General features: G+C 43.9%; 23 protein-coding genes (1 of these 23 running past the window's edge). 2 read left to right on the forward strand and 21 right to left on the reverse strand.

All coding sequences use genetic code 11. From position 1 onward, the window contains the following. The first annotated feature begins 262 nt into the window (after positions 1 to 262). On the forward strand, positions 263 to 1,315 hold the full coding sequence (locus tag NBH14_RS00005; protein ID WP_250816999.1) for a hypothetical protein: 1,053 nt from the start codon (positions 263 to 265) through the stop codon (positions 1,313 to 1,315). 442 nt (positions 1,316 to 1,757) lie between these two features. Here NBH14_RS00005 and NBH14_RS00010 read toward each other — a convergent pair whose 3' ends face one another. The 7 genes from NBH14_RS00010 to NBH14_RS00040 all read right to left on the reverse strand — a co-directional run bounded on the left by NBH14_RS00010 (position 1,758) and on the right by NBH14_RS00040 (position 17,124). Continuing rightward, positions 1,758 to 2,648 (reverse strand): YitT family protein, encoded by an 891-nt coding sequence (locus NBH14_RS00010; RefSeq protein WP_250817002.1) that lies wholly within the window; start codon positions 2,646 to 2,648, stop codon positions 1,758 to 1,760. Between the two features lie 173 nt (positions 2,649 to 2,821). After that, positions 2,822 to 3,964 (reverse strand): glycoside hydrolase family 43 protein, encoded by a 1,143-nt coding sequence (locus NBH14_RS00015; RefSeq protein ID WP_186957825.1) that lies wholly within the window; start codon positions 3,962 to 3,964, stop codon positions 2,822 to 2,824. A 4-nt stretch (positions 3,965 to 3,968) separates the two neighbouring features. After that, entirely contained in the window at positions 3,969 to 4,853 is an 885-nt protein-coding gene (locus tag NBH14_RS00020; RefSeq protein ID WP_009860359.1) for a TIM barrel protein, read from the reverse strand. A gap of 199 nt (positions 4,854 to 5,052) precedes the next feature. Next, complete coding sequence (locus tag NBH14_RS00025) at positions 5,053 to 6,777, reverse strand: RagB/SusD family nutrient uptake outer membrane protein (protein WP_186957826.1); 1,725 nt, start codon at positions 6,775 to 6,777, stop codon at positions 5,053 to 5,055. A 25-nt stretch (positions 6,778 to 6,802) separates the two neighbouring features. Beyond that, a complete protein-coding gene (locus NBH14_RS00030) occupies positions 6,803 to 9,844 on the reverse strand; it encodes a SusC/RagA family TonB-linked outer membrane protein (protein WP_128134053.1) in 3,042 nt (1,013 codons plus the stop codon). Positions 9,845 to 9,991: 147 nt separating this feature from the next. After that, positions 9,992 to 13,069, reverse strand: coding sequence for a glycoside hydrolase family 2 protein (locus NBH14_RS00035; protein ID WP_128134054.1), 3,078 nt, complete (start codon positions 13,067 to 13,069; stop codon positions 9,992 to 9,994). Positions 13,070 to 13,161: 92 nt separating this feature from the next. Beyond that, positions 13,162 to 17,124 carry a hybrid sensor histidine kinase/response regulator transcription factor gene (locus NBH14_RS00040; protein WP_186957827.1) on the reverse strand — a complete coding sequence of 1,321 codons (3,963 nt, stop codon included), beginning with the start codon at positions 17,122 to 17,124 and terminating at the stop codon, positions 13,162 to 13,164. A 175-nt stretch (positions 17,125 to 17,299) separates the two neighbouring features. Between NBH14_RS00040 and NBH14_RS00045 the strand changes: the two genes are divergently transcribed. Then, on the forward strand, positions 17,300 to 19,393 hold the full coding sequence (locus tag NBH14_RS00045; protein WP_128134056.1) for a right-handed parallel beta-helix repeat-containing protein: 2,094 nt from the start codon (positions 17,300 to 17,302) through the stop codon (positions 19,391 to 19,393). Between the two features lie 259 nt (positions 19,394 to 19,652). On the opposite strand, the gene NBH14_RS00050 is transcribed toward NBH14_RS00045, so the two are convergent. From NBH14_RS00050 to NBH14_RS00115, 14 genes are all read right to left on the reverse strand, one after another. Next, on the reverse strand, positions 19,653 to 22,769 hold the full coding sequence (locus NBH14_RS00050; protein ID WP_186957828.1) for a glycosyl hydrolase: 3,117 nt from the start codon (positions 22,767 to 22,769) through the stop codon (positions 19,653 to 19,655). Positions 22,770 to 22,826: 57 nt separating this feature from the next. After that, positions 22,827 to 25,484, reverse strand: a complete 2,658-nt coding sequence (locus NBH14_RS00055) for a family 78 glycoside hydrolase catalytic domain (protein ID WP_186957829.1) — start codon at positions 25,482 to 25,484, stop codon at positions 22,827 to 22,829. 8 nt (positions 25,485 to 25,492) lie between these two features. Further along, positions 25,493 to 28,165, reverse strand: coding sequence for a family 78 glycoside hydrolase catalytic domain (locus NBH14_RS00060; RefSeq protein ID WP_186957830.1), 2,673 nt, complete (start codon positions 28,163 to 28,165; stop codon positions 25,493 to 25,495). A 71-nt stretch (positions 28,166 to 28,236) separates the two neighbouring features. After that, positions 28,237 to 31,137 (reverse strand): glycosyl hydrolase, encoded by a 2,901-nt coding sequence (locus NBH14_RS00065; RefSeq protein WP_186957831.1) that lies wholly within the window; start codon positions 31,135 to 31,137, stop codon positions 28,237 to 28,239. 76 nt (positions 31,138 to 31,213) lie between these two features. Next, entirely contained in the window at positions 31,214 to 32,758 is a 1,545-nt protein-coding gene (locus tag NBH14_RS00070; protein ID WP_186957832.1) for a RagB/SusD family nutrient uptake outer membrane protein, read from the reverse strand. Positions 32,759 to 32,771: 13 nt separating this feature from the next. Then, the gene (locus NBH14_RS00075; protein WP_250817004.1) at positions 32,772 to 35,903 is read right to left on the reverse strand and encodes a SusC/RagA family TonB-linked outer membrane protein; all 3,132 of its coding nucleotides are present in this window, start codon (positions 35,901 to 35,903) and stop codon (positions 32,772 to 32,774) included. A gap of 443 nt (positions 35,904 to 36,346) precedes the next feature. Then, entirely contained in the window at positions 36,347 to 39,988 is a 3,642-nt protein-coding gene (locus tag NBH14_RS00080; protein ID WP_186957833.1) for a family 78 glycoside hydrolase catalytic domain, read from the reverse strand. Between the two features lie 81 nt (positions 39,989 to 40,069). Continuing rightward, on the reverse strand, positions 40,070 to 43,237 hold the full coding sequence (locus NBH14_RS00085) for a DUF5107 domain-containing protein (RefSeq protein WP_186957834.1): 3,168 nt from the start codon (positions 43,235 to 43,237) through the stop codon (positions 40,070 to 40,072). 102 nt (positions 43,238 to 43,339) lie between these two features. Next, positions 43,340 to 46,324, reverse strand: a complete 2,985-nt coding sequence (locus NBH14_RS00090) for a glycoside hydrolase domain-containing protein (protein ID WP_186957835.1) — start codon at positions 46,322 to 46,324, stop codon at positions 43,340 to 43,342. Between the two features lie 421 nt (positions 46,325 to 46,745). Then, entirely contained in the window at positions 46,746 to 49,577 is a 2,832-nt protein-coding gene (locus NBH14_RS00095) for an NPCBM/NEW2 domain-containing protein (RefSeq protein ID WP_186957836.1), read from the reverse strand. Between the two features lie 90 nt (positions 49,578 to 49,667). Then, positions 49,668 to 52,400: a GH92 family glycosyl hydrolase gene (locus NBH14_RS00100; protein WP_436277948.1), complete on the reverse strand. Its 2,733-nt coding sequence runs from the start codon at positions 52,398 to 52,400 to the stop codon at positions 49,668 to 49,670. Between the two features lie 52 nt (positions 52,401 to 52,452). Next, entirely contained in the window at positions 52,453 to 54,804 is a 2,352-nt protein-coding gene (locus NBH14_RS00105; protein WP_186957838.1) for a glycoside hydrolase family 95 protein, read from the reverse strand. A 12-nt stretch (positions 54,805 to 54,816) separates the two neighbouring features. After that, the gene (locus NBH14_RS00110; protein ID WP_186957839.1) at positions 54,817 to 56,775 is read right to left on the reverse strand and encodes a glycoside hydrolase family 97 protein; all 1,959 of its coding nucleotides are present in this window, start codon (positions 56,773 to 56,775) and stop codon (positions 54,817 to 54,819) included. Positions 56,776 to 56,857: 82 nt separating this feature from the next. Further along, positions 56,858 to 57,671, reverse strand: partial view of a carbohydrate-binding protein gene (locus NBH14_RS00115; protein WP_186957840.1) — the final stretch only. 1,490 nt of this gene lie beyond the right edge of the window; 814 of the gene's 2,304 nt are visible here — the last part of the coding sequence; its start codon lies off the right edge, out of view; its stop codon occupies positions 56,858 to 56,860.

Raw genomic sequence — 57,671 nt, forward strand, 5'->3', positions numbered from 1 at the left:
AGTTCTAACAGAACTAAGGTAAATCTCGTATGTGGAGAAGCGAGAAACTATCAGAATACCGAAGCCAAGGCTGAACAGAGGTGTAAAACTATAGCTCAAAGAAAAAGCCATAATTAATCGACCTATATTGAGTGGGTTATTTCAGCTTTTTGTAATTTTGCACATGGATTGAGGAAACTCTATCCAAAGCAAATCAATGAATTTCACAATCCGCATTATGAAAGAGGAACAAATGACAGATAGAAATAGCTGGAATTTTCATTTGACAAAGTCAATTGCCAACCTGTCCGATGTTACTTTGGAAATTCATACGGAGTTCTGGCTCAGCACGCTCCAAAGATGGTTTTGCGGCTATCAGACCTCCAAAGAATATAAAGCGACAATTTGGGGGAAGAAGGTAGATATGTATATCGCCATCGCCCCTTTTGATACACCGACCGAAACATTTCCTGTCATCGAAGAAAAAAGGGCAAAGAGCAAGAATGTGCGACTCCCGCCGGAACAACAGGTCTATGTCAACGGACTTCAAAAGAAAATAAAACTCCTCAAGAAACGCCTGCCGCCCAAGGTGGACGAAGTGTTGGAGCAACGTTGTCTGAATGACATGAACGCCGACAGAATCAAAACGATCATTCGAGAGTGTGACACGATATGGGGTGACAAAGAGTTATCTGTCGAAGAAAAGATTAACAGCCTCGTTCCATATAAAATCGAAATATACGAGCTCGTGAGCATTCTCCAACTACCAGACGAGTTGATACGTGCAGACACGAACATTTCCATCCTGATGGCCACAATTCTATTCTATACGCAAAGCATAGAGAAAAATGCGAAGAAATGCAAAATAAAAATACCAAAGCAAGTATGTCAATTGGTGAAATTAGTCTATGGCATTATTACGCGCATGAATGAAGCCCAGAATAAGCTAAACGGCATTGAACGAGATATGACTAAGGAAGAATTTAAAGCCTATGACGCCTATCTTGATATAAAGATTGGAGCAAAGTCTGCCTTTCGCTCGTTTGAAAAACGATTGAAGTTATACGAGCGACTTTGGGAAATGCCCTCGGTTTCTACCAATACCAAAATTGAATGTTTGAATGAGGCTATCAAACTCGTTAAGAAGCAATACGGTAAAAACTTAGAGCCTTGCTGTCCGCACGAATCCCTTGTCAGGAAACATCTGCGAGCCATTAGCGGCTATCTGAACGAATTGGAACTCTTCTTCCAAGACACGGACAATACGTTTGCCGGACATTTCCTATATGCCGCCATCGAAGATAGCAAAGTAAAAGAAATCACATTGATGGGATAGACACAAGGCATCAAGAGCAAATACTGTCAGAAATCTTTTCAATACGGTGAGGAGCTATTTGCTTGTTTGCCGATATATCAAGAATATAATGATCTTCTCCTTCCAATTCAATATCTATCCACAGTTCGATAACTGAATTTCCTAACAGTAAAGCCCATAATCCCTTTTATTTAAGATATTGAGTCAAGGTATCGCATTGTTCCATATATTCTTGCAGCGTATCTGCCATTTGCGGCATTTCAGGACAGGACATGCTGCCTTACTAATCTGTTTACGAAAGTTATCAACAATATAATCGATAGCTATCAGTAATATTGTCGACAGCTATAGATAATATTACCGATAACCATCGACAACCAGTTAGTAAAGCAGAAAATTATATACAGGACGGCATCTGAATAGAAGCCGGACCCTTATAAATCTATATAGCTATTATATCGAATTATTTTACTTTAATATGGTCGAATCCTTCGCCATACACACCGATGACGGCACTCTGAGAGACAAATGCTTCCGGGTCTATATCTTTAATCAAGCGGAAAATAGTTGTTGACTCACGCTTCTTGGCCAATACGAACATCATCTTCACTCCCAATCCGGTATACATTCCGGTCCCGTCTATCACCGTCACACCGCGGTGGAGATCTTTATTGATACGGCGTCCTATTTCTTCATGTTTCTTGGAAATAATAAAGAACTGTACGGACTGGCGGGCACTGTTTACCACTTGATCAAGCACAAAACTGGATATATAAAGCGTAGCAAAACCATAAACGACCTTTTCCCAATCATGCAGTACAAAATAGCTGGAAGATATGATAATCATATCCGTCATCAGAATGACGCGTCCTAAAGTGATATCCCTGTATTTATTTATAATAGCAGCGATGATATCCGTTCCTCCCGAACTGCCGTTGGCCGAAAAAGCGATACCAATACCGCTTCCGCAGAAAGAGGCACCGATTACACAAGCCATAAACGGTTGATCTTGCAACAAATGCAGATTAGATGTAGCACCCTGAATAATGGGAAGGATAGTGGTCATCACTATTACAGCAAAAATAGTTTTCACACTGAACTTCCATCCCAAAACAATAAGAGAAGCGATCAGCAACCCGCCGTTAATTGCAAAGTATGTATACTGCACATTTATTCCGGTCGCCCAATACACGATAGAGGCGATACCAGGTACCCCTCCGGTAGTAATGTCATTGGGCAAAAGGAAAACGGTCCACCCAATAGCATAGAAAAACATGCCAAGAGCGATCATTAAATAATCGTGCATCTCTCTCAGCATTAACTGCCTTGAGGTAATTGATAATGTTGGTTTCATTTTAAATGTTTATTATATATCCATATTATAAAGATCACCTATCTGCCAAAAAAATTGCAGCCCCGCAAAAACGAAGCTGCAAAATTAATGAAGATTAAATCAATTTAGCGGTATGATTTCGATGAATTTACAAAAACATATTGTTAAATTTCAAATACAACAGGACAACGACATCAATAACTCCATTTATCCTGCCATTCGATGATCGGCTGATCTCCTTCAAAACGGATCGGAAGCCAGATGTAGCGCCCGTCGATTGCATTCTCGGGCGTCCAGCGGTCACCCATATAGATGAACTGTCCGGACTTACCGGGAGCCGGCAATACATAGGTACTCTGGGAATGGAAAGAAAGGTCGGAGCCTTCACCGACAAACGGATTCTCTAATTCTTCCCAAGGCCCCCAGATAGAAGGTGCGACAGCCGAACGACCGGCATTCGGGGCCCACCCCGTACAACCGGACATGATCAGATAATATTTTCCGTCACGTTTGAACATCGCCGGTGCTTCCATGAAACGTCCGGGGAAAAAGCGGGCATATGTAGCGGAGTAATTGGTATAATCGTCTGTCAACAGGGAGATATGCAATGTGCTGTTCTCTTCTGAAGAATAAATATGATAAGCCTTGCCGTCGTCATCAACAAAAAGGTTCATATCACGGGCCATCTGTCCGCCTTCCATATCACGACCCAGCAGATTCAGACTGTCCGGATGAGCCGGCAGACTTCCGCCAGTGAATTTGCTCCTATCAGACTCAGGAACTCTCTGTTTATGAATATCTTGTACATTTGTCGGCCAGGAACCTGCATTCGGACGCACGGCACGAAGGAATTTATAAGGGCCTGCCACCTTATCGCTTACGGCAATACCACTGAGTGCACCGGAATACCCTGCTCCTTTAGGCTCCAGGTGGAACCACATCACATAGTTGTTATTCTTTTTATTATAAATTACTTTAGGGCGTTCCAGGATACATCCTTTCGCTATGCTATGTGTAGAATCGTCGGTCACAACCGATAAAGCAACGCCTTCGTCTTTCCAGTTATATAAATCTTTAGAAGAGTAACAGTGAACTCCCACCAGCGCGTTATTTCCGGCAGTCCCTTCCGTTTTATGCTCGCCGAACCAATAATAAGTATCGCCGTCATGCAGGATTCCTCCGCCATGCGCATTGATATGCACGCCATTATTGTCCGGCCATAGTTCGCCCGGGGTAAATGCACCGCCAGCCTGTTCCGAGCCGGATTTTCCTTTACATCCTGCGAAAGCGACAGCAAACAACAGGAAGCAGAGTTGTATAATTCTTGTCTTCTTCATATAGCTAGACATCACAAATACGAATACATTTCTCCAGGGAAGCGATCTTATCCTGCTGGCGGGGAACGAATTCCTGCCCCACAAATCCTTTATACCCGGTTTCTACCAACGCTTTCATAATTGCCGGGTAATATAATTCCTGGGTTTCGTCAATTTCCGCCCGTCCGGGATTACCGCCTGTATGGATATGAGAGAAGTATTCATGATACTTTCGGATATTTTCGATGATATTTCCTTCCATGATCTGCATGTGGTAAATATCGTACAAAAGTTTAAAGTTTGGCGACCCGACACGGCGACATAATTCTACCCCCCAAACGGTATGGTCGCATTGATAATCTTTATGGCCTACACTGTTCAACAGCTCCATCGTCAGGACCACATTATGTTTTTCCGCCAGCGGCATCAGACGTTTCAATCCTTTCTCACAGTTTTCCCATCCCTGAAGGTCAGTCAGTCCATTCCGCTTTCCGGAGAAGCAGATCAAATTCGTCAATCCGGCTGCTGCCACCTGGGGAATTACCGCTTCATAACTGGCAACCAGTTCGTCGTGCAGTTTAGGATCGTTAAATCCACGGTCAATACCCAGACCGGCTCCCTGGCACATAGCGACAGTCAGTCCGTGCTTTTGTACAACCGGCCAGTCCTTCGGGTCGAGCAATTCGATCGATTCGATTCCTATATTTTTACATATTCCGCAAAATTCTTCCAACGGATAGTCACCGAAACACCATTTACTGACGGAATGGCGTACATTCCCTTTCAGCGGTTCTTTCGTTTCTGCTTTTTTCTTTTTAGCGGGATTTGCTGCTTCCAGACCTGATACGGCAAGCGCTGCCCCGCCTACTAATGCGGTCTTAATGGCTGTTCTTCTTGAGATGTTTTCCATGTTATTCAGAATTGATAATTAATTAGATGGTACAAATATAAAGAAAGACTGGATCATAATAAAATAAAAATGATTAAGGCGAATGAGGAAGTTAAGCCACAAGGAGTTAAAAGATTCATTTTTGGGAAAAAGAAACCAAAAACCCCTCTAATATCAGAAACACAATTTATTTCCATATTAGAGGGGTAAAAAACAGGAATTAATAACCTTCATTTTGTCTCAATTCAGCTTCCAAATTAGAATCAATTGCCGATTGAGGAATTGGTAATAAATTATTATACTCCTGAATAGATGCCGCAGAAACATTTCTTCCATATTTTTTGGTACGTTGATACACCATATTCATTCGAGAAAGTGTCATAAAACGTTGCTCTTCGCCGAGAAGTTCTCGTGCACGCTCATCCAAAATATAATCAATATCCAACTGATTTTCATTGATCAAAGAAGCTTTAGCTCGTTCACGAACAGTATTGACATCCTTTACTGCTCCCCCCTTATTCCCTGCCTTCAGATAGGCTTCAGCACGTAAAAGATAGGTATCGGCAACTCTGAAAATATACCAATCAGGCACGAAACCATTATCCGGTTTACCGTCTATATGCTTATCTGTCCCGAATTTAAAGAAACGTGGAAAATAAGAAGTCATGGTATCCGATGCGGATGTCCACCATTCTTTTTTAATTTCATCACCAGGTTTTAACCGAACTTCTATCTCTGTTCCGTCAGTGAGAACCACTGGAGTCACATAAGTCGTATCATAATCTTTTACCTCTACCCCTCCTTTTAAAACATATGGAGCGTAAAACTTTCTGGCAATATTGACCTCCGAATTACGGATGTCACCACCACAATTATCCCAAATGTCATAAATCATATAAGTAGTCGGGCGAACGAACGCTACACCACGCCCGGTATTGTCACGTGCAACACCATCATAACCAAATTTAGCTTTTTGCCAGAAGTTTGGCCAGAAATGACGTTCGAACAGGGGACGATCCCATTTATTAGTACCACCGGGAGTATTATAAGCAAACTGGATAGCCCACAAACATTCTCTATTACCTGCTTCCAAATAATTCTGATTGCCCATACGGAACAAATCCCAATAAACGTTCTTTCCGGCTTCACCTTTACGTTGTCCAAAACGCTCCTTCATCAAGCCATAATCACCGTCTTTCCCATCTATCACCCGAGACGCAGCTTCGATCGCTTTATCATAACTTTTCGTCCCTCCATTGTCTGAATAAGCCAAATACAATTCAGCCAACAAATGATCTGCCGTAGCACGGACCACACGACCATCTTGTGTTAATTTCACCGGTAGATAAGTTGCCGCAAATTCGGCATCCTGAATGGCAAATTCATATACTTCTGTACGTGTTACGCGTACAAAATCCAACCGGGGTTCTGTAACAGGTTTATCTACGATAGGAACTCCTCCAAAAATATTAGCCAGACAACGATATGCAAACGCACGAAAGAAACGAATCTCAGCTTGGATTTCTTCTTTTTCTCCTTTAACATTCCATACAACGTTCGGATTTTCTGTTTGGAATAATAATTCATTACAATTCTTAATAATACTATAACCCGAGTGCCACCATGCACTTGCTATGCTATTGGAAGAATTCACCTTCTTCCAATCATTAAATTCAGGTTGTGAAACCTCTGTATCCGGAGTTGGAGCAGTAAAAACATCCAGGCCAATTCCCATCAAAACCCAGTCATTTCGACTGTCATTATTATTATAAAGTGCACGCACTTGAGAATACATCTGATTGACGCCCGTTCTAAATTGATTAATATTCAGGAACGCATTATCCACCGTCAGAAAATCTTCTGGTTTCTCTCGCAAAAAACTATCATCATTGCATGCTCCCAAAAAGGAACATAATAAACTAAGCATATAAATTATTTTTTTCATAACTTCCTGATTTTTTTATTTATAATTAAAATGAGACATTTAAGCCAATGTTATATGTTTTAAAGCTGGGGCTGCCTTCTCCTATCCTCTGTCCGGCTTCCGGATCTAGCCCGTCCCATCCAGTAAATGTCAATAAATTCTTTCCACTGACAAATATTCTGGCATTAGTGAAAAACTTTGTTTTGTCCAAAAGTTTTTTATCAAACACATAGCTTAATGTAATATCCTGTAAACGGAGAAATGCTCTGGATTGATAAAAACCATATCCGTAAGAGTCGGAATAATTCGGACGAGGCACATCATTGACCGGAGTTTTCGGGGTCCAATATACCTTATTACTCAACCAATTCGCGTTCGGCATTTTTGCAGGATTCATCCCCTTTGAATTTTCGCTCAATAAATAATTATTCTTTCCTCCACCTGCAAGCCAATCCAAGCTAAAAGATAACATGAAATTCTTATATGTAAGAGTATTACGTATATTCATAGTAAAATTAGGCTTAGAATAACCAATAATAGTCTTATCTTCCGGATCAATTTTACCATTACCATTCCTGTCAACAATTTTGATATCACCGGGTGCCATATTATATGTTTCCATATATTCCTTATCGCTTTCCTGTACGATGCCATCTGATTCATAACCATATATCGCACCTAAAGATTTACCAATGAACCAGCTGTTGCTTAAATCATCGTCTTCTTTGCCGTCTCCGTCATTATCCAACCCATATAAAGAGTTAATTTTATTTCGGTTTAGCCAAAAAGAAAGATCTGTTGTCCACCCAAAGTTCTTCGTCTCGATATTACTAGAATGCAAACTTATTTCAACACCCCAGTTAGCGACTTCTCCCATATTGTCCATAATACTAGTATAACCGGAAGTTATCGGAAGACGGCGTTCTATCAATAAATCATTTGTCTTGGAATTATAATATTCGAAATTACCTGATAAACGATCATTAAATACACCAAAATCCAATCCTAGATTAAAGGCCTTTGTACGCTCCCATCCCAATTTTTTATTTGCTAAAGAACTTTGATATAAACTTTTCAGATAGTCATTGCCGAAAATATAAGCACCGGAACCCACTTTAGGAAAGGTACTGTAACTGGATATAGACGGATTTCCATTTTCACCATAAGAAAAACGCAATTTCATATAACTCAACCAATCAAGCTGCTTAATGAATGATTCCTCAGACAGTGTCCAGGCAACGGCGGCAGAAGTGAAATTACCATATTTCTCTCCTTCTGCAAAAGCAGAATGTCCATCTCTTCTAAAACTTGCTGAAACATGATAGCGGTTACGCCATACATAATTAGCACGTAACATATAAGCTAATGAGGATGCATAAGATTTCCATGTATCAATGCCTCTTTTTTCCGCATTACCCATTTCCAAAGAATTATATCCCAAGACTGTAGTTCCAGCCTGTTCAAAATCTTGACCGGTAGCTTTTACGCCGGAACTGTGTGAACGCTGGCGTTCGGACATAAAAGTAAGGTCTATTTTATGTTCTCCAAATGTTTTGTTATAATTTAATATTTGGTTTATCAACCAGCTATGGCTATCAGAATCTTTAGCATAACCGTTGGCATTTTTCAAAAATTGCGAAGGATTCATCAATTCGCTTTCTCTCAGGGTATTTACATAATGTTCTTCATGAGTAAAACGTGCTTCCTGGTGTTGTCCTAAATTGTAGGCCCCATTGATACGCCAACTTAATCCTTCTACCCAAGGCAAACGGATATCCAGAAAACCTTTTAGACTGGCATTGTAATATACATCTTTGTCATCAATAGCAAATGCTTCCCACAGAGGATTTCCCCATGTAGTATTACCGCCGGGAAAACGTTCCTGCCAGTTTTCATAACCTTCATATTGAGAGTTCATAAATCCCCACGGCCCTATATAAGTTGCACTATACATACTGGGGGCCATACCGGAATAATCTCTCCGGTTTCCCGATACATTGATTCCGGCTTTAATCCAAGTTGTCAAATCAGCCTCCAATTTAGCGAGAACAGAAGCTCTCGAAAAATCATCGCCAATCATTAAGCCTTCTTGTTTCAAATAATTCCCGGATACATAATAATTAAATCTTTCATTCGCACCGGATATACTCAACTGATAACTTTGAGTGGGAGCACTTTGCGTTGTTTCGTCATACCAGTTAATTTCAGAACCTGCCATATAAGCATCATACTCTTTTGGTTTCAATAGACTTTGTAGTTCCAGATCAGAACCGGTCATTCCACCAGCAATAGCTTTATCTATTACGAACTGATTGTATTCATCTCCATTCATCAAATCGGGTTTACGAGTCCATGATTGTATCCCGTAATTCATACTGAAATTCAACTGTGGTTTTTCTGTTTTTCCACGTTTTGTAGTAACAATAATAACACCATTTGCTGCACGGGAACCATAAACGGCTGTCGAACTGGCATCTTTTAAAACATCCACACTTGCAATATCCTGTGGATTCAATTGTGCAAAATCTCCACCAATAATGCCATCAACAACTAACAAAGGCGATGTTCCCGCTTTAATAGAATTTTGACCACGGATCGAAAAACTCGGAGTAGCCCCCGCCGAACTGCCCATACCAATATTCACACCGGGCAGAGAACCTTTCAGCGATTCAAGCACATTATTATTGGGCATCATCATTACAGGTGAATCTTCCAATTTGATCGAAGCAACAGCACCTGTCAAGTCCTTTTTTGTAGAAGTACCATAACCTATCGCAACAACTTCCTGTAAAGCCAAGCTACTTTCCGACATCGTTATATCCATAACCGACTTTGCTATTTTTTCATCAATAGTCTCCATCCCTATATAAGAGAAGCGGAGCATATCGCCAGATTGTGCCGTTATCGAATAAAAACCATTCGCATCGGTTATAGTTCCGTCCTTACTGCGCAGGTTTACAATATTAACACCGGGTAGCGTGATACCTGCTTTATCAGACACTACACCTGTTACTCTCTGAATGTTTTGGGCAATACCGTCACCAAGTGTGCATAATAGTATCCCCAAGATTAATAAAACTCTGTTCATAGTATTAAATTTGAATTTTAAATTACCGGAAGCAAATATATCTGATCGACCGACAGGTCTGTTAGAACAAATGACTTTCCCATTAAAACAAAATGGTACGATTTATGACATAAATTCATAAATAGCTGTATATGATTGCATTGTTCATTATTTCCTCTCAAGAATCCGCTCTATAAGCCGTGTGAGGACAGGAGTTGTATCCAACTTTCCACTTAATTCTAAAGAACAAATAATCCAATTTCCTTTTCCCTCTCTTTTTTCACCGATAACCGCTTGGTCGCAATATGTTAATACCGGAGTAATTCCTTTTGCATTGAATAAACGAAAATGATGTCGTTCTGGAGCCAGTTGCACGGAAGAATAGGTATACTTCAAATCTGTCGAACTACAGCCTGCCAACCAACGATGGTTTGCATTACGGAAGACTATCCAACTTTTACTGTCAACCGAATCGACGGATGCTCCTACAAGAAGTTCACTTAAAACCGGAACAGCCTCTTTCAAAATTAACACATGCCCTCCTGCTTTTACCGCAGTTTTTATTTCTTCTTTCCTTGAGTGAACCGATAAACTATCAGCAACAATAATAACATCTTGCGGACCGATCGGTCCTTGTTTAACAACATTTCTGATACCGAAAGCATGAACGATAGCCTCTGTATTCTTACTTTCTCCGATTTGGTATATACGAATCCGTCTTTTAGCCTCAACGGCTGGTTCAACGGTACATAAAACGTCTTCATCATGAAAGATTTTTCCTTGTTTATCGAACAACCCCACACGCAAAGCCAAAGAAGACCGATGTTTCACTTCCGGCATTACAACCGGAATAAAACCTTGAAAAGTACTACCTTTGCTTATAGAAGGAATTTCAGCCGGGACACATCCGCTGTTAATCACTTTTCCATTCAATTCAAGTGTATATTTCAAAACCAGATCAGGATTTGTCGGCGTATCATTACAAACCCAAACTTGAAAAAGATGTTCCTCTCCACTGAAGAAAGTACTCCGCTCAGACTCCACTTGTACAGACAAAGGTGTCAAAGCATCCCGGTAAGCAAACCAGGCTGGTTTAGGAGTACGCTCGCAATCCATAATAGCCTTCATCCAACCATTTGGCCAGGCATCAATAAAAAGATGTATGGCAAACGAGTTCATACGAGGCATACGCCTGAAAGCACGAGCGACCTTTTGTATCCCCCAGGCTTGATGCTGCTGACTTTCTCTCACCCAATCATCCATGGTCTTCTGTGTCTCAAACCAATTCCAATGCATCTGAAATGTCTGTTCACCCGAATATTTTCCACGCATATAAACAGGACTCCATGAGCCGTCGGAACCGTTTTTTAACCATTCTGCCGGATATCTCCTTTTCATTAAACCGACCGGATCAAGTCCTTCCGCACCAAACTCTCCGCACCCGTACATCCAGTTTTTACTCACCGGCATCCAGGCACCACGGCACATATCCGGCAATTCTATACCATGCCCATCATACCAGATATTATAACAATGATTATCCGGATAACCATTACTGGGAGCCTGATAATCTCCGTCAATATATTTTACGGCCCGGTCCGGATTTTCATTATGGACAACGATATCCAATGCATCGAACAAACGCTCATAAGCGTACCTGCTGACTGCATGAGCTTTCATTTCCGCCATTGGCTCATTCAGATAACTCATCAGAATCACAGAAGGATGATTACGCAATACCCGTTCGATATTCCCGGCCTGCTTTAATATTTCGGTATATTGTTTCTGGTTTATATAAGCAAATAAAGGCAAATCCGCCTGCATCATCATGCCTAAACGGTCGGCATATTCATACACTTCTTTTTGCACGATGCGCTGAGTGGTACGAATAAAATTCATGTTCGTTAATTTAGCCAGCAGTAAGTCATCTGTCAATTGTTTCCAGTCACGCCTCATAACGTTTTGTTGTAAAAAACCCATAGTATTCGTTCCCCGAAGTCGTATCTCTTTTCCATTCAGATACATTCTTCCTTTTGGCGAACTATCTTCCGCAATAACAAAATGACGCATCCCGAACTGCTGTTTCCTGTTATCGAGTAACTTTTTTTCTTTATTATATAATGCAACCCTCATCTGATACAGCCAGGGGGTATCAGGTTCCCATAAACGCAATAAGTCTTCCGGAATAGACACCAAGGTACGGTTTAGTACCCGACCTCCTTCTACTCGTATTTTTTTTATCTCTTTTTCAACTACCCGACTTTCAAAATTTTGGCCGTATAAACTATATTCTAACAAAAAATCATCCGCCTTTTCTCCATGGTCCAAATCGACTTCCACCCATAGTTCTACTGCAGATTGTTCCGGCAAAGGGCGACAAAACACATCTGCTATATAAGGTTCACTCCGTGCTTCAATATAAAGTTCCTGATATATTCCGGAACCTGCCGGACAGCAAGTCCATCCGGAAAAAGGATCATCCCAGCCGGGACTGTTACTGGCTGCCAATTTATTCCCCCAGTAACGCGGAGTTCCTTCCCCTCCTAACATGGAATAATCATTTCTGATCTTCACCATAAGTATATTTTTACCCGGGCGGGCATATTTTTTAATATTAAATTCAAAATCATCCAACATTCCTTCATGGAAACCCACATGATGTCCATTGATATACGCATCCGTATAATAATCTGCTCCGTTAAAATGAAGCATGAGGACCGGCTTCGAAAAAAAATCGGCAGGGATATCTATTTCTGATCTGTACCAGGCTGTAGAAACACCCTGAGGACCATGATAATAAGGAACTGCTATATCATTCCATTCTCCTTCTCCTTGCAACAACCGGTTAAAATCCCCACAATCTTCCGGGAGTTCATAACGAAACTGCATACTGTCTATCGGAAGTTTCAATCGTTCTTCGCAGAAATCAGGAGTCAGGTCCTGCAAAAACGATAAATACCGGTTTCTTAATTTTTCCAAGGCATCATTCATCTCTTCTGCAGTTGTTATTTTCTTGCAGGAAGTAAAATGAAATGATTTGTTTCCGGCCCAGGGCAATAATTTGTCTACCGGTAAATCTACCGGAGCAATAGTATCCATCGGTCTTCCGACAATAGTCTGCTGTCCCCGTTCGGCAATAGCGGCATAAAAATCTTTATCCACCAGGTTATCCTGAGCTTCCGTCGCAACACTGGCACAAAAAAGAACTGCCGATACGACTCCACAGTAAATACTTTTGTTTAACATACTAATAGATTTAATTTCTATCCCAAAAGTAATACTGCTGAACCAAACCGACTGCTACAAATCAAAAAGCGGATAACACAAATTCCGGTTATTCATAACACAGAATCATCTTTATCCTCCATTTGGGCGACATACTCCGAAGGCAGCACTCCGAATTCCTTCTTAAAGCATTTGGTAAAATAAGAAGGGTTATTAAACCCTACGCTATAAAGAACTTCCGTCACCATATATTTTTTGCTCCTTAACATAGCCGCCGCACAATTTAACCGATAAGTACGTATATAGTGATTTGCAGAAAGCCCAGTAAGCGTTTTCAATTTCCTGTATAACTGATCATGCCGCATATGTAACTCTTCTCCAAGTTCACGAACAGACAAATCCGGTTTATCTTTATGTTTATCTATCGCAGCATTAACCTCTTTCAAAAAACGATCTTCCAACGATTCAGCACCTCCTTCCTTTTCATCATGCAACACTGAAACGGGAATCGCTATCTGATATTTATATTTTAAAAGTTTCCTGCTGCGTAACAGATTCGCCACTTTCGTTAATAACAACTGACTGTTAAAAGGCTTCTCTTCAAATAAATCGACTCCGGCATCCCAACATTCCAGACGGGTTTCGACAGAATTTTTTGCAGAAAGAATAATAAAAGGTACGTGAGATGTCAACATATCTCCTTTTATATTCCGGCATAAAACAAGCCCGTCCACCTTCGACATCATCAAATCCGATAAAATAATATCCGGCAATTCCATTCTGACAATCTCCATAGCTTGTTTTCCATCTGAGGCTTCCATGACCTGATAGAAAGGAGAAAAAAGTTGCCGCAAATAATCTCTCATCTCTTTATTATCATCTACGATCAATACACGCGCAATATTCTCCTTTTCCTGCAAAGTCCCGTTTTCACCATTTTCTTGTAGGTCGGTACTATTCTCCATCTCATTAACAACCACAGGCAAGGAAAGACGGAAAGTGGTACCATTCCCAGGTTCACTGATTACCGAAATATCTCCCTCCAGTAAATTCACATAATGTTTTACCAGAAACAATCCGATTCCTGTTCCCCGGTTATCCGGTGCAATACGATAATACCGATCAAATATATGTGGCAAAGCAACTGCCTGTATTCCTACTCCCGTATCAGCCACAATTAATTCCAGTTTACCATTATCAATTGAATAACTGACAGCTACCTCTCCTCCTTCAGGTGTGTATTTAATAGCATTTGAAATCAGATTTTCCAAAATAGACTCTAACTTATTCCTGTCAGTATGTATCGCAGAAGTCACTTTATTTTCAATCAGAGAATGAATGTTAAAAAAGAGTCCTTGCCGTTCTGCATATTCCTTAAACGGAGTAATAATCTCATAAAGAAGTTGATGTGCAGAATAGACCTCAACAGACAATGCCGTGTCTTCTCCTTCCGTATTCCGGTAGTTCAATATTTTATTGATCTTTTTCAGTAACAGATCACCATTCATATACATGGATTGCAGCCTGGAACGAAATGTTTCAGGCATTTCCGGATGTTTTAACAAATCGTTCAACGGAGTAAGCAATAATGTTAAAGGGGTCTTCAAATCATGAGATATATTGGTAAAAAAACGAATCTTCTGTAGATAAACTTCTTCCTCCTTTTGTCGTTCTATATCCTCCAACCTTCTGATATAACGCTTCTTATATCTCTTCCGGAAGTTAAATATGAGATAAGTCACTACTGATAAGACCAATACACAATAAACAACTCTGGCATAAATTGTATTCCACCAGAATTCTTTTTTAATGATAACCAACTCTTTTTCTCCCGAAAAATTATCAGGATCATTCAGCCGGACATGAAATGTATATTTCCCGGAAGGCAAATTTCCATAAACAGCAGAAGAATTATTTAAACCGGTCTTGTTCCAATAATTTTCCAATCCTTCCATACGATAAAATAAAACATTCTCTCCGTAAACATAGGGAGAAAAGGCAGAAAGCAAAAAACCGATATTAGCATTACCGGGAGGCAATATCAAGGTATCAACATAATTAATCGCCTTGTTTATCCATACCTTTCCTTCCGGATCATCAGGAACGACAGCCTGTCCGTTCATTTGTAGAGAGCGGATCAATGCTTTTCCTTTTCCTTGACTTTCTTTTACTTTAGCCGGGTCAAAAGAAAAAAGTCCTTCGGATGTTCCGATTAATAAGCCATCCCTATTATTGGAATATATCCCATAATGGATAAACTCCGTCAAATACCGACTGACATAAAGTTTCAACGGATTGAAAAACAGAAGCCCTTCATGAGAACAAATCCAAAAATTACCATCCGTACCTTCCACTATATCTGATAGGAAATAACCATCAAGTTGGCTGATACGCTTGACCTTACGCTCCGAATCTCCCTTTTCCAAATAAGCCAGTCCATTCGTCATGCAAATCCAGACACGTTTATCATCCTGAAATAAAGCAGTCGCTTGTACGGGTTCTTCACCGATAAAAGGGAAATGTTCCATATCTGTAATAAATCCAGACCGATCCAGATCAAAATGAAACAAACCGGCATTAAACGTAGCCATCCAATACCCTTTATCCTCTTTATCCTTTTGGATGCAACGAACATTCAGTTGCAACAGGGAATCACCGGGAAACTCCAGAGGACGAACCTGCTTTCTATCTTCATTATATAACCAGACACCATTTGCACTAGTGCCTATAAATAATTCACGTTCGTTAAAACGGGAAATGGAGTATATACGTTCATGTTCAATATCAGATGGAAAAGCAGGCATATATTTCCCCGTTTCCATATCATACAACCGCAGACCTTCTCCCCATGTGCCGACATACAAAAAAGGAGTTACTGAATCTGCATATAAGGTCCATACGGAACGAAAAGATAGATCGATCGTTTGGAATCTCATCTCCTGCATATCATAATGACAAAGGCCGCTACCATGCGTTCCCAGAAAAAAACCGGACCGGTATTTATCTTTACAAACAGTCCATACCACATTGGAAAATAAGCTGGGTACATTTTCCTTATTTTTAGATTGGCTGAAGAGAGGAGAAGCAAACATAAAGCGGGCAACTCCTCCCAACCATGTGCCGACCCATAAATTGCCGGAATGATCTGTTTTCAGTGAAATAATATAATTCAGATTTATTCCGGAAACAGGTAATTTCGATTGTTCTGTCCGGCTATAAGACAACGTATTGGAATCGACCTCGAAAAGTCCATTTCCCTCCGTCCCGATATAAACTTCGTCGCCACAAATCTCCATAGAACGGACAAGACCTATTTCTTCAGCGAACAACGAGCCGTCCACCCAGCGCTTTCCTTTTTTCCGGAAAACCACAATGCCGGAATTTGTTCCGACCCAAAGTTCTTTCCCATTTCTCAAAAGAAGAGAATGGGAGGATTCAGCCCCGAATGGCATTGCAGCTTTTTCAACAATAACAGTATCCTGCGTGCGATGTATAATTGCTAACTGATTCGATTGAGTTGCGACCAATAATATACCATCGATCTCCGCCAACGCATTTATAGAGGGGAAAGAGTAAGTGACCCGATGAAATACGATTCCATCAGAATCTGCCAGTAATGTCCTGTAATCTTCCACATACCACAAAGCACCGTCATCCCCTCCGAACCAAATCTCCCCTTTTCCTGTTTTCAACATAGTATTAACACTTTGTATCTGGGCATTACAACCTTTGACAGAGCGAATACTACTCTTATACTTATCGAAAAGGAACAGTCCCTTATCGCGCGAGCCTATTAATAAATGATAATTATCCAATTCGACAATAACGGTAAGATTATTAGAAAACCCCGGAGTATTCTGCGCATTATAATTGGTAAAAATATTCCCATCGAAAATAGACAAACCTCTATTCGTACAGAAATAAAGATATCCCTCGGCATCCTGTCCGATAAAATCGATCGTATTCGAAGCCAATCCATCCTGTTGATTATAGATCAGCTGCCGGAAATCTCCGTTAAAAGCAAATCCGTGAAGACAGCCCGACAATAAGAACAAACAACAAATTACAAATTTCATATGTATCCTCTGTAACATAATGATATCCCCTTCTATCTTTTTTGATATTGATGCAAAAATAATATAAATACAACAGGAAATACGAACAAGACAAATATGTACTATTGTTTGACCGAGAATTTGCTATTCATTTCCGGTAAAGAAAACTACTTTTGTACAAAAACGAGAAAGAGTTATGTATCTTAAAAATTATCCGGTTATAAGCTGTTTATTGATCTTGCTCCTGTCTTGCCGACAGGAAGCGATCTTATATGTAGACCAGTCAATAGAAACAACACCCAATGCCAACGGTAGCATCGAATCTCCTTTCCGGGACGTTGAATCAGCCTTAAACGCAGTTCACAAAATACGCGGAAAAGACGGAACGCAACAAATCAAAATAATTTTCCGCAAAGGCACATATTATTTCGATAAAGGATTTCTTATCGACCAATCCTTATCGAACCTGATAATTACAGCCTACCCGGAAGAGAGTGTTATTTTTTCGGGAGGGAAACCGATACCGGTAAATCTCATCCGGCAATCCCGGATCGGAGACAATGAAGTACAAGTTATCGATTTAAAAAAAGCAGGTATCCACGATTACGGTAAAATTAAAAATACCGGCTTTTCCCGACCATTCTCCAACTCGTGGGGAGAATTTTTTATAAACAATAAACCCATGCACCTCTCCCGATGGCCTAACAAAGGGATGATCCGAATGGGTAAAATCATTGATGAAGGCTCCGTGCCCCGTAATAATGATTTCAAAAACCGTGGTGCAATTATGGAGTATGACTCCCTGCGGGTATCTTCCTGGGAGTTCACCGACGATATGTGGATTAGTGGTTATTTCAAATATGGGTATGCTGACGATGCGTTGAGAATTGCCAGCCTGAATAAAGAAAAAAAGACAATCACCACCGCCGGACCTACTTTATACGGATTCTATTCCGGCTATGCCTGGAACAAATGGTTTGCCTTTAATATAAAAGAAGAGACAGATGAACCCGGCGAGTATTTTCTGGAACGAACTACCGGTAAACTCTATTTTATCTCACCGGACTCTGAAATCGGTTCATTACATTTAAGTATTCTGGAGGAGCCATTCTTTGATATCTGGCAAGCCGAAAATATACAGATAAAGAATATTACTTTCGAATATTCACGGGGCACAATCCTTTCGCTTAGCGAAACAGAGAATGTTTGCATCAGCGGCTGTACCTTCAGGAACTCAGGAGATTTAGGTGTAATTATCGGAAACGGAATCAGTCCTTTCAAAGAGTACCTGCATGAAGGTAATGGAAAACCAGTACGCGGCACAGCCGGAAGCCTGCAACAACATCTTTACGCCAATCAGACTTTTAACCGGCAGGGTGGACATAACAACCAGATCGATCATTGCATTTTTTATAATCTGGGAGCCGGAGGAGTTTCTATGGGAGGAGGTGACAGAAAAACATTGCAAGCCGGAAACAACATTGTTAGCAACTGTCTTTTCCATGCAAATAACCGCATTGCAAAATCTTACCGTCCTGCAGTGCATATAACAGGAGTCGGAAATCGAATCGTACATTGTGAAATGTATGATTCACCAAGTATGGCAATCCTGATGCACGGAAATAACCATCTGATTGAAAATAATTACATTCACGATGTTTGTCTGGAAGTAGAAGACCAAGGCGCTTTTTATTATGGCCGCAATCCTTCCGAATGCGGAACAATAATACGAAACAACCTGTTTGCCGATATTCCCGACACATATAGCACCTGTGCTATCTACCACGATGACGGAGCCGGTGGATTAACCGTGGAGAATAATATTTTCTATCGGGCCGGCAAATACGCAGTTCTAATGGGAGGTGGATCCGATAATACTTATAAGAACAATCTTTTCATCAACGGACAAATCGGAATTCATGCCGACAACAGATTACAGAACTGGGGAAAATCATTAATTGCCCAAGACGGCCTGTTTGAAAAGAGGTTGAAAGAAATTAATTATAAGGAGGAGCCTTATTCTTCCACTTATCCGTATCTGAAAGATTACATTCCGAATGACAGTTTACCGAAGCGAAATAGAATTACCGGCAATCGGTTCATAGGCATAGGGAAGACATCCGATAATCCCCAACTGCTTATCTGGGAAAACAATACGGTTAAAAAGGATACTTTCAAATTAGACTCCTATTATTCAATGGAGATGCTTTTAAAAGAGTTATCGGATAAGAATTACCGGACAACCGATTGTTCCGTATCAATAGGCATGCTCCAATCTGAACCATTGTAAGATCAAATATCGACCAAATAAACAAATGCAGGGAAGATGTGTTACCACTCTTCCCCGCATTCTTTTTTACTCCTTATTTGTTCCAACAGCGACCTTTACCATAATGCACTTAGACCGTATTACCAGATACAGGATGTCCGCTTTTATCTCGGCAGCGATACGAGGTCGTCATTAGCATCACATGAGAAGAGTAAGCCTCCTCAAAAGGCCTCACAATTAATGACTTTCTGAAAGGTCTCCGCAAATTAAGAAAAGCCCATTAATATACCAAATCAAAATCCGTCATCAAACCATAATCCAACATCTGATACTCATCACCTGGAATAGGTTTTTCTATACCTTTCCAATGCCACGGAGAAGCCAGGCCCGGAGCCGGATCGCGATAGTGCGGGCCTAACAGGTTCTTATGGCTACCGATCACCCGGACATCTACTTTATTCTTACCCTCCTTCAGATAAGGTGTTATATCCAGACGATACGGATCATAAGCGATTATTCCGGCTTTCTGATCATTTACATACACTTCAGCCAAAGTACCTTTCCAGTCATTCAACTGAACGGCATACGGGGTTGAAAGAGACTTCACCTCATATTCTTTGGAATAGCTTACTCCCCAGGAATAGAATGGTTGTTTCTGTGCCTTCCAGCTACCTAACGTAAGATTCTCAACCGGAGCACTGATGCTCCATCCTGTTTGTTCAGGAACAACAGCAAAATCACCCACTATATAAACCGGCTCTATCTCTGCAAAAATACTCATCGGACTCACACTCAGTTCTACGGTATTTATACCTGTTTTCACCTGACTGCCTATCGAATAGACACCAAAGGAGCGGTCCAGCCACCATTCTCCCGGTATCGGTTTCACCTGTTCGCCGTTGATCTTAACAGTAAACAATTCGGGACGTTCCGATACCAGTTTCATGTTTGAATAATCGAACTTGTCATTTACTTTAAAACGGTAAGTTGTTGTGAAACCTCCGGTTTTAAACGTATCCCGGTCTAAAATATTCCGTTTATACTGTACCGAAGTATTCCAGGGATTACCATTCGCAAAACCATATTCGCGGAAAGCGATATCGGCAGCCTGTGCAAAATAGACATTCTTTGTAGTTTTCCCGTTTACACTCACATCACAGAAATCGACATTCAGCGCATTGTCCTTCAAGCGGGTAACCTGAACCGGACTAACAGCCTGAACCGGAGTAGAGCCGGCAACAGCCGGTGTTTCCGGATAAGATTTCAATGAACCTTTCGAACTATATAACAATAAACTTCCGGCCGGTTCCAGATGGAACTTCATGGTCAGTTTGCCATCCGCCTTTGTCGATGGGTACGTATAAATATTCCCACTCATGGCATCCATTTGCACAGCCGATTTTCCGTTAACGGTAACCGTACCGTCCACTGCCTCATCCATGGAAGAATTAACCAGGAACAATAATTCCCCGTCGGTAAACTGACGACGCTGGTGGAATAAATTACCACCACTAAATGAGAACTTGCAATCTGCATCAGTAAATGTGTTTTGGATAACCTCGTTCGTCAACCGGGGAACAGACGTTACAGACTGACCGCCAAGCAAAGTCTTCCAGGCAGCATTCTCTGCTCCGTCAACCAACGTCGGAGAAGAAAAAGTTATCACACGGCCACCTTGTTGCACAAAATTCTGTAATAAATCAAATGTCGGCTTATTCAATGTCTCCATCATCGGAGGCAATACAACGGTCGTATAAGCGACCTTACCTACAACGAACTTGCCATCGGTAACAGCCCCATGGTCTTTTATGATATTCTCAGAACCAAGGTCATATTCTACCTGGCCTTTTTCCAGAGTCGTGATAAAATCCTGGAAAGCCTGGCCTACTTCCATCAGTTTCGGACTGCTCTTCGTATGTGAATAATAACTCCACAAAGTGGCATTCGGCTCTATAATCAATATATCATTTTGCTGGGCCCCTTTACTCATCAACAGTGACAGGCGGGCAAAATAATCATTCTGCGACTTATAATCGGCCCACCAGGGTGAATGATAAGTAAATACCGGCGGATAGTCGTATTTACGGGCACCGGTCAGTGTCATATGTGCCAGATGCTGGTTCATAAAGTTCACACCCAGGACATATTCCCAATCACCAAGCCGTTTGAAATCCTTGAAAGTTTCATCCCAGCCTCCGCCACCATATGTTTCACTCAATGTACGGGAATATCCCATCTGGTTAGCCACACTACGCAGCTCTTTTACCGAACGGACATTACCAAACTGTGCGACAGGGCTTTTCTCATCAAACTGGTTGAACAGCATATCAATCGCCGGCATCTGATGCCAGGCATACATAGCCATATTATCCGGTCCGTCATTCATGTAAGGCCAACCATGTTCCCAATAATGGCCGGTCCATTCCAGATTGTTTTCCTCACAATACTGGTGGAAAGGCTTTGACCAACGGTCAATAAACAACTGCAACAAAGTCTCCATATAGTTATGGCGTACCTTCTTCCAATCACCTGTTTCTTCCTCCAGCAACGGTAATAACGGTTTCAGGTCATATCCCCACTTCTGCTGAAAGACTTCAAATAAATCCGGCGTCCAACGTAGTCCCCCCGGACTGCTGATGTTCGGTTCATCAGAAAAGATACCTTTGATGGATGAGCCGAAATCTTCTTTGAACTTTTTCTCATATCCATTTTTCATCGTTACTTCCAGGAACTTTTCCGTTACTCCCGGAACCAACAGGTCTACATATGAATAACCTCCGTACCAGTCAGATTTACCCATATAAGTTTTCTTATACAGATAATATTCGCCTTTAGTTCCTTTATATTTAGCTATTTCCGTCGTAATATCCTTCCAGGTATCACCCTCCTTTCTCAAACACATATAATAAGGCTTCGTATCTTCCGGAAGCAAGTCGACCTTCGTCAATGCCAACCCTTGTCCCTGATTACAGGACTCGGGCATTTCAGCCGGGACATGACCACCTGCAAATCCGCTCGGATACGAATTTTCATCATATATCCAGACATTTATACCCAGTTCCTTTCCGAATTCGACAGCATGTTTATACAAAGAGAACCATTCATCTCCCAGATATTCTGTAATCATACCTGGACGAGGATGTATAAAGAGTCCTCCGAAGCCGGCGTCTTTCAATTCACGCATCGTACGTTCTACCTCCGCTTCGGTAACTTTACTATTCCACACAGCAAGCGGGGCACTTCTGAAATCAGCAGACGGGTCTTTAAATTCCTTTTCTATAGTTGCAAAAGAATCCTTAGTCTGCACATTGTTTCTCTGACAACCGGTCAGACTGAATGACAAGGCACTTCCCGCAATCGCACAGGACAAGTATTTAATTACATTTCGTGTTTTCATATATTAATTGACAATTTAGTTTATAAAAATGATATTTATCGATTCCTCCGTTATCATTTACAAAGTACAAGTAATCCGATAGCGACCGGACGGTATTTCCAAAGCATCCGATTTACCGGAGATTTCATTGTTAACCAAAACTGTTTTTGCCCGAACCGGTATCATAACAGTTGCTTCACATCCGACAGGAATATTCAGTTCCAGGACAAAAGAAGCATCGGTTTTCTCCCATTTCACCTCCAGCAAGCCTAAAGGCGTTTCTTTTGCCGCTTTTACCCATGAAAGTCCTTTAACCAATTGAGGCTGAATAATAACATGTTTATAACCCGGATTCTCTTCATCCGTATTAATTCCTGCCAAAGCCTGATAGAACCAGGAGCCGATGCCATTGTAGCAATTATGAATGTGGCTACGTTCTCCGTTCCAATGCTCCCAGGTGGTAGTCGCACCGTTGTCCAGCATATACAGATAACCCGGATAATCTCTTTTTTTCAACATCCCATAGATAAAGTCAGATTGTTTATTCCTGACAGCCCATTCTGTTATCACAGGAACTCCGACCAAACCAGTTGCCAGATGTCCTTTAAAACGTTCTTCCGTTACGCGATACAAAGTATTCCGCACATCAGGCTGTTTATCGTCCGGCGTCGCCCCGACCAACATCGGATATATCAGATCGATCTGGGTACCTGTGGCATAACTTTTCTGCTGAGGATCATAAAAGGTCTTATGGATAAGAGGGTTCAGTTCTTTGTACTTTGTTGCATACACCTGTTTATCCTGTTCCTTACCCAATATGCCGGCAATTTTGCTCATTGTCTGATAGCAAACGGATATAAAACAGTTATTAACCGCATCTACCGACAAAATATTAGTTTGGTCTACCCCGACAGGAGTGGCCCAATCACCCAGATACCAGTTTCTGTATTCCGTATTCGGCCATGTTTTAAGTAAACCGTCCACCGTATATTTATCCACATACTCCAGCCACTTTTTCATATACGGATAATAACGCTCCAACAAACGGGAATCACCATAATTCACATACGTTTGCCAAGATGCCGTGATTATAAACCCACACCAATACGGTCCGCCTCCCGCATTATAGGGATTGGGGGCCGTATGGGGCATACTACCATATTCCCGCATGCAATCGGCCCATGCCTGCATCCAGTTCATATAGAGAGGGGACAGATTATACATCGTCTGGACAGTCTGCGTCGAGGCATTTCCATCTCCACCGTAACCCAAGCGTTCAATCTGCGGGCAATCCACCATATAGCCGCCCAATGTCAGACAGCGGAGCGTATATTGAACCATGTCATGAATCGCATTCAGATCTTCATCCGAACAGCTGAAGGAAGAACTTCCGCTATAATCCGTATGAACCAGGCAGGCTGTTATATCAGACAAAGCCGGAGCTTGGGCGAGATTCGTCAACTTCAAATATCTGTAAGCATGATAATTGAACTTATTAACAAAACGTTCCCCTGCCTCACCGGAGGCTATGTAATAATCTTCATAAAGTCCATCCCTGAACTGTCCATCCCCATCCAGAAAATCACAATAGCTGATCCTTACCTTCTGACCGGAAGACAACATCGGGAATTTAATTTTCGTCCATCCCGTAAAGTTCTTTCCCATGTCGAAAATCCAGGCGGTGTCTCCGGCAGCCTGGCATAAGACCGGATGAAATTCCTGTTGAATCCGATTCAACTCGGCCATCTGGGGTGTCACTTTGTGAGCCGGTATTTCTGCAACTTTCGCTTTCGCCCATTCCAGACGATCCAAAGAAGAAGAGGTTAAGTCCGGAAGCAATCCGGCGGCATTCACGACCTCTCCGCCAAACTGATGCGGCCTCCAGTTTCCCGTCGACACATAACCGCTTTCAGAAGCCATCCAGGAACCATCCGTAACCAAAGCCGTGGTCCAACTGCCATTTTCCCGGCATTCCAATTGGGCACGTACAAACGGGCCGCCTTCCACCACGCCCGGCAATCCGTCCCGATACCAGCCCTTGCCCAGCCAGATAACGATCTCATTACTGCCCTTCTGCAAAAATGGTGTAATATCATAAGTCACAATCAGGGAACGTTTATCAAACTGGGAAACGGCCGGTGTCAATACCGCATCACTTACCGGTTTCCCATTCACATAAACTTCGTGATACCCCAGTGAATTGACATGAAACAACATCTTTTCTCCAATAACATTGCTTTGGAACGTTTTCCGCAATAAGGGAGACTCCATCTTATCCCCATCCTGGTCCATACCGATATACCGGGCGCTCCAATCTTCCGGATTCAGCAATCCTATTCCAAAACAGGCCGGTTCACTCCATGCCGTAACATTTCCTTCTCCATCCCAAACACGAACTTTCCAATAAGAAAACGATTTGGATTTCAAAGCATTCCCCTGATACAAAATCCAATTGGATGCCTCCGAATCTATCTTCCCCGAATCCCACAGGTCTGCTTTATCTTCCGATAAATACTTTTTATCGGATGCGACCAATATCTGATAAGCAGTTTGCCGGGCTCCCTGATCTTTCGAACTTAAAACCCAACTGAAATGAGGAGAAACATTATCGATCCCTAACGGGTCATTTAGCTTCTCACACTGCAAGCAGGTAATCTCCAACGATGAGCGGGAGCCACAGGATACGGCCATCAGAGAAAAACACACAAACAACAGTCGTAAATAAATACCTTTCATATCCATAATTATTTATTTATTTCAAACCTATAAGAACCTGACACCAACTCTTTGGGCGTATCCGTTCCTTCTAGATACAATGTAGCGGTTGAACCGGGAGGAACCGTCACTTTATAAATTACGTTGTTGCCAACTCTCTCCCATGCAGACTTTATCAATCCGTAAGGAGAATTATAAGAGGCTTTTACATAGGTCAGTTCTTTCACGAAACGGGGTTTCAGTATCACATTCTTGAATCCAGGGTTCTGCGGGTCAACATTAATTCCACCTAAGGCTTTATAAAACCATGCACCGATCTCACCATACATTATGTGATTCTGGGAATATCCCCAAGCAAGTCCGTTGTAATCCCAGTTTTCGTAAAGAGTCGTTGCTCCCTGGCGCAACCAGTTTCCCCATGAAGGATAATCCTGTTGGGTTACCATACGGAATGCCTGCTCTACATTTCCCGTTTCCGTCAATGCGTTGAGGATCGTTTTACATCCCATAATGCCGACATCCAGATGATCCTTGTCGGCACTTACACGTTTAGCTAATTGTTCCGCTACTTTCTGCGTGCATTCTTCCGGCACTATTCCCCAATACAAAGGCATACTCAACTCTGTCTGATAACCATTTGCATACATACCGGTTTCCCTGTTCAGGAACTTTTCATTAATCGCATTCTTTATTTTTTCGGCCGCCACCTTATAATGTACATAATCCTTTTCGAAACCAAACAATTTGGCCGTACGGGAAACGATGTCTGCATTTTTGTAATGATAAATAGAAGCTGTCAGTTCCTTATCTGCAACCGACTTATGAGGAACCCAGTCACCCAGACAGTAATCTCCGATCAACCCTTCCGGATACTTATTCAGCCAATAATCCGTATGCATCTTCATTGCTTCATAATTATCTTTCAGGCAAGTCGGATCACCGTAAAATTCATACAGGGTCCAGGGAATAAGGGTCATCGAGCAAGTCCAGTCAGCGATATCGCCTCCCCAACCTCCGGAAGGAATGATACAACGCAGCCTACCTCCATCATACATATTATCCCGATGGTCTGCCATCCATTTTTCATACAGGGTAATTGCATCAAAACTATACAAGCCCGTTTCAATAGCCAGATGGGCATCACCTGTCCAGCCATTTTTCTCACGATGAGGACAATCGGTCGGATATCCGACCAGATTCGATAAATAAGAATAATTCGTAGCCCTCAATAATCTGTTGATCAACGTATCCGAACATTCAAAAGATCCGTTTGCCGGTGAATCCGTATGGATAAAATGAGATGTTATATTTTCTGTCGTCAGATGCAGAGGCTTATCCGAGGAGACTTCCACATATTGGAATCCCTTATAATTAAAACGGGGTGTAAATTCGTTTTCCTTACCGTCCAATATCAATACATCCGTCTGGAACAATTCATCTTCAGGGTGAACACCATATTTCAATGGCTCGTTTACATTTTGATAAAACTGGGTATTATTATCATCAAACAATCGTTTCCTGCGGGAATCCAGTTGTTCGCCATGACGTATTTTCACTTTTGTTCCGGGCGCACCCTTCGCCTTAAACGTCGTCACACCTGACCAGTTTTGCCCAAAGTCGTACAAGTAAAGCGTATCATTCAACTTTTTCAGATCGACAGGCTTACAATATTCCGTAGCACGAATCGGATGCATGGTCTGCGATGTTATATTTGCACTCGGCCAAACAACTTCCGTTGCGTTTTTCCAGGAAGAATCATCATAAGAGACCGTATTCCAACCTGGCAGTTCTTTCCTGAAATCATAATTCTCCGCCAGATAAATTGCATTGAATGTAATCGGCCCAGCTTTAACTTTAAAATCCTTATCAGAAACCAGCACCTCTTTTGTCCCATCGGCATACGTTATATGTAGGTTCAGGCAAAAAGAAGGTCTGCTACGCCACGGAGCTTTATGGAACGACCATTCAGCAACCGGCTGATGGTTGTACCATCCATTCCCGAGAATTACCCCCACTGCATTATCTCCTTTACTTAAAAGATCGGTGACATCATATGTAACATACAATAACCGTTTGTCATAATCGGTAAAAGCCGGGTCTAAGAAGTGGTCACCGACCTTACTTCCGTTGACAGACAATTCATATAATCCGGCAGCAACCATATAGGCCCTTGCAGATTCAATATCCTTATCCAACCTTATTGTTTTACGAAAATAAGGGGTCTCACGGGATTCCATATCCTGCCCGTCTGAAATAAATGAACCTTTCCAGTTAGAAGGCTCCAGCATTCCGGTCTCAAAAGAAGATATTACTTTCCGGGATTTCTGCTTGTTTTTGTCCCAGACAGTAATACCCCAATAGTATTTAGTAAAAGGTTCCAGGGCTTTCCCCTTATAGCAAGTCATTGTCTCTCCGTTCTTTTTTTCCTCCTGCCATACTATCTTCCGCCCTTTAGCCAGTGCGACAGAATCCTTTCCTACAGTAATCTTATAAGCCGTCTGCTTCGCTCCTTCCCTATCATCGTTCAAAAACCATGAAAAACGAGGGAGCTGACGATCAATACCCAATGGAGCTATCAGATGCTCACACTTTAAATTTACAGGCATACAACCAGAGGTTCCTTCCTGAGACCTTAATACCCGGATGTTTACGGAACATAAGAGAGCCATAATCATCATCCAATAAACATTATCTTTTCTCATCTTTAAAATGAATTTAGTTAACAAAGAATACAGATACACACCAAGCATACCTAATCCAAAAGTTATCCATATCAAAATCCCTTCAATAGACTAACCGGTCCTAATAACCCGGCATCGGTCAATGGAGTACTTTCCCTAAGCATATCAAAACGGAAAACATCATGTGTTTTCGTAAAACGCTTCTCTACCGGTAGTTTCCAGTCTCCGATCACCCGGTTTGCCCATAAATTGACTATATCTATCTCAAGTATATTTCCTGTTTCCTGTACCCAGTCAGTAATATCAATCCGCCAGGGGGAACACCACAAGGTACCCAATTCCTCCCCATTCAGACGAACGACTGCAACATGTTTAACATCCCCCAAATCAAGAATAAGTCTTTCACCCGCATGAGTCAATCCAGCTTTCTTCTTATCAAGATCAAATACTTTCCGATAAGTTGCTTTACCCGAATAATACTTAATTCCTTCCTCCTGTCTGTTTATCCAGTTGGAAAGTTTGTCAAAATGGATTTTACCCGGTCCGCCCCAAGCCTGATCAAATATCACCTGCCACGACTCACTTAAATCTCCGATCTTTTGATATTTTAAGAAGTTAAATCCATCTTTACCTGAACAGGTCACAGATATCGATTTGCGGAATACAATGAAATATGATCCATATGGAGCCAGTTCCAATGATAAACTGGTAACCCCGTCCTTTTGCATGAAAGAACCGGCCTCTTTCATTTCTCCTGTAACCGGATCCCATATCTCAGGCTGTTTTCCGGTAACCCTGAAAGAAAAGTCCCCGATCTCCGTACACCCCGTACGATTAATCACAAAATAAATTTCCGATTCCTTATCTGTGCGGTGAATATAATCAAATTTTTCCGGTTCATTATCCTGTCCCACATAAGAAAAATCAGGTAAAATGCCGTCTTCAAGTAAGACTTCCCGAGCTGTTTTCCCCCAAATGATACGTCCTTTTCCAAATTTTCGCTCCGTACGGGTTTTCCCATCCAAGTCACCCCAAATTTCTGCAGCAATCGTCTGTACTTCCCCGTCACAATCCGGATATCCTTTAAGTTCCGCCGACCTTTTAGGAGGTGCTCCGATTACCGTTGCTCCGTCCTTTATCAGTTGTCGAAGTTTTTTGATTACCTCCGGAGACATTGCATCCGATGGATCCGACGAAACTTCCAGTTGCTGGTAATGCCCTACAGCCTTGCATATATCCTCCAGAGGTGATACGCAATTCTGAAGATATAAAAGATGATAACTCATACCATCAGGCAAAACGATCCTTCCATCTTTGACAGACATCCGCGTAAGTAAAACTTCTGCATTCGCATAATCACAATCATATCCCGGACCAAGAGTCGGTACAACATATTTAGGCGGGACCAATAGCGGCGGCCGCTCTCCCAGAAAGAAACAGACATCGCCAACAAACTTACCCTCCTGTAATAAATACTGGCAACGAGATAAATAAGAGAAAAAGGAAGAAGACTGTTCCCACCAGGTTAGATTAGGTGTAAAATGCTGCCCGGCACAAAATTCAAATCCCGGTTTTCCATCTTCCGGCGGCTGGCTCGTAGCCTGATGTAACATAAACCGGTTAATTCCTTCGCAGAAGGCATCATTTGCATAAGGCTTCAAGTCATATGGTCCCAGCGACCAGTGCGTACGGTCCTGTTCCATTTGTGTAAATGCTTCTGCCTGGGCTTCCCCCCGGCCATATATATGTGCAGCCGAAGCTGTTTGTTTCAAATTAAGTCTTGCACTTTTACGGGAATTCATTCCATCTTCCGGCAATTTATAATGTACCCAGAACTCCCCTGCCGGAATATCACAACGTCCCAGGTTTTTCAGTGCATCCTGGGGAGGTGTATCATTAGGACCTCCGGCTTCATTTCCTACATCCATTCCATTCTTATGACACAGATCATAAAAATGCCCATAAAAATTCTCTGCCACACAATCCTGTATTGTCCTGTCAAAATCTTCTCGGAAACGAGCTGAAAAGATAGAATCATGAATTGTATATCCGGCTAATACAGCCATATACGGCTTTAAGTCATATCCACGGAAACGTTTAAACTGACCCGGAAAATCCTGCGTCCATGTTAGTTTTCCACATTCCCAGCTATCCGACCACAGGTAAGCCAACTTACCGCCAGCCTGCCGGGTTTCTTCGATAATTAATTCCCCTAAATGGTCAAAATGTTCATCTAAGGCCTCCGTACTCAGATAATCTATTTCATATCCGTCTCCTCCTTCAAATGTATCTCCTTTAGGATACGCATACCATCTGCTCCAAGGATGTCCCGTCAATGTATATCCGGTCCGGAGAACCAGCCAGTCACCTTCCGGTACCTCCCAACTCAATTCACCACCAGACTTCATACGATCTGTAAGATCTATTGCAGTCCTGATATCTACCACCTTTGTTGCACGATCTACTTTAAATGCCTGAACCCATACATCATGATAATAATCGTCAACAGTTTCAGGCTGAACCAATTTCCCGGTAAAGGTCGAAGAACCAATAACAATCAGCTCACTTTGAACTACTTTTTTCATAGCCTTGTCGGGAGTAACCCAAGGTCCCATCATGGTCCAGCCTCCCGCCAAGTTAAATCCTATTTCAATATTCAAACGTTTAGCTTCCCGGACAGCATGCCGGTAAAGAGCACGCCACTCAGGACTCAGCCATTCAACACCTAATAAAGCCCCTTCCCCAGCATATCCACCCGTACATATCAGATTGACACCACTGATTCCTTTTGCCTTAAACTCTTCCAGGTCACGAGTAATAGAGCCTTCATTTACACGATTATAGAGCCACCACCAATAGACCCTTGGCTTTGCATGATCCGGTGGTGAGACAAACAGGTCACTAAGGTCACCTACTCTTTGACCTGCAACCGAATTGCAGCAAAGAAATATGACCAGTAAAAAGAAGATAAACCTTAATCCAGTATGTTTCATGGTATTTTTCTAATAAAAATATTAACAAAACAAGGAGATTGTTACAAAGAACAATCTCCTCACTACTATCTATTTATCAATATCCCGGATTCTGTTCCAGCAAATAATTGATCTGTCTTTCTCTTAACGGGAAAGCGAATACCAAACGGTTTCCCGTTACCTCAAATGCGGAAGGAAGAATCCACTGATACTTCGCCTTCATCGTCTTCCCAAATTCAGTCATTGTTTCTATAGCTTTACCCGTACGAATCAAATCTGTCCAACGATGGTTTTCAAAGGCCAGTTCATGACGCATTTCATCAGCCACATCCTCTGCTGTAACACTGGTCAGCGATTCCAATCCGGCACGGGTTCTTACCTCGTTAATATAAGGCAAAGCCTCTACATTCCGATTTTGTGCTACCAAGTTCTCTGCCAGCAACAACAATGCCCCCGCATAACGGTAAACCGGGAAGTTATCTCCAGCACGTCCAGCATACTGATAAGGAGGATGATAATACTTCCGGATGAAATAGTAGAAATTTTTTCCAGTTGTCGGAGTAAAATCCGATACCGTCTTGACCGCTTCGCAAGTAAACTGTTCAGCGTCATCTGTTTTACCTTCTGCTACAGCAATGGAAGCATCCAAACGCTTGTCACCCGGCTCGTAAGACTGGATCATCTCTTCCGTAGGAACGCACCAGCCACCGCTTGTACCTGCATAGTTCGAAAAAGTGATACCCATCAAGAAGTCATTATTACTACATTTCGGAATCAAACGCCAAGGAATATCATTATGTACACCTGCATTGGAACCATCTTCGAGATACTGCACTTCAAAAATAGACTCTTTCGAGTTTTTATTGGCTGGATTAAATACAGCTTCATAGCTATCCAAAAGACCGTAGTTCATCTGAGTGATATCTTTCAAATCCTGTTCAGCCGCTTTGTAATCACGAGTAGGCTGTGACATATAACAATAAGCACGCAACATTTTAGCAGCTCCCATCGTTGCCCGGCCACTCTGCGGGAAAGTGCTTGCAACCGGCAATCCCAAAGAGATTGCTTCCGAAACATCAGTAAGAATTTGTTTATAAACATCTTCTACCGGAGATTTAGCGGCAAAAGCTTCCGCTTCGGTAGTCACTTCCTGCAACATAAGAGGAACACCGCCCCAATGTTGTACCAAATCAAAATAATAGAACGCTCTCAGGAACAGAGCTTCTGCCCTTACCGCTTTCTTTTCTTCTTCCGTCAATTCGGAAGCATCCAGTCTACCTAAAATCGTATTTACTCTGGCAATACTAGAATAAACACCGTTATAACGGTCCGGACTCCAACCAACAGTTTCGTCATCTAAAAACAAAGCCAGTTTTTCTGTCGAGTTATAAGGACCTCTATCGCCACTATAGTAGGTATAAAATGTATTGTCTGAACGCATCTCATCCATAAATATGCCACTCAAGGCAATATTTCTCAAACCAGTATACGAAGCAACTGTAGCTTGTTCAAAATGATCTGCAGTTTTATAAAATGTTTCCGTCGTAATAGTTGTCTCAGGAGTCAAATTCAAGAAAGAGTCACTGCAAGAAGAAAGAGACAACACACTTGCCGCAAAAATATATATATTCAACTTTTTCATATTCTCATGCTCTTTAAAATTTAACATTCAAACCAATTGTATAAATTCTGGCAACAGGATATGTTGTATGATCCACTCCCTGATATAATCCGCTTGTATTCTTATTTACTTCCGGATTCATTCCCGGATAAGAACCTAGGGTAAACAGGTTTTGAGCACTTCCATAAACACGTATTCCCTTGATATAAGGATTTGATTTCATCGGAATCGTATATCCCAACGTGATATTCTTTAACGTTATGTAATTATTCTTGAATACCCAACGAGAATTGGTATATCGGAATAACTCCGTCGTACCCGTTCTTGTCCTCGGAATATAACCATTACCTGGATTATCTTCTGATCGCCAACGTTCTGCGACTTCCTTACGAACATTAAATACTCCGTCTATATTTTCCGTCCATTCATAAGTTCCGTCTATAATGTCTCCACCTAATGAACCGGTAAATACAATACTTGCGTCAAAATCTTTCCATGAGAAAGTATTAGTCATACCAAAAATACAATCCGGATTCGGATCACCGATAAAAGTACGGTCATTATTATCGATAACATTATCGCCATTCAAGTCCTTCATACGAACAGTACCGACCATAGAAGAGGCATGTTTAGGTCCAGCTTCATATTCTTCCTGAGTCATGAAAACACCATCATATACGTAACCGTAGAATAGACCTAACGGCTTACCGACTTCCGTACGGTTGTAATCTTCCTGATTGTTATTACCGCCAATCGGTGTATTGTTCGTACCCAGCTTCATCGCTTTATTACGGTTAAATGTCAAATTCAAACTGGTATTCCATTTAAACTTACCTGTCATATTCTTCGTTTCCAAGCCAATTTCATGTCCCCAAAATCTGAATTCACCAATATTAGACTGAATGTTTCCGAATCCGGAAGAATAAGGAATATCAATCTGATACAACAAACCATCCGTTTTCTTCCAATAGTAATCATAAACCAAGAATACACGATCATTGAATAATCCTAAATCCACACCTAAGTCGACCTGTTTTGTTGTTTCCCAGGTAAGATCTGCATTACCGATACCACTTGTTCCACGTCCGGCAGCAATTCCGTTATTGAAAACATAATTGTAAGTACCAATTGTAGCCAAATGATTATAGTTACCGATATTATAATTGCCTACGACACCATAACTTCCACGTAATTTCAAATAGCTCAACCTATCAAATCTCTCCATGAAGCTTTCATCCGAAGCAATCCAACCGGCAGAAACAGATGGGAAGTTAGCCCACTTTGCATTCAAACCAAAACGAGAACAACCATCCCGACGGAAAGATACAGACAACAAGTATTTACCCATATAATCATAATTGGCACGTGCCAGATAAGAGATCATAGCCCACTCACTTCTGTCGCCAGAGCCGACTTTTGTTGTTGCTGCATTAAACCAACCCACTTCATCATCCGGATAATCGGAGGCACTAATAGAGGCATTCTCTGATGTCGTCTTCTGAGTTGAATATCCGAGCAAAAGATCTACATTATGCTTATCCGCAAACGTCTTATTGTAAGTTAACATATTCTCTATCAGCCAGTTCACATATTTACTAGTACCATAAGAACCAACCGCAGGATTAGGCGGAGCAGAGAACATACCGCCATTTGCAATGGAAGGTACCCACGATTCAGATTGATCCGATCCCAAATCTGCATTAGCGCTGATACGATATTTTAATCCATCTATAATCTTAACGTCTGCATACGTGTTAACCGTACCTCTCATTCTTTTTTTAGGATCTTCACGTTCTTTCAACACTAAATAGTAATTTGCATTTGCAAACATACCAGGTTGTGAATAAGATATCGGATATGTTCCGTCATCATTCTTGTATTTCAACTGTGGATCCATCAAGAAGGCAGAACCAATTATATAACGTCCGCCACCCAATCCGGGGATAATCTGTCCATTCATATAAGAACCAGATAAATTCAAGCCAAACGTTACACGATCCGAAGCTTCATATACATTATTGGCACGTGCCGAGAAGCGTTCCGAATAGGTATTGATAATAACACCATCCTGCTTGTTGTAGTTCAGGTTCACAGCCGATTTCACTTTTGTAGTTCCTGACTGCAAACTCAGGTTATAATTCTGCGTCAATGCAGTCTGCAAAAGTACATCGTACCAGTCCGTACCATTCTGCAATGAAGAAGGATTCTGATAACATTCGGGAACTCCTCCTGTATAGCCTTCATACTTAGCCTGGTCTTCATAATACTCTTTTTTGAACTGGGCAAATTCCTGTGCATTCATTACATCGGGACGTCCTCTTTTTGATACTTGTGTTGCACCGAAATAAGCACTGAACTCGACATCAGTTTTTCCTTCTTTCGCTCTTTTAGTCGTTACCAAGATAACACCGTTGGCAGCCCTGGAACCATACAAAGAGGTAGAAGCAGCATCTTTAAGGATTGTAATATTTTCAATCTCTTCAGGACTTATCGACTCCAGTCCTGTACCTTCATTCGGAGTGATCGGGAATCCATCTATTACTACAAGAGGGCTATTACCGCCATTCACTGAAGCAGCGCCACGGATACGGATAGCCATACCACCGTTAGGCTCACCATTTGCCTGTGTAATCTGTACTCCTGAGAATTTACCCTGCATTTTCTGACTGATATTCGGAACTGGGATATCTTCCAGTTCCTCATTATTCAACTTGCTCATGGAACCAGTTACCGCACGGGCTTTCTGAGTACCATAGGCCACAACAACAACCTCATCCAAAGCCTCTGAATCTTCCGAGAGCTTTACTGCAAAAGTTGTTTGATTACCAACCACAATGTTTTGTGTATTATAACCAAGATAAGAAATTTGTAATGTTGCATTACGGGAAACATCTAAAGAAAATCGTCCGTCTGCATCTGTAACAGTTCCGTTTGTTGTCCCCTTCTCCAATACATTGGCACCGATAACCGGTACTCCCTCTTTGTCTGTTACAACACCCGTAATTTTCTTTTGTTGCTGGCTAATTGTTATAGACGTATCCTTCAAATTGGAATCATTAGCCGCATACACTTTTGCTCCCGAGAGCATGCTTAAAAGTAATAATGGAAGTGTGGACTTTAATATAGGAGTATATATACCCCCCCCCCCCGTTAAACATTTTTTCATACTTATTTCACATTTATTATGTTATTAAGAATAGAGTATTTTATCAGTCTTACCTGATATGTTTAAGATTATCAAAATTGTACTTTGTATAAATTTGATACTAGTGCTTTCAAATACAATTAGGTCATAGGCATATTACATTTAAAGTTAAACATCATAGATTCTTTGTTTTATATAGCCAGTATATTTACAGCAACAAAAGTATTCACTTGAAAATAAATATTGTTTAGAAAAATGACTTTAAATGTTATAAAAATGACAGAATGGTTTATATTGTACAAAACGCTTTATTGTATTAAGTTTTATACACAATAAAAGACTTTCATAAAGGATATTAAAATAACATATATTCACACACCCTAATAAAGAGATCATCAGGGAACATAAGATAATCCAAAGCCTTGGATCACATACAACACACAGATAAAACCCGGATAAAAATATTAATGCACTTCTACCTGATCCCCTCGTACCACAAACTCAAAAGAGCCGGATTCCAGTTCATAAACAGCGACAGGTATTCCATGGCGGAAAGATTTCCCCATAAATTTCGCACCTTCGATTTCTTTACAGACAGAAACAACGTCAGCGACAGGTAGATAAAGGGTAGCTGTCGTATTGGCTGGTATTGTCGTACGATAGCTGGTCAACGTACCCTTCCCGTCAGCCGTCCAGGAACTACGGATAACACCGTAACAGGAAGCATAACTTCCGGATAAAGAAATATAATCAGCACCGGCTGATGGTTGCAAAACAAAATGCTTATATCCTGCTTCACCCCGGCCATGGTTGTTCGTTATACCTAACTGGTACTCATACATCCACTGCCCGACCGCACCTAAAGCAAAATGATTGAATGAGTTCATAGCATTACTATGTCCCTCGGCGAAAGCGACTTCATAACCATTCCAGCGTTCCCAGATAGAAGTAGCCCCTTTAGTCACCGGATAGAGCCAAGAAGTGAAATCAGTACAGGTGAACATGCGGAAAGCCTCTTCCACATGACCCGCACGGCTTAACGCCGGAAGAATATTAGGTGTCCCCGAAAAACCGGTTGTGATCGTATAAGCCGGATAATTACCCTCTCCCAAGCCACTGGAGGAAGGATTCACTGCCAACTCAGCCAGCCAGGCTTCTGCTTTCGCCTTGTTCTCATCCGAAAAACAGTTGAAGTTCAAAGGAGTAGCATAGGAGGATTGCGAATGGACCGGTTTACCGTCAACACTTTTTGTTTTTCCCGTGCTTTCGTCTACATACGCCCTGTTCCATTCTTCTTTAGCCAATGTGTGACGCGTTCGAAGCTGGTCGGCATAATCCGTGCGTCCGATCGCATCAGCCATACAGGCTGTCACTTCCATCATATAAATATAAATGGCATTGTTAACCAGATCGGCAGGCGTATTGGGATCCATTGCCAGCCAATCGGACAAACCGCTGGTTTTAGCAGACAAATGCGGATAGGTCTCGCTGAAATCATAAAAGTCCATGCCGTTCAGCCAGGCCATCATTGCCTCCATATTTTCTTCAATCACCTGAGTATTGCCATATTGGGTATAAAGTTGCCAGGGGACCATACACACAGCGGCCGCCCACGTCGTTCCGTCGGCAAAGGTGGTATCATCTGCCAGATTGTATGTCGGCACCGTACTGCCGATCCCGCCCGGAGCCTCCGTGGCACTACCTACTCCCTGGTCTGCCCGCACGGTCACCATCCATTGGCGGAAAAAGTTCTGAACATCCGAATTATAAGTAGCCGTACGCGTATATGTCTGTGCATCACCGGTCCAACCCATCCGTTCATTACGTTGCGGACAATCTGTAGGGATGGTAAAGAAGTTTCCCAACTGGCTGCGCTGGATATTCCTGAACAGTTGATTGGCCAGCTTACCCGTCCGGCCGTCTGCAGTAACAGCTTCATAAGTCCCGGTCGGCAGATTGTCGGAAGAAAGGACCAGTCCCTTCACGCAGTCAAGAGGCAAGGCTCCTTTATGAGAGGGTAACGTAATCTGTATATACTGGTATCCCCGATAGGTAGTGGATGGCTGTATAGTCACTTCACTATCATCTTTTGCCATATAAAAGTCTGAGACCAGAGCGGCACGCATTGTTTCATGCAAAGGACGGCCGGCAATATTCCTCCCTTTCTTTCCGTATTCATGGACATACCAGGCATCATCTCCCTTCAATCCCGGATAGAGTTGTTCCGCATACCGCATAATAACAACATCCCCTTTTTTCAGATAGCCTGCCGGTATCGTTACCGACGGGACACCTACCATATTGACACCCATACTATAGACATAGGTATGCTTACACTGGCTATGTACCGGCATCACCTGTTTAGCCGTCAATACTTCACGTACACGGACCGGTTCGTCATAACGGGCTTTTATGTCAAAATGAATCCAATCTCTTTTTCGGATAATATCCGGCTGCATCCATACCGAATCATCATAGGATACGGTATTCCAGCCTTCTACGGCAGGTTCACGGTTGGCATCATAACGCTCGCCGTGAAAGAAGCTTCCGGATCGTACCGGACCGTCTTTATACATCTTCCAGGTGTCTTTATTCGTCACCACCACCTGCCTGCTTCCATCCTCGTAAGAAATAACCAGGCAGGCCAAAAGGGCTTCATAGTCTCCAAAGAAATTATAATTAGGCATAGTAAAGGTCATATAGCCGGTATACCAACCCGGATTCAAACGGGCTGCAATGCAATTATCCCCGTCGGCCAACAGCTCGGTCACGTCGTATGCATAATATCCCAGCACTTCACGATACTGGCTATTTCCCGGAGCAAACCAATCTTCGCCCACCCGTTTCCCGTTCATAAATAATTCGTAGGCTCCCATAGCCGTTACATATAACTTAGCCCTGGCCATTTTCTTTTTATCCTGAGTGGTAAACCGGGAGCGCAACATCGTCAACGCACCATGGCTGGGATCGGCATAACCGACCGTCATCTTTTCCGTTTCATTCCTGACCAGAATATCGTCTCCTTGCAGACTGACATTCGGCAGTGTTTCAAAAACAGCATAATGCCGCCTGTCAAAAGTCACATTATCTTCACTGCGACCACAATTCTTTATCTGATAATCCGTATAACATACCTCGCATCCCGGCATAGCGGCAAAACCGATCGACGCCAAATGAGGTAACGTATTCTGGTCGTGTGTATTTCCCCAGGGTCCCACGTTAAAAGGGGTCGCAGCAGTACCCGCAGCAGAGGTAGTAGTCAGGGCTTTTCCGTCAATCGTAAAAGAAAGGTTGCTCGACTCCACCTTTACCGTTATCGCATGCTTTGCCGATTTATTGGCAGGAGTAAAAAGAGCGTTGATATTGGTGCCGGGATATTTCTCTGCGGAAACAGTCATAAAAGGAATATCGGCACGATCTCCCTGGGCATATCCTACCCGGTAAATATGCAATACCGCTCCCCGTCCGCTGCCTACACCCGAGAGATCCAGTTCGATACGCACATAGTTCTCCCCCTCCAGATTATCCGCATTCTGAAAAGAATCTATCAGACGGAAATCATTTGCTCCCAATATGAATGACGCTTTGTCACCTTTGAGCAACCTGAACTGAGTGGAAATCATGAAATAGTTGGTTGCTGTCGCATCCAGCCTCAGCTCCTTCGACCCTATCCATTCCGCACCGTTCCAGGCAGAGATATGAGGATTCATCAATCCGGTCTCAAAGGAGGAAGAGGCTGCATAACTTTTACCTTGCGCATCCCAGACTGTCAGATTCCACTCGTAAGCCATCTCCGGTTGTAATGCAACTCCCTGGTATTTTACCTGGGTTGAGACTCCCGATTCCACTTTACGGCTGTCCCAAACGACCCGCCCATCACTCTTACGCGTAACGATTATCTGATATGCACTTTGCTTCTGTCCTCTTTCATCCGATGACATTTGCCAACTAAACACAGGATGCCTATCTTCGACTGCCAGCGGCTTTACTACATTTTGTACTTTCAGAGAAACAACAGATGTATTCCCCCAGGTCCATACCGGAGAGAAGAGCACGAAACTTAACAGAATAAATATCCAACGAAGTTGCAGCAAAGAGTATTTCATTGACATCAATAAGATTAAAAGGTTATTCAACAAGTGCAAAGTTAGCACTACACCTGATTACCTTATATTCAAAACTGATGTTTATGTTTTCATTTTTGACAAAAACAGGCGGACGATCAGATCGAAATTGGAATCGCGGAAAGAAGTTTCCCACGGGGTCGTATCCGCTTGTTCATTGCGAGACTTGAGCATTCCGGAGGCTTTTTCCATCTCGCCGCGGTAAACGGCTGCACACCACTGGGTAATCCGGTTTTCATGGAAATCCGTTTCCCAGGAGGCAACCATACGGTCCGCTTCCGCTTCTTTTCCCAGCTCACGCAAGGCCAGTGCAGTCAGGAGATTGCCGGAACCAAACCAGGCTCGTGACGTTTTATAACCGGCCACAGACGACAAGAGTGTCGCTGCTTTTTGGTTATCCCCCTGCCCCATCAAGGCTTTTGCTTCCAGATAATCTTCCAGACGACTATCGATCATATCGTCATAAGGTTTGCCTACTCCCAGGTTTTCGGGCCATTCCTTTGAGGCTTCCACATTTCGCATGACCTGCCTGTAATTCTTCCGGCTCAACTGTTCCATTGCCTGGTACAGGTTGGCGGCACGATAGACAGCACGTCCGGCATACGAGCCTTCATTCGGAAGCACCTGCATCTTGTTCAGTAAGGAAATGCAAGGCTGGTACTGACCTGTTTCACATAAAGCCTTTGCATATTTCAGGCCGATATAATAATTAGACGGATATTTCTTTATGTACTTCTTTCCGGTCTCAACAGCCTGCTGCCATTGGTTGTTCGCAGTATAATGATTTATCAATGCAAACCCCGTACGCCATGACATTCCGACCTGCTCCGCTTTCAGCAAGTCTGCCAACCGCTCTTCACCACTCTTCAAAGAAGCACGGCTCAGATAGAAGGGGGCATAACCAGTCTCCCCGCAATCATTGAACAAAGACAATGCTTTCTCCCTGTTTTGATTTGCCCAGTAGATCAAGCCTTTATAATAACTAATCTTCCAGTCGGGACGCACGGTTGCGGCCCATTCCAACGCTTTCAAAGAGCTGGGCCGGAAAGGGAAGACCATCTCCGGAGAAACTTCATTAGCACGTTCCAGCAGGCGGAGGCTTTCATCGTCATTGCCTGTCCGGTGCAACAGGTAAGCCTGTTTGTAGAGGGCAACCGGATAATTGCCGGCACAGGACAAGAGAGACAAAGCCTCTTCCGCACAACCGACCGATTCGTACCATTCAGCCAGCTCCATATAAGTTTCAAAAGGAAGTTCGTTGCGTATCAATGACTGAAAATCATCTATCGGATGCCCGGAGCCGTCGCCCTGATAGAGTTGTTCAAAACGTGCTGCATGATACAACGGAAGCTCCTCCAGCAGCGGTTCGATAAGCGCTTTGGCTTTCTCCAGTTGGTTCGTCTTACGATAAACTACCATTAAAACATGGTCAGCACTCAAATTCATTTGGTTGAACTCCTTACTTCTCAAGGCATAATGTTCAGCTTTTGCCCAGTTCTTGTCAAGCAGGAACATTTCAGCCAGTTTCTCGTAAGCGGCACTACGTACTCCCGGAGAATAGGAAGCTATCGAAAAACCGTCTTTGGCATCCGTACGATTACCCAAAGCCTGGTTACACAACCCATACAGATAGTTGACATCCCCATCGTACGTGTTAATGCTTAATGCCGTCTTGCAACGGGCAAGCGCATCGGCATAACGTCCTTGGCGGTAATAGAGGGAAGCAAGATCAGTCAGTGCAGGTACGAAATAAGAATCTTTTTCGAGGGAAGCCAGCAAGAACTTCTCTGCCTTGTCGAGCACTTTCTGATTCATCCATTGCTCTCCCTGCGTATAAAGACCATATACCGAGTTCCAGTCGAAATCGGCAGGCAATTGTTTCGGGCGACTGGTGATGTTATCCGAAGGTACCTCCGAATACACCAATAAGTCTTCGCCTACCACGACTTTCAGTTTACCAGCGGTAACAGCCTTATTCAATGGGATAGAATCTTTCCACGTTTCCAATACACCGCAGTTCAATGGGATAGAGTTCACTTCCTTTTCTCCTTCATAGAGCTTTATGGTTGTAGATAATTTCTGCAAAGGAGAGAAATACAACTTCAGAAAACCATCTTCCCTCAACACGTTAAGCGCTCCGATACGACTCGCCTTTGAGACTCCTTTTATTTCTTTTACCGGAAACCAGTATTCCGTCCATTGATCGGTCGCCTGCGGACCGAATGCCGTATGTTTATAAGGGGTAAACGCACTGTTGGAAGCCGGCTGGTTATACATGCGACCCGATTGCAGTTCGATATACTGGCCGTCGGTATCCGTCAGTAAATCTTCCCAAATACCTCCCTCTCGGGAAAGCCCCCAAAGGAAAATCTTCATACCCAGTTTCTCGTCATAATCGGCATGATGGATGGAACCAAAATCGTTGTCATGCCAGTAAGCGCCGTAGAAATCGTTATATTTCCCTACAATATGATAAGATTTGGAATTACCGAAGTCATTCTTTTCATACCAGGAGATGTCGCGCCCCTGTTCATCCAAAGGAAAAGAATGGAGCTCGCCTCCGTGTCCGATATAATTGGTCCCAGGATAACAGAACTCGGCATTTCCGACTGCCGGATAGCCGGCATTCATCCACTGATAGTAAGGTTGATCAATGGATGAACTGTTATGCCAGGTTGTTGTTGTCGTAAAGTAAGCCTTATCTTTCGGCAGATTCACCTCCACGGTCCACAGTGTCCGGGTAACCAGTTCATAAGAAGAGACATAACAACTCACACTTCCGTCCGGTTTCTGCCGGGTCACATAGTCGACCGGCGTACTGGAAGTCGGTGCATGACCAATAATACCGAAGTTGAACTCAATACCACCCGATGTCCAGGGACCGCGCATGGCTATATCACGAAACTTCACGACATGGTTATTGTAGATAAACTCCTTACCGGTCGTTTTATCCACGGCTCCCCATATTTTTCCACCTATCTCGGGAAAAAGAGTCAGTTTGATATAATCATTTTCAAGAGAGACTACTTTCCATTGCTGGTTGGTTCCTTTAGCAGAAAAACCGTCAAAACGGAAATAAGGATAGAACAGATCGGAAGGATCAGCCACCGGATCAGGATCAGAGAACGGATAGGTTTTAACCGTCTCTACTGTCTCGGTTACAGTCGCTTGCTGTGCAAACAAAGGTTGCAACAAAGAAGTTGCACAAAGAAGAATGAGAATCTTTTTCATGGTAATTCATTTATATGGACAATAATGTATATAAGGTGTTTAATCCTCCTTATATACGATTAAGGAGTACATTTCCAGTAAATTATACTATATCGGAAGATGTTATTTTGCAATAATTAACAAACCCTTACCTTTCGGAACAACGATCTCATCGCCGGGCTTCCAGTTACCCTCCTGTTGGAAATTCTCTATTTCCAGTGCATACAACGTTACTTTCGACGGATCCAGGCCAAGCGCTGCCCAATCCACGGAAAGAGTCACTTTTGCATCCGTATCTTCCCAGGTTGCCAGCGAAATCAATGTTTTTTCTCCTGTATGGCGGTAGATAGTCGCCAATGTCTTTTCGCTGTTTGTCTTTACCGGATTATCTTTCACCCAGTAGCCGATCATTTCGCTGTGCTGCATACCGAACGAATCCCATAACTTCCACAACGGGCCATTATCTACACGAGGGCTGCGGCCGGTCATGCCATACAACATTCCCCGCCACGGGTTGCCGCCGCCTTCCAGCATTTCCCCCATCAGTCCGTAAGGAATACCTGAAACCTCGATCAACCAGAACTCAGGAGGAAAATCATAATTGAAATACTCGCCGAACCACAGGCGGTCGAGATACGGGAAATGTTCGAGATAAAGGTTCGCACTGTTGGCAAAGCCGTCGCGCTCATTATACTGGTTTGCCGAATGCAGGTCGATCATCGCGCCCGGATTCGTACGGTTCATGATCTTTCGGATGCGCTTCATCGTCATGCGGTCGAATGCCAGGTCATCGATATACAGGCCATCGATACCCACGTTCTTTACCAGCCAGTCGAGACCTTCCAAGTAATAATTATGCCAACGGGAAACACCGCTGTTTACGATTGCCGCATCTTTCAGGTGAGGTACAAACCAGGCACCGATGTAGTTCTGATCCAAATGTTCCTGCAACCAGGAGAAACCGCCGCCGGGACCTTCCGAGAAAATCTCATTCCCCAGGCTCCGCAAAGCGAACATCTCCACACAACTGTTAGACAGTTCACGAACCGTATTATAAATCTTCACCTTCATATCCCGCGCATGCGCTCCGTCGATATATGCCTTCATCTCCTTCGTCCGCAGGAACGGATAGTTGATAAACGGGTTAATACCTGTCGCGTGATGGATATTGAGCACGTTGGCGCCCAGCTTCTCCACCTTGTCGATAAAGTCATAACTATGATAATAACGCTCGCGCCATTGCTTATCGGTATCGATCGGACGGAACGGGGTGATGGCGATATTGAAATAATAATACAGTCTGTCCCCCTTCTTCACCTCCCGCTTCCCGGAATAGGCATTGATTCGTGTGCCGTCGGCAGCATTGTTGATATCGATGCCGCCGTTACCGTTATTGCACCAGGAAACGGGCATATGCAGCGGCTTCTGGTGATAGAAATTCGTATTCAGCGGTCGTTCGTATGTATTGTCATAAAAACGAATCTGGAGGCCGGCATTGACATCGCCCACCCAGGGGCCATCCTGGTTTTTCTCCACGCTCCATTTCCAGCGGAGGTCTTTCGGGCAATAACCGCCTTTCTCTCCCAGTCCCATCATATAACGTCCTATGCCGGGTGCCAGATGCGTACGCAGTCCTATATCTTCCACGGAAGCATCTTCGCGGGCAACCAGCGTCACTTTATATTCGATATTCCCATCCGATTCCATCTCTCCTTCCAGGTCCATCAGGAAACGGCTGTTCTGGTTCAAAGCCTTCCAGGCGATAGCTCCCTGTTTGCGCTTTGTGATCTCAAAGTTCAGATTCTCCCAGGCACCGCCATCCGCTGCCAGTTCCATCGGAGCCGATAAGACAGACCGTCCGTCGGTTCCGATTCCCGTCATCGTTTCCTTAAAATAACTGGTAATGCCTGCTGGCAATCCCAAAGACGAAAGCGTAACCTCACGCCCCAGGCAACCGATTGTCTTATCTTTCATCACCAGCGGCGTATAAGGAGCGATCACCTCGTCATCAAAACCTATCTGCGAATTGAGCCACCGTAGACGGGAATGGCGCCAGGGTTCATTATCACCGTGATTCGCTATTACATTTTCAGATACATGCAAGGAGACCTGCACCGTTTTACTTTCCGCATTGGCAGCAGAGACCGTCACCGTCCCCTGATAAGTTCCCGAAGAAAGATGCTCCGGCAGTTGTGTACCGATCCATAAAGCCTGTATCTTACCCTGTTCGACGGAACAGTTCTTCTTAAATACGGTTCCCGTCACATCCGTCCCTTCCGTATTGAAACAGGTAAACGAAGAGGCGGGTATCTGCTCGCCGGTCACTGCATTAGACAGAGCCGAAAAGTCCACATGCAGATTCTCCACATCCGTACGGGCCGCCCATACGCCCAGCTGGAATACATAATATTCGCCTTTATCGGCCTCTCCCGTAAAGGTATCGTGCCGGTCATCGGCAATCCACTTATAAGGGATATCGGTCGTCATGCGAATCGGATATTTCCGGTCCTCGGTAAACAAAATATAGTTCTCGGAAGGACGTTTTTTCAACAGCCGGGCAGTCTCGTCAGCCGTCGCGATCACCTCCATCGGATAAAAGCTATTCAACTGGTCGATCGCCTGGAACTGCACGATCCTGACAGCCGGAAGCGAAGGAGCTTTCTTGCCCGACAATTTATTTTTCTTTATCCAGTCGGCCGAAGCGGTATTCTCGAAAGGAGGATAATTGACAGTCGGATAATAACGGCTGCCGCTCATCACATTTTTCAGATAATAAATGTAATACTCTCCCGGAACAGTCTGCGGCTGGAAAGCCACTTCCCCTCTCTCCCGGTTCACAGCGAAACGGCATACATTGGTAATCCGTTTTCCGGTCGTCGCATCCACTACGATCAGATTCTTATCTTCCGGATTCAGGTCACGGCGGCGCCATTCGATAGTAGCCAGTACCGCATCCGCCGGTTTCTCTACGGAGACAACCACCCGGTGATTACCCAGCGAGTCGGCATCCCAGTTTCCAAATCCGTACAATTCGCCGGTTAATGTATTCCGGGCATGCAATCCCCCGATGGTTAACAAACAAAACAGGATAAACAGTAATTGTTTCATACGCATTAGTGTTTTTAAGATTCAATATCTTGTCAATTAAGAATATATCCATCCGATAATAGTATTCCAAAGATAGTTATTTTAATGAGAATTAGGGATTCCGATAGTAAGAAGATGTATTGATTATAGAAAATAATCAGCCAATATGCCAATTTAGAAAGATTTGAGTCATTTAGCGACATTGTGGACCCGAAGGGTTCAATTGTGAATAGCCCCCGGTGAAGCCGGGGGATCCCGATATATGCCGGATGGTGCGTCCCTGAAGGGGGCGAATAATACATTGTGATTGAACCCTTTCAGGGCTCATCGGCCGGATGCCATTCCCAATCCCCCGGCTTCACCGGGGGCTATTCACAGTTAGTCCTTTCAGGACAAGCAACAACACTTAACTAGTTCAATTCTGATAAATAATGAACTATGCCTATTTTTCCACCACCAGCCAGGTATTGCCCCGTGCCGGGATCGTCACGGTGATATCTACTGTATAGTCGCGGTTCAGTTTATAAACGGCCGGAGCATTTTCTTGTTCCCGTATCCGGGCTGTTTCTGATAAACCAGTATAATACAACGGAAGTTTGACCGTACGGGTGATCGCCTTGTCGGTCGGGTTAAACAACAGGGCAAAGCCTTTCTCCTTGCCGTCCGGATCGACATGCATGAAACCGTCCCAGTCGCGTCCATCGGCACGGCGCAGATGGATCAGTTCGCTGTTCAGGATAGTCCGGTATTTCTTGTACCAGTCGATCACCTCTACTACGGCCGCTTTCGTTTCCGGTGTATCATACAGACGCGGACCACGGTAACAAGCCTGTACTCCTGCACCGTAATTCTGGATCATGTGCGCTTTATAATCAGGGATATGATCTTTCAAAGGTTCGAGCGTAGCGGCAGCCCCACCGCCATGATATTGGGTAAGCGGAACGAATGTCCAGCACATACCCGGCAGGCGTTCCCACAAGCCATCGTACATCACCTGGCGTCCCAGCACCAACTGCCGTTCGCGGGGAAGCGACCAGTTTACTTCACGGTAACCGATACCGACTTTCGTACCACCATTCAACATATAACCGAAATCGGGTATATTGGTATAAATGCCATTCTCACACATCCATTGATACAGGTTCACAATCTGCTGGCGTTGTTTCCACTGGGAGTCTTTCAAACCCTTATGATGGGCATGGCTGGTCGAAGCACAGACATTGCCCGGATACGAACCGTCGTTCTCAAAGACTGTCATTCCTGTCTTCTCGTAGAAAGAACGTATCTTGCGGAAATAATCGTATCCCCACTCACTGGAGAGGCAGGGAGAACTGCCGAAGATCATACCGCCGCGCTTTCCTGTTTCGGGATTGATCACGTCGACCTCATCGCTGATCCAACGGCTGGACAACAGGGAATAACCGCCCAGTTCGATGCCTTTGGAGTTGGCATATTCGGTGAACTCCTTGAATTTAGCTATATTCGCTTCACTCTCATCCTCCATATTCAGTCCCGAACCGAAGCTGAGGATCACCATCTCATAACCGGTTTCAGCACACTGGTCGATAGCCGTCTTCACCACCTTCGGATCGGAAGATACACAATGCAGGAAGATCGGGTTTTCAGTCGTCCACGGGGCGATCTTACGATACATCCGCTTCAGGAAAAGCCCTTTCCGGTCACGGTCATCGCTGTCGAAAGGCATCAGCCAGGTACGGAAGCTACTGAACTTAGCACCGTCGGGGATATCTTCGTCCGGCCCCATCGGCAGTTTTACCTCCAGCAGGCAAGGGGTAAGCAGCGGATAATTACACTGTGAAGTATAGCGGGGATCGGTATTCCAGAATTCCGTGCGGTCAGCCTCCCGTTCGGTAAAACCGAGAAACGCCCAGTCGCTCTCGACATGGATATTCGGTTTCAGGAACTGCTCCGGCCTTTTGGCTTCCACCGGTGATTCCGGTTCTGCCATCGCCAGTTGCTCCAGGGTAAATTCATCCAGTGTGATTCCCATACCACTCTTATTCTCGATCTCCATCCATTTACTGATACAGGGAATACCATCATAGAGGGCATAATTCAGTTTCACCTTCACACCTTTCAGGTAATCCGGTCCTTCCAGATAGAAAGAAAGTACCTTCCCTGTCGTTTCGCCCGGCTTCACCAGCGACCAGCGTTTGTTCGCCCAGTCGATACGGGGAGCCAGTTCAGTAATATCGAACCCGGTCACACGGAACGAATTCGGAAGGATCGTCAGGCTGTCGACCCATTTATATTGTGTATAGCCATACTCAAACTGCCCGTCGAGGCCGCCAAGCGTATACACTTTATCATCGATTTTCAGAACACCTTCGTTACTGACGGCACGCAGCATGCTTTCACCCGTCATCTGATTGACCAGGTCGACGGTCGCCAGGTTCGGATAGAGACGGAAGATACGGCTTACCAGGCCATTCGAAAGGACAATATCTTTGCCGTTATGCGTCTGATACACACCGGCCTTCACTCCTTTGGCATCGAGCATCCAGTCTGATTCCGGACGCGCCACCGGCAGGTCGATGGCAGGCAGAGCAGCGACCTTACTGCGCAACGCCCTTTCCACCTCAGCAGGCATTGTCTCGATAGCCCCTTTATAATCGGCATTCACCAGCGAAGGCTTAATCTCGTTATAAGAAAAAACAGGTTCGATCCAATCGGCATGGTCGCCGCTTACGCCGTCACCTCCATCTTCAACAACCAGTTCCAGTACATCGACCCCTGAAACATCGAGCGATACCTCACGGGCTTTCTCGCCTCCGCGGACCATGCCGCTGTTATACAACTCCTTCCCGTCACCCACCAGGCGAAAGACAACGCTTCCCTTATCAAAGGAGCCATCACCGGAACCTACCCCGACAAACTGCTTCTTTCCTCCGGTACCGTCGGTCCGGTAAAACAACATCGTCCCGTCTGTCATCGGTATCTTACTGAAATCATCTTTTTTATAATCCAGCGAACGGTCGTTCACACCCACCTTGCAGGTAAACAGCCCGGTATTCTTCCGCAGGCTCAGCTTGATCTTGCTGTTTGCCTGTACGCCTACCCCTTGTCCGAAATGCTCACCGCCCACCGTCAGTTTCTCACCGGTAACAGCTGCATTCTTCATCGGCGAACCATACTGCTGGTAGGCCAGGGATAAATCCATATCCGGCAGGGATATTTTATTCTGGGCACTGATAGCCCAGCTTGAAAAGAAAAATCCTCCCATAAGGAGAAATAAAGAGATCGTCTTTTTCATGTTAGTCAGAAGTTAGAATATATAAGTCCCCAAAGATACTTAAAATATCTCCGGAGACTGCATTAGTAATATACAACATCAAATCATCGCCTATTTTCCCCAGGCCTTATTCGGGGTATCCCCCATCCATAACTCCAACAAGCCTCCGTCCGAAAAGACTGCATGAGGTATCCGGAAAGAGTTGTACTCTTTTCCGTTAAGCCGTGCACGCTGGATATAACAATTGGCTGCCGAATTATTGTAAGTCTTTATTTTAAAGGTTTTCCCCTTATAATAATCAGTATCCAGCGAAATAGTCACCTCGTCGAACACCGGACTTGTTATATCGTATTGCGGATCACGGGAAGAACCGCCGTCCAAGGCAAACAACCCGATCGCCATCAATGAGCTCACGCCGCCCATCTGCCCCTGGTCCTCATCATGTCCGCCATATCCCCTGTCGGGAGTAACCGCCCCGTAAGCCTGTTCCTTCACACGGCGCACCCAGTATTGAGTCAGCCAGGGTTTCCCGGCATGCGAAAAGACATGTGCATTCGAACAACCCGGCTGGTTCGCATAACTGACATAACCACTGCCGTATCCATAGACAAAATCTGTTGACTCCGACTGCTTGAAAGCAAAATCCAACTTACTGCAAAGACTGTCATTTCCTCCCATCAACCTTGCCAACACAGGGATATCGTGCGAAAGTCCGAACGTCGCCTGCCAAGCGTTGGCCTCTACATATCCGTTACCGCTCAAAGGGTCAGTATGCAACCATTCACCGTTTGCCCTCTTCGGCAAGATCAGTCCCAGTTCTTTATTAAAAGAAGCAGGCCAGCCTGTAGCCCGTTTATGGAAATAGTTATAATCGCTTTTCTTTCCCATTTTAGCAGCCATTTCAGCCAAAGCCCAATCTTCAAACGCCCACTGGATGGTCAGACCGGCATTACCGGGACAATATCCGTTACGAACATAAAAATCTAACTCCTTATCCATTCCCAATGCCAGCATTCCTCCTTTGGAATGATTCCGTTTCATCGCCTTGAACGCTTTTTGCTGATCCCACTTCCTGGTAAGTCCTTTTTGGAAAGCACTCGTGATAAGAGAGGTAGCAGGACATCCGGACATGATATATGAATATCCACCGGCGCAAGGCCCGCGGGGAAGCAGATTCCCATTCACATCGTATTCCAGCAAAGAAGCCGCAAAATCATCCAATACCGAAGGATAAGCCAATCCCCAAAGCGTATTCAGGTTCCATTGTGTCAACCAAAACGCATCAGAGTTATACATGTGATGTTTCACCTTCCCTTCCCGGTCCTTAGCCAGTTGCCTTACATGGAAACGGATATTTTTCGTTTTAGAACCTTCCCGGGTACCATCCGTATAATCCGGATATTCACCGTTATAATCATCCAGTTTATGCCTTCCCAGTAAAGAATGCCACAAATCGGTATAGAACTTCATTTGTTGGTCATGGCTTCCTCCTTTCACATCGATCCGTCCCAACCATTCATTCCATTCCTGCTGTGACTCCTGCCGTACCCGATTAAAATCCCAGTGGCTGCAATCCTGCTCCAGATTCTCCCAGGCATTGTCCGTACTGACATAGGAGATAGCCACCTTCATCTGTACCTGTTCGCCCGGTTGTACCTGATAATTCGCTTTCACACCCGAAGTGGGAGCATCATGGTAACTCATTCCCTGGTTTCTCGGAGTGCTCTCTCCGGCACCCTGCAACTCGCTGATATCTTTGAACTGCTCCGATCCGACCCAGCCGTCCAGCGACCTGAAAGGAGTATCGAATGTAACGGCAAAATAAATCCTGACCACATCGGGACCGCCCCACAAGCGTCCGGTCGTATCGAAATAGCCTTCCACACCTTCATTTCCCTTTTTATAAACATGGGCATTGACCATTGTCGAAGTGCCGACATAACCACCCAGGTTCAGCAAGATATCAGCCGGATTTTCCTCCGTATACGTAAACCGGTAGAAGCTGACGCGATCGGTAGCTGTCTGCTCCACCCACATTTTATAAGTATCCAGAAACAACCTGTGATAACCCGGTTGTACAATCTCTCCCTGATGCAGGAAAGAAGATTTCCAGGACTGTTCTCCTCCCGTCGGGTCCACCTCGCCCGTCACCGGCATCACCGTCAACCCGGACAGCATCCAGCAATGGATCTGCGGGAACCCCAGCACTTCCGTCGAATTATAATTATACCCGCCTCCATACTGATTCTTGTTTCTTGTCAGAGGCGCCGCCCCTATCATCCCATAAGGTTGGTTCCCTGTGATAAAGAAAAAATACCGTCCGCGGGCAGTCTCGATATAAGGATTTACCCAGGATACATGATCCGTATAATCATCGGGAGAAGGAAACACCTCGATCTCCGAAAGCCCCACCTGCGTACCGGCGGCATCGGTCACCTCGAACCGTACCCACTCGACCTTCCGCGACTCAAACTCAATCTCTTTGGGAGTCCCGTCATTAGCCATTCCCCAGACATTGATCTTACTGCCGTCACTGAAATGCAATACGCCTCCGGCTACATGTGCCTCCATGGCCGGACGGTCATACAGAATAATTTTATTGATATTCACGGGGCGTTCCCAATCTAACTGTATCCAGGGATAATCGATCTGTCCCCAGAAAGTCTCCGTACTTTTAGATACCCATTCCCCTTTTCCCGGTACCCGTATCAGGCCATCGATCACCTTTGCCGCATCGTGACCGGCATCAATCGAAGAGGAAGCCGATGCTCGGGCCAGCGGGGCAATATTATAGGGAGTTGCCTGCACTATATTCCAAGGAAAACCTCCTAAAAGAAGGAGCATGCAAAGTTTCAAATATACTTTCATAAGATAAAAGACTTTTATCGGTTATTCTTTAATCTATTATTACATCTGTGCCATCCTGAACCCGTAAGTTTCTGACCTTATCACGATAACGGACTTTAACCTTTTGCGGTTTGTCGGAATATATCCGGGCAGAGATCAATTCGCCTTCCTTCCATTTCATATCGACCGTATAGCCACCCCGTGCACGCAATCCCCGTATCTCTCCCGTTTTCCAAAAGGAAGGTAACGCAGGAAGCAAATGAATTTCTCCATTATGGCTTTGCAACAACATTTCGGCAATACCTGCCGTACCTCCGAAATTACCGTCTATCTGGAAAGGAGGATGGATATTAAACAAATTGCTTTGGGTTGTTTTAGCCAGTAACATCTGTACATTGTTGCCTGCCTCTTCCCCATCTTGCAAACGGGCATAAAAATTAATCATCCAGGCACGGCTCCAACCGGTGTACGAACCTTGTCGGTTCGATTCATTCTCATTGTAGAAACGACGACGTTCAATGGTTTTACGGGCAGCTTCAAACAAATCCTTCTTGGTTGAGTTGATCGAAGTACCCGGATAAAGCCCAAAGAGATGAGAGATATGCCGGTGCCCCGGTTCGACCTCTTCATAATCTTCAATCCATTCCTGAATTGTCTGATAACGTTTGCTTATCCGTATAGGCGGTAATTTACGCAAGGTTTCAGACAACTTCTTATTATTCTTAGAGTCTGCACCAACAATCTTACCGGCATCCAGGCAAGCATGAAGCAACTCGTATATGATCTCAACATCCATCGTTGCACCATATGTCAGCATATACGTCTTACCATTCGGTAACTTATACCTGTTTTCCGGTGAATTGGAAGGAGCTGTCACCAGATACCCGTTTTTATCTTCCACCAAATAAGACATGATAAACTCGGCAGCTTCCATCATAGCTGGATACGCCTCGTTCTTCAAATACTCCTTATCGCCATTAAACAGGAAATGTTCCCATTGATGTAAGACCAACCAAGCACTCGCAATCGGGAAAGTACCCCATCCCACTCCATCGGCAATGGCTGTACGACCGAAAGGATCCGTCAGGTGATTCATCGTCCACCCTTTGGCATTGTAGGTTTTACTTGCTGTTACCCGACCTGGTACCCGGAGCGCATTGATGAAATTGGAAAAAGGCACTACCGTCTCCGACAAATTACAAACCTCAGCCGGCCAGTAGTTCATCTGGATATTGATATTCGTATGGAAGTCGGAACTCCAAGCCGCATACATATCTTCATTCCATAACCCTTGCAAATTAGCCGGAAGCACACCGGGAGCACGGGAAGAATTCATCAACAGATAACGCCCGTATTGGAAATAAAGCGTAATCAAGGAAAGATCGGTTTCTCCGTTTTTCACCCGTTCCAACCGACGGTCGGTGGGTAACATGGAAGACTCGCCCATATTGAACGTCACACGGTTGAACAGACTACTATGATCTGCCACATGCGCCTGCTTTACTTTCTCATACGAATCCTTACTCAGCCGGGCAAGAATTTGTTGGCACGTCTTCAACGGATCGATTTCCCTGTCGACATCCAACTTAGCAAAATTATAATCTGTAGCAGCTGTCAAATAAAAAACAACTTCGTCTGCCTTTTCTACATAAAACGCATTGTTCAACGCCATCAACTGCCCACCTTTATGAAACCCGGCAATCCGGCCAGCAAAACGCATGTGAGGACCGATCGCACCCATTTCCGCTTCCGGCAAATCTATGATCTGCCCCTTTATCTCCAACTCATTGGCCGATACCGGACAGGCTGTAGCATCCTGTTCCCTGCCATAATGCAACCGGAACGTCAGAGCGCCAGGCGTATCGGCCGACAAACGAATGACGACAACATCATTTTCAGCAGAGACGAACACTTCACGTTTATAAGTCACCTGATTTAACGTATAAGAGACAGAGGCAATGCCAGTCTCCAGATCCAGTTCCCGCCGGTAATCGGAAACAGCCGAATTAACGTTCCGGCCGGTCAATAAGTCTATATAAATATTTCCAAACGGCTGATAAGAACGAATACGCAAGGGATCGCTTTTCATGTATTTTTCCGATAACTCCACCGCCTTTCCGATCTCTCCATTTAGCAACAATTGTTGTATTTCAGGCAGTTTGTCGGCAGATGCCGCATTGGCATCGCTTTTGGCTCCGGCCCACAGACTTTCTTCATTCAACTGAATGGTTTCGCGTCGATAATCACCGTACACCATCGCTCCCAAACGGCCGTTCCCCACCGGAAGAGCCTCGTTCCAATCTTTTGCCGGCTTGTCATACCATAACCGGCAATCCTGTTGTTGCGCCGATAGCGCGATCGAAACTATACAACAAAGTGTGATAAATAGATTCCGTTTCATAAATATAATATTTTAATACCTGCTAATACGAGCCACGAAGCCACCGCCCGACATCAATTCTTCTTTAAGCCGCTGGCCGGAACGTACTTTACTTTTCTTCACCACAAGCTGTTTCCGGTTGCCGGGGGCATCCGTAGCTATTTCCATCTGATATTTCCCTTTCGGCAAGAAATCCAGCTTCGCATCAAACGTACGGGCATCCTCTCCGTTAAGGACGGTCAGATACCAAACATCCCCTTTTCTGCGTGCCAAAGCAGCCAACCTGCCGATCTCGCTTTCCGGCAATACAACCGTTTCATCCCAAATCACCGGTACACTTTCTATAAACGAGCGTCCGGGGCAGGACAACATTTCATCCACATCTGCCGCAAAGATCAACATCGGGGAGGTAAACATATAAATGGATGATAACTGGCATCCAAAGGTGACGGAGGGAGAGCATTGCGTAATGAAACTCATCGGCGTATAATCGGCAGCTCCTACCAACCAACGGGTAAAGGGCAATACCGTATTGTGATAAGGCCAAGCCGGTCCCGGAGCCCAGCTATCCTCTCCACCTACACATTCCAAACCTCTCACCGCCTCTTTCGCCAACAAGTTCGGATAGGTATAGGAGTCGCCGGTCGGTTTATTCACACCGTGGAAGATAACCATCAACTTTTCTTTGGCGGCATCTTTCAAAATATTCTCCATCAAATTCACCGTAAAGAGGTTTTCGGTATGGAAGAAGTCTATCTTCAACCCTTTCACCCCAACTTCCGCGCATTTCTTCATGAAATTGGTGCGTTCTTGCGGATCCACCAGACCAATGTCTGATTTATTTCCAGAGCGGGGAGACGAAGAACGCCATACCCAAATATCCACATTCTTGGCTTTGGCATAATCCACCAACTCTTTCAGTATTTCCCATTTAGTCCGTCCGTTTGCCTCTTTCTCTGTTTGTTGCCACAACTCCCAGCCATCGTCTACCACTACGGATTCAATACCCAGTTCAGCACATCCGTCTACAAACCGTTTTTGCGTAGCTACACTTAGTTTCTCACTACCCTGCACATACCACGTAAAGGTCGCCCTACCCGGTTTTATCCAATCTGTCTTTGCTCCATCCGGGAAAAGCGTTTTATTCGGCTGATCAGAAACCTGAGCAATGATCTGGTTATTTACCAAGCCATTCAAATCTTTTGACAACATAAGGATACGCCAAGGAGTTACAATTTCCTGACTTTCCGCTTTCGGGGAAACAATCCACGGGATATTACGCACTTCTTCATGCCAATATTTAGCAGGAGGAAGACCAGTAACTATTCCCGTTTCCACATGTCCCTTATTTTCCACATAACCAAACTGTACCTTGTTCGGAGCTGTACCCAACAGTACTGCACCATGATAATTGAACAGATTTGCTTCCGTGATCGCCGCATAAATTCCATTCGGTAAATGAAAAGTCGCAGGCGGAGCCAACAACTCGCCTTCTATACGGTCAGTCTCCCGTTCCTGGTATTGTTGCAACCAGCCGTATTGAAATGGACCGCTGGCATACCAAACTTTAGTCTGTGACGGGAAAATAAACGATGTTTCCTCTCCATAAATACATACAGGTCCATCTGCCGGAACGCGGTAACGCAGGGCAATCCCGTCAGGAAATATCCGGGCATCCAGATAAAAACGACTTCCGTCGGCTTGTTGTAATTGGTAGACAAGCGTATTATTTTCCTTTTTTTCCTTGTTAAGCAACTGAACGTCTTTCCCCAGCATACGGTGATCAACATTCAATCCTAAAGGAGCTTCCCGGATAACTGAATTTTCCTCATAAGAGACATCCAGTACCAATTGTTTATCGGTATTCGCCTCTATTTTCAACTTTACCGGGGTAGCACCGGTAACAGCGTCTACCGCCTCCCCTTTTACAATCTGACTTATACTCAATAAGAACAGGGCTATGGCTAAAAACTTCGTTATACGATTATTCATCTTAAGTTATATTAGGTTTCAAAACATTGAAATGGTAAAAATAGGAAACAAATCCAATAGGTACTTTTATAAAATACGGGTATTATTTTGCAAAATCCGGGATTAGCGAGATCGGTTTCGGCCACACCTTAAACTCCTGATGCCCGGCTTTCTTTATCTCTATCGGACCGGGATAAGGATTCGAGAGCTTACGTTTGTTTCCCAAGATGTCCGTATCCACTTTAATCGGACTATCATCAGGGTTCGTGAAACTCTGTTGAGGAATAATAGCCTTACCTAGCAATTCACCCGTTACAGCTTTTCTTTTCACATCTTTCGTCCAACTCTCCGGTACATCCATCAAAAGATACCAGCCATCTTCCCGCTCCTCCAACTTCGCTCCAGGATTGAATGTAGAGTCGACCAATGCCGTCTTATCAGCCTTTGCGGCACGAGCGCCTTGTGCAAACACATTCCCATCATACCAGACCGGCAAAGCCAACTCGCTTCTACCCCATTTACCCAAAGAAGCGGATTCACCTACAAACACGTTGTTGTACCAACGATGGTCTCCCCCTACATTACGCACCTTACCGACAGAAGTCGTCCCATGAGGCTCATAAAAATAAGTGTTCCTGATATCACTGCTAATACCGACATTCGAAGTAATCAAGTTATGCGCCATGGCTACCCCTTGCGACTTTAACCAAATCGAACTTTTCGACAACAAAATATTGTTGAAGATACTTAATGGGCCATGGCAAACCTCCAAGAACAGGTCGTCCGCCTTATTGTCATGGAACAGGTTACCATCCACCCTTGACCCCTGATTTCCCCAATCGAGCCACAATCCCCAATGAGCCACATTATATATATGATTCCTACGAATGGTCACATCGGTAGAGAAATGAAACTTG

This window comes from Parabacteroides caecihominis (genome assembly GCF_023656785.1).
In the GTDB taxonomy this organism is placed as follows: Bacteria; Bacteroidota; Bacteroidia; order Bacteroidales; family Tannerellaceae; genus Parabacteroides; species Parabacteroides segnis.

Bases quoted from the DNA above. Each gene is read 5' to 3' on its own strand.
- NBH14_RS00035 (WP_128134054.1), bottom strand. From the start codon at position 13,069: ATGTTAAACAAAAGTATTTACTGTGGAGTCGTATCGGCAGTTCTTTTT.
- NBH14_RS00040 (WP_186957827.1), bottom strand. From the start codon at position 17,124: ATGAAATTTGTAATTTGTTGTTTGTTCTTATTGTCGGGCTGTCTTCAC.
- NBH14_RS00090 (WP_186957835.1), bottom strand. From the start codon at position 46,324: ATGAAACAATTACTGTTTATCCTGTTTTGTTTGTTAACCATCGGGGGA.
- NBH14_RS00015 (WP_186957825.1), bottom strand. From the start codon at position 3,964: ATGAAGAAGACAAGAATTATACAACTCTGCTTCCTGTTGTTTGCTGTC.
- NBH14_RS00060 (WP_186957830.1), bottom strand. From the start codon at position 28,165: ATGAGAAAAGATAATGTTTATTGGATGATGATTATGGCTCTCTTATGT.
- NBH14_RS00045 (WP_128134056.1), top strand. From the start codon at position 17,300: ATGTATCTTAAAAATTATCCGGTTATAAGCTGTTTATTGATCTTGCTC.
- NBH14_RS00095 (WP_186957836.1), bottom strand. From the start codon at position 49,577: ATGAAAAAGACGATCTCTTTATTTCTCCTTATGGGAGGATTTTTCTTT.
- NBH14_RS00070 (WP_186957832.1), bottom strand. From the start codon at position 32,758: ATGAAAAAGTTGAATATATATATTTTTGCGGCAAGTGTGTTGTCTCTT.
- NBH14_RS00100 (WP_436277948.1), bottom strand. From the start codon at position 52,400: ATGCTCCTTCTTTTAGGAGGTTTTCCTTGGAATATAGTGCAGGCAACT.
- NBH14_RS00105 (WP_186957838.1), bottom strand. From the start codon at position 54,804: ATGAAACGGAATCTATTTATCACACTTTGTTGTATAGTTTCGATCGCG.
- NBH14_RS00020 (WP_009860359.1), bottom strand. From the start codon at position 4,853: ATGGAAAACATCTCAAGAAGAACAGCCATTAAGACCGCATTAGTAGGC.
- NBH14_RS00025 (WP_186957826.1), bottom strand. From the start codon at position 6,777: ATGAAAAAAATAATTTATATGCTTAGTTTATTATGTTCCTTTTTGGGA.
- NBH14_RS00080 (WP_186957833.1), bottom strand. From the start codon at position 39,988: ATGAAATACTCTTTGCTGCAACTTCGTTGGATATTTATTCTGTTAAGT.
- NBH14_RS00110 (WP_186957839.1), bottom strand. From the start codon at position 56,775: ATGAATAATCGTATAACGAAGTTTTTAGCCATAGCCCTGTTCTTATTG.
- NBH14_RS00050 (WP_186957828.1), bottom strand. From the start codon at position 22,769: ATGAAAACACGAAATGTAATTAAATACTTGTCCTGTGCGATTGCGGGA.
- NBH14_RS00065 (WP_186957831.1), bottom strand. From the start codon at position 31,137: ATGAAACATACTGGATTAAGGTTTATCTTCTTTTTACTGGTCATATTT.
- NBH14_RS00010 (WP_250817002.1), bottom strand. From the start codon at position 2,648: ATGAAACCAACATTATCAATTACCTCAAGGCAGTTAATGCTGAGAGAG.
- NBH14_RS00030 (WP_128134053.1), bottom strand. From the start codon at position 9,844: ATGAACAGAGTTTTATTAATCTTGGGGATACTATTATGCACACTTGGT.
- NBH14_RS00085 (WP_186957834.1), bottom strand. From the start codon at position 43,237: ATGAAAAAGATTCTCATTCTTCTTTGTGCAACTTCTTTGTTGCAACCT.
- NBH14_RS00055 (WP_186957829.1), bottom strand. From the start codon at position 25,484: ATGAAAGGTATTTATTTACGACTGTTGTTTGTGTGTTTTTCTCTGATG.
- NBH14_RS00075 (WP_250817004.1), bottom strand. From the start codon at position 35,903: ATGAAAAAATGTTTAACGGGGGGGGGGGGTATATATACTCCTATATTA.